Annotated in this window: 45 protein-coding genes (2 of these 45 only partly in view); 17 read left to right on the forward strand and 28 right to left on the reverse strand. The window is 59.4% G+C overall.

What is annotated here, in order from left to right; all coding sequences use genetic code 11:
* The 9 genes from glgX to LB516_RS06280 form a co-directional block, all read right to left on the reverse strand.
* A protein-coding gene (gene glgX / locus LB516_RS06240; RefSeq protein ID WP_224719138.1) for a glycogen debranching protein GlgX crosses the window boundary here: on the reverse strand, nt 1-1,082 show its 5' portion. It extends 916 nt beyond the left edge of the window; only the first 1,082 of its 1,998 coding nucleotides appear in the window; its start codon is at nt 1,080-1,082; its stop codon lies beyond the left edge, outside the window.
* A gap of 16 nt (nt 1,083-1,098) precedes the next feature.
* Entirely contained in the window at nt 1,099-2,727 is a 1,629-nt protein-coding gene (locus LB516_RS06245) for an alpha-D-glucose phosphate-specific phosphoglucomutase (RefSeq protein ID WP_224719139.1), read from the reverse strand.
* Between the two features lie 3 nt (nt 2,728-2,730).
* Entirely contained in the window at nt 2,731-4,176 is a 1,446-nt protein-coding gene (gene glgA / locus LB516_RS06250) for a glycogen synthase GlgA (RefSeq protein WP_140726612.1), read from the reverse strand.
* 101 nt (nt 4,177-4,277) lie between these two features.
* A complete protein-coding gene (gene glgC, locus LB516_RS06255; protein WP_224719140.1) occupies nt 4,278-5,543 on the reverse strand; it encodes a glucose-1-phosphate adenylyltransferase in 1,266 nt (421 codons plus the stop codon).
* Between the two features lie 51 nt (nt 5,544-5,594).
* Nucleotides 5,595-7,808 (reverse strand): 1,4-alpha-glucan branching protein GlgB, encoded by a 2,214-nt coding sequence (gene glgB, locus LB516_RS06260; RefSeq protein WP_140788234.1) that lies wholly within the window; start codon nt 7,806-7,808, stop codon nt 5,595-5,597.
* 71 nt (nt 7,809-7,879) lie between these two features.
* Nucleotides 7,880-10,342 carry a glycogen/starch/alpha-glucan phosphorylase gene (locus LB516_RS06265; RefSeq protein WP_224719141.1) on the reverse strand — a complete coding sequence of 821 codons (2,463 nt, stop codon included), beginning with the start codon at nt 10,340-10,342 and terminating at the stop codon, nt 7,880-7,882.
* Nucleotides 10,343-10,475: 133 nt separating this feature from the next.
* The gene (locus tag LB516_RS06270; protein ID WP_224719142.1) at nt 10,476-11,258 is read right to left on the reverse strand and encodes an ATP-binding cassette domain-containing protein; all 783 of its coding nucleotides are present in this window, start codon (nt 11,256-11,258) and stop codon (nt 10,476-10,478) included.
* The gene (locus LB516_RS06275) at nt 11,255-12,316 is read right to left on the reverse strand and encodes an ABC transporter permease (RefSeq protein ID WP_224719143.1); all 1,062 of its coding nucleotides are present in this window, start codon (nt 12,314-12,316) and stop codon (nt 11,255-11,257) included. The genes LB516_RS06270 and LB516_RS06275 overlap by 4 nt, the downstream gene beginning before the upstream one ends.
* A gap of 158 nt (nt 12,317-12,474) precedes the next feature.
* A complete protein-coding gene (locus LB516_RS06280; protein ID WP_411969383.1) occupies nt 12,475-13,452 on the reverse strand; it encodes a sugar ABC transporter substrate-binding protein in 978 nt (325 codons plus the stop codon).
* 267 nt (nt 13,453-13,719) lie between these two features.
* Here LB516_RS06280 and LB516_RS06285 point away from each other — a divergent pair, with 267 nt between their 5' ends.
* The 4 genes from LB516_RS06285 (at nt 13,720) to LB516_RS06300 (ending at nt 17,688) form a co-directional block, all read left to right on the forward strand.
* Nucleotides 13,720-14,946 carry an ROK family protein gene (locus LB516_RS06285; RefSeq protein WP_224719144.1) on the forward strand — a complete coding sequence of 409 codons (1,227 nt, stop codon included), beginning with the start codon at nt 13,720-13,722 and terminating at the stop codon, nt 14,944-14,946.
* Nucleotide 14,947: 1 nt separating this feature from the next.
* The gene (locus LB516_RS06290; RefSeq protein ID WP_224719145.1) at nt 14,948-15,394 is read left to right on the forward strand and encodes an RbsD/FucU family protein; all 447 of its coding nucleotides are present in this window, start codon (nt 14,948-14,950) and stop codon (nt 15,392-15,394) included.
* A complete protein-coding gene (locus LB516_RS06295; protein WP_224719146.1) occupies nt 15,391-16,314 on the forward strand; it encodes a carbohydrate kinase family protein in 924 nt (307 codons plus the stop codon). Before LB516_RS06290 ends, LB516_RS06295 begins: the two co-directional genes overlap by 4 nt.
* Nucleotides 16,315-16,545: 231 nt before the next feature.
* Nucleotides 16,546-17,688 (forward strand): DegT/DnrJ/EryC1/StrS family aminotransferase, encoded by a 1,143-nt coding sequence (locus LB516_RS06300; RefSeq protein WP_140618639.1) that lies wholly within the window; start codon nt 16,546-16,548, stop codon nt 17,686-17,688.
* A 74-nt stretch (nt 17,689-17,762) separates the two neighbouring features.
* Here LB516_RS06300 and LB516_RS06305 read toward each other — a convergent pair whose 3' ends face one another.
* From LB516_RS06305 to cysD, 4 genes are read right to left on the reverse strand one after another with little or no spacing between them, the layout of a single operon-like run.
* A complete protein-coding gene (locus LB516_RS06305) occupies nt 17,763-19,025 on the reverse strand; it encodes an O-antigen ligase family protein (RefSeq protein ID WP_224719147.1) in 1,263 nt (420 codons plus the stop codon).
* A gap of 54 nt (nt 19,026-19,079) precedes the next feature.
* On the reverse strand, nt 19,080-19,883 hold the full coding sequence (gene cysQ, locus LB516_RS06310) for a 3'(2'),5'-bisphosphate nucleotidase CysQ (RefSeq protein ID WP_041163886.1): 804 nt from the start codon (nt 19,881-19,883) through the stop codon (nt 19,080-19,082).
* Nucleotides 19,884-19,893: 10 nt separating this feature from the next.
* Nucleotides 19,894-21,831 (reverse strand): sulfate adenylyltransferase subunit CysN, encoded by a 1,938-nt coding sequence (cysN, locus tag LB516_RS06315; protein ID WP_224719148.1) that lies wholly within the window; start codon nt 21,829-21,831, stop codon nt 19,894-19,896.
* A 2-nt stretch (nt 21,832-21,833) separates the two neighbouring features.
* Nucleotides 21,834-22,739, reverse strand: coding sequence for a sulfate adenylyltransferase subunit CysD (gene cysD, locus LB516_RS06320; RefSeq protein ID WP_015318702.1), 906 nt, complete (start codon nt 22,737-22,739; stop codon nt 21,834-21,836).
* Nucleotides 22,740-23,208: 469 nt separating this feature from the next.
* Between cysD and LB516_RS06325 the strand changes: the two genes are divergently transcribed.
* Nucleotides 23,209-24,576 carry an O-antigen ligase family protein gene (locus LB516_RS06325; RefSeq protein ID WP_140878446.1) on the forward strand — a complete coding sequence of 456 codons (1,368 nt, stop codon included), beginning with the start codon at nt 23,209-23,211 and terminating at the stop codon, nt 24,574-24,576.
* A gap of 17 nt (nt 24,577-24,593) precedes the next feature.
* Complete coding sequence (locus LB516_RS06330; RefSeq protein ID WP_224622150.1) at nt 24,594-25,541, forward strand: NAD-dependent epimerase/dehydratase family protein; 948 nt, start codon at nt 24,594-24,596, stop codon at nt 25,539-25,541.
* Between the two features lie 42 nt (nt 25,542-25,583).
* Here LB516_RS06330 and LB516_RS06335 read toward each other — a convergent pair whose 3' ends face one another.
* The 3 genes from LB516_RS06335 to LB516_RS06345 form a co-directional block, all read right to left on the reverse strand.
* The gene (locus LB516_RS06335; protein ID WP_224719189.1) at nt 25,584-26,123 is read right to left on the reverse strand and encodes a sugar transferase; all 540 of its coding nucleotides are present in this window, start codon (nt 26,121-26,123) and stop codon (nt 25,584-25,586) included.
* A gap of 118 nt (nt 26,124-26,241) precedes the next feature.
* Complete coding sequence (locus LB516_RS06340; protein ID WP_023771497.1) at nt 26,242-26,529, reverse strand: hypothetical protein; 288 nt, start codon at nt 26,527-26,529, stop codon at nt 26,242-26,244.
* Between the two features lie 22 nt (nt 26,530-26,551).
* Nucleotides 26,552-28,540 (reverse strand): UDP-N-acetylglucosamine 4,6-dehydratase, encoded by a 1,989-nt coding sequence (locus LB516_RS06345; RefSeq protein ID WP_041163495.1) that lies wholly within the window; start codon nt 28,538-28,540, stop codon nt 26,552-26,554.
* Nucleotides 28,541-29,003: 463 nt separating this feature from the next.
* Between LB516_RS06345 and LB516_RS06350 the strand changes: the two genes are divergently transcribed.
* The 9 genes from LB516_RS06350 (at nt 29,004) to LB516_RS06390 (ending at nt 41,898) form a co-directional block, all read left to right on the forward strand.
* Nucleotides 29,004-30,434: a phosphomannomutase gene (locus LB516_RS06350; protein ID WP_224719190.1), complete on the forward strand. Its 1,431-nt coding sequence runs from the start codon at nt 29,004-29,006 to the stop codon at nt 30,432-30,434.
* A complete protein-coding gene (locus LB516_RS06355; RefSeq protein ID WP_224719149.1) occupies nt 30,434-31,849 on the forward strand; it encodes a mannose-1-phosphate guanylyltransferase/mannose-6-phosphate isomerase in 1,416 nt (471 codons plus the stop codon). The genes LB516_RS06350 and LB516_RS06355 overlap by 1 nt, the downstream gene beginning before the upstream one ends.
* Before the next feature lie 57 nt (nt 31,850-31,906).
* Entirely contained in the window at nt 31,907-32,893 is a 987-nt protein-coding gene (gene gmd, locus LB516_RS06360) for a GDP-mannose 4,6-dehydratase (protein WP_140663224.1), read from the forward strand.
* 25 nt (nt 32,894-32,918) lie between these two features.
* Nucleotides 32,919-33,875 carry a GDP-mannose 4,6-dehydratase gene (locus LB516_RS06365; protein ID WP_224683649.1) on the forward strand — a complete coding sequence of 319 codons (957 nt, stop codon included), beginning with the start codon at nt 32,919-32,921 and terminating at the stop codon, nt 33,873-33,875.
* 104 nt (nt 33,876-33,979) lie between these two features.
* Complete coding sequence (locus tag LB516_RS06370) at nt 33,980-34,693, forward strand: ABC transporter permease (RefSeq protein ID WP_411969382.1); 714 nt, start codon at nt 33,980-33,982, stop codon at nt 34,691-34,693.
* 2 nt (nt 34,694-34,695) lie between these two features.
* Entirely contained in the window at nt 34,696-35,931 is a 1,236-nt protein-coding gene (locus LB516_RS06375; protein ID WP_224719151.1) for an ABC transporter ATP-binding protein, read from the forward strand.
* Complete coding sequence (locus LB516_RS06380; protein WP_224719152.1) at nt 35,928-36,788, forward strand: FkbM family methyltransferase; 861 nt, start codon at nt 35,928-35,930, stop codon at nt 36,786-36,788. The genes LB516_RS06375 and LB516_RS06380 overlap by 4 nt, the downstream gene beginning before the upstream one ends.
* A complete protein-coding gene (locus tag LB516_RS06385) occupies nt 36,788-38,266 on the forward strand; it encodes an FkbM family methyltransferase (protein ID WP_224719153.1) in 1,479 nt (492 codons plus the stop codon). The genes LB516_RS06380 and LB516_RS06385 overlap by 1 nt, the downstream gene beginning before the upstream one ends.
* A 227-nt stretch (nt 38,267-38,493) precedes the next feature.
* Nucleotides 38,494-41,898, forward strand: a complete 3,405-nt coding sequence (locus tag LB516_RS06390) for a glycosyltransferase (protein ID WP_224719154.1) — start codon at nt 38,494-38,496, stop codon at nt 41,896-41,898.
* Between the two features lie 132 nt (nt 41,899-42,030).
* Here the strand turns inward: LB516_RS06390 and LB516_RS06395 are convergent, their stop codons facing one another.
* The 5 genes from LB516_RS06395 to LB516_RS06415 form a co-directional block, all read right to left on the reverse strand.
* Nucleotides 42,031-42,768, reverse strand: a complete 738-nt coding sequence (locus LB516_RS06395) for an FkbM family methyltransferase (RefSeq protein WP_224719155.1) — start codon at nt 42,766-42,768, stop codon at nt 42,031-42,033.
* A gap of 85 nt (nt 42,769-42,853) precedes the next feature.
* Nucleotides 42,854-44,626, reverse strand: a complete 1,773-nt coding sequence (locus LB516_RS06400; protein ID WP_224719156.1) for a hypothetical protein — start codon at nt 44,624-44,626, stop codon at nt 42,854-42,856.
* Nucleotides 44,613-45,536, reverse strand: a complete 924-nt coding sequence (locus LB516_RS06405) for a hypothetical protein (RefSeq protein ID WP_224622159.1) — start codon at nt 45,534-45,536, stop codon at nt 44,613-44,615. Before LB516_RS06405 ends, LB516_RS06400 begins: the two co-directional genes overlap by 14 nt.
* Nucleotides 45,497-46,138: a class I SAM-dependent methyltransferase gene (locus tag LB516_RS06410; RefSeq protein WP_224719157.1), complete on the reverse strand. Its 642-nt coding sequence runs from the start codon at nt 46,136-46,138 to the stop codon at nt 45,497-45,499. The genes LB516_RS06405 and LB516_RS06410 overlap by 40 nt, the downstream gene beginning before the upstream one ends.
* A 4-nt stretch (nt 46,139-46,142) precedes the next feature.
* Nucleotides 46,143-47,189, reverse strand: a complete 1,047-nt coding sequence (locus LB516_RS06415) for a glycosyltransferase family 2 protein (protein ID WP_224683657.1) — start codon at nt 47,187-47,189, stop codon at nt 46,143-46,145.
* A gap of 171 nt (nt 47,190-47,360) precedes the next feature.
* Between LB516_RS06415 and LB516_RS06420 the strand changes: the two genes are divergently transcribed.
* Entirely contained in the window at nt 47,361-48,485 is a 1,125-nt protein-coding gene (locus LB516_RS06420) for a glycosyltransferase family 4 protein (RefSeq protein ID WP_140663280.1), read from the forward strand.
* Nucleotides 48,482-49,597 (forward strand): glycosyltransferase, encoded by a 1,116-nt coding sequence (locus LB516_RS06425; protein ID WP_224719158.1) that lies wholly within the window; start codon nt 48,482-48,484, stop codon nt 49,595-49,597. Before LB516_RS06420 ends, LB516_RS06425 begins: the two co-directional genes overlap by 4 nt.
* Before the next feature lie 51 nt (nt 49,598-49,648).
* Here LB516_RS06425 and rfbD read toward each other — a convergent pair whose 3' ends face one another.
* From rfbD to LB516_RS06460, 7 genes are all read right to left on the reverse strand, one after another.
* Entirely contained in the window at nt 49,649-50,548 is a 900-nt protein-coding gene (rfbD, locus tag LB516_RS06430) for a dTDP-4-dehydrorhamnose reductase (RefSeq protein ID WP_224719159.1), read from the reverse strand.
* The gene (rfbB, locus tag LB516_RS06435) at nt 50,545-51,615 is read right to left on the reverse strand and encodes a dTDP-glucose 4,6-dehydratase (protein WP_224719160.1); all 1,071 of its coding nucleotides are present in this window, start codon (nt 51,613-51,615) and stop codon (nt 50,545-50,547) included. Before rfbB ends, rfbD begins: the two co-directional genes overlap by 4 nt.
* Before the next feature lie 25 nt (nt 51,616-51,640).
* The gene (rfbC, locus tag LB516_RS06440) at nt 51,641-52,195 is read right to left on the reverse strand and encodes a dTDP-4-dehydrorhamnose 3,5-epimerase (protein ID WP_015318724.1); all 555 of its coding nucleotides are present in this window, start codon (nt 52,193-52,195) and stop codon (nt 51,641-51,643) included.
* Nucleotides 52,196-53,077 (reverse strand): glucose-1-phosphate thymidylyltransferase RfbA, encoded by an 882-nt coding sequence (gene rfbA, locus LB516_RS06445; protein WP_015318725.1) that lies wholly within the window; start codon nt 53,075-53,077, stop codon nt 52,196-52,198. It abuts the gene before it with no gap.
* 68 nt (nt 53,078-53,145) lie between these two features.
* Nucleotides 53,146-54,555, reverse strand: a complete 1,410-nt coding sequence (locus LB516_RS06450) for an O-antigen ligase family protein (RefSeq protein WP_224622166.1) — start codon at nt 54,553-54,555, stop codon at nt 53,146-53,148.
* A complete protein-coding gene (locus tag LB516_RS06455; RefSeq protein WP_224622167.1) occupies nt 54,552-55,811 on the reverse strand; it encodes a tetratricopeptide repeat protein in 1,260 nt (419 codons plus the stop codon). The genes LB516_RS06450 and LB516_RS06455 overlap by 4 nt, the downstream gene beginning before the upstream one ends.
* A protein-coding gene (locus LB516_RS06460; RefSeq protein WP_224719161.1) for a GumC family protein crosses the window boundary here: on the reverse strand, nt 55,699-57,671 show its 3' portion. It continues 403 nt past the right edge of the window; only the last 1,973 of its 2,376 coding nucleotides appear in the window; its start codon lies beyond the right edge, outside the window; it ends in the stop codon at nt 55,699-55,701. Before LB516_RS06460 ends, LB516_RS06455 begins: the two co-directional genes overlap by 113 nt.

The following is a 57,671-nucleotide window of genomic DNA, read 5'->3' on the forward strand; positions in this document are numbered from 1 at the left end:
CAAGGCTCGGCGATCAGCACGCGGTCGTAAAGCACCGCATCATGGGTGATGGCCTGGAGCAGCGGCGCTTCCGGATCGAAGGCACCATCGACCCGGCCCAGCACCGGAGCCAGATCGAAACGGAAGCCGTCGACACCGGTCTGGCGAACGAAGTGACGAAGTGTGTCGAGCACCATTTCCCGCATCACCGGATGGTCGCAAGCGATCGTGTTGCCGGTGCCGGTGTCATTGACCAGCCCGCCATCCGGCCAGTGCCGATAGTAGGCCTTATTGTCGAGGCCGCGCAGCGAGAGCGTCGGCCCCAGCCTGTCGCTTTCGCCGGTGTGGTTGAAGACCAGGTCGAGAATGGTGCCGATGCCGGCCAGGCGCAACGCGGCGACCGTGTCCTGCAATTCCGTCAGGCCGCCGGGCACGAGGCGCGGGTCGAGCGCCATGAAGGTGACGGGATTATAGCCCCAGGCGTTGCTCAGGCCCAGCGGCGGCAGATGCCGCTCGTCGATGGAGGCCGTGATCGGCATCAGTTCCACGGCGGAGACGCCGAGCCTTTGCAGATGCTCGATGATGGCCGGATGGGCAAGAGCGGCGATCGTGCCGCGCTTTTCTTGCGGTAGATCCGGATGCAGCTTGGTGAAAGCGCGGACGTTCAGTTCGTAGATCAGGCCGCCCGGGCGAAACAGGGGCGGCAGGATCGGTGGAGCCGTGGGCGAGGCCTTGGTCACGGCCTTGGGCATCAGCGACGCGGTGTCGGCGCCCTCATTGCGCCGCGCGGCGAGCCGCCAGTGATAGGCGTAGGCCCGGTCGATTTCGACGGCGTAGGGATCGGTGAGCAACTTGTCGGGATCGAACCACAGCCCCCGCTCGGGCGCATAGTCGCCATCGGCGCGCAGGCCATAGCGCGCGCCCGCGGCCAGGCCGGAGACAAAGAGTGAATGGACGCCGTTGCCTTCCGACGCCAGCTCGAGACGATCGAGTTCGCGGTTTCCCTGCTCGTCAAAGATCGAAACCCAGAGCCGTCTTGCCGACGAGGACCATGCGGCGAAGCGGATGCCTTCGCTGGTGATGGTGGGGCCGAGCTGGGTCAAGAGCGCTCCACCGCCCTCAAGTAATGACGCTCGGCTTGTTGCGCCCGGTGTGGCTCTTGATCCCGGCAATGTCGTCGGCCGCCGAAATCAGGTCGGCGAGCGCCTCCTGCGTGTCGAGGTCGTGCCTCGACTTGTCCGGCTCGTAGCGCTCGATATAGACGCGCAAGGTCGCGCCAGACGTACCGGTGCCCGAAAGCCGAAAGACCACGCGCGAGCCGCCTTCGAACAGCACCCTTATGCCCTGGTGCTCGCTGGTCGAGCCGTCGACCGGGTCGTGGTAGGCGAAATCATCGGCATTGGCGATCTTCAGGCCGCGCACGCTGGTGCCCGGTAGCGAGCCGAGCTTGGCCCTGAGTTCGTCGACCAGCGCATTGGCGCGGTCGCTCTCAACCTCCTCATAATCATGGCGCGAATAGTAGTTGCGGCCATAGGTCTCCCAATGCTCGGTGACGATCTGCTTGCAGCTTTCGCCGCGCGCGGCGAGGATGTTGAGCCACAAGAGGACCGCCCACAGACCGTCCTTTTCGCGGACATGGTTGGAGCCGGTGCCGGCACTTTCCTCGCCGCAGATCGTCGCCATGCCGGCGTCGAGCAGATTGCCGAAGAACTTCCAGCCGGTCGGCGTCTCGTAAATCCCGACACCTAGCTTGTGAGCGACGCGGTCGGCCGCGCCACTGGTAGGCATCGAACGGGCGATGCCTTTCAGCCCATCCTTGTAGCCCGGCGCCAGCCGGGCATTGGCGGCGAGCATGGCGACCGAATCCGAAGGGGTGACGAAAATGCCCTTGCCGATGATCAGGTTGCGGTCTCCATCGCCATCGGAGGCGGCGCCGAAATCGGGCGCGTCCGGTCCCATCATCTCATCATAAAGGTGCTTGGCATGGACCAGGTTGGGGTCCGGGTGATGACCGCCGAAATCGGGCAGCGGCTTGAAATTGCGGCAGGTGCCGTTCGGTGCGCCGAGGCGGTGTTCGAGGATTTCCTTGGCGTAGGGCCCGGTCACCGCATGCATGGCGTCGAAGCGCATGCGGAAGCCCGACTTGAACAGTTTGCGCAGCGCATCGAAATCGAACAGGCTCTCCATCAACTCGGCATAGTCGGTAACCGGATCGATGATCTCGACGGTCATGCCGGCAGCCTCGACTGTCGCGACCGTATCGATGTCAATCGGGTCGATGTCGGCGATCTTGAAGCTCGAAATCGTCTTGGTCTTGGCAAAGATGGCGTCGGTCAGCTTTTCCGGCGCCGGGCCGCCATTGCCGGCATTGTACTTGATGCCGAAGTCCTCGTGCGGGCCGCCGGGATTGTGGCTAGCCGAGAGTATGATGCCGCCGAAGGTCTTGTATTTGCGGATGACATGCGAGGCCGCGGGCGTCGACAGGATGCCGCCCTGCCCGACCATCACCTTGCCGAAGCCATTGGCGGCCGCCATGGCGATGGCCTTCTGGATGACCTCCCGGTTATAGAAACGGCCGTCGCCACCGATCACCAGGGTCTTGCCCTTGAACCCGTCGAGCGCATCGAAAATCGACTGGATGAAGTTCTCGGCATAGTGCTCCTGCTGGAACACTGGCACCTTCTTGCGCAGCCCCGACGTGCCGGGCTTCTGGTCGGAATAGGGCTTGGTGGGAACGGTGCGTATCATGCTTCAGGCAACCCTTTTCGAAAGCAGCAGGCGATAGAGTTCGACGTATTTTTCGGCGCTTCGATCCCACGACACATCGGTCTTCATGCCTTGGCGCTGGATGGTTTCGAAGATTGCGGGACTGGCGTGGGCGTCGGCCAGGCGTCGGATCGCGTGCAGCAGCGCGCCACCATTGTTGGGGGCAAACTGGAAGCCGGTCGCCACGCCGGCGGCAAACGCTGCTTCATTGGCATCAATGATGGTGTCCGCCAGGCCGCCGGTGCGGGCGACGACCGGCACGCAGCCATAGCGCAGGCCGTAAAGCTGCGTCAGCCCGCAAGGCTCGAAGCGCGACGGGATGACAATGGCGTCGCAGCCGCCCTGCATGGTGTGCGACAGTCCCTCGTCATAGCCGACGACCACGCCGATGCGGCCACGATGGCGTGCGGCCGCGGCCAGCAGCGCGCCTTCGAGGCCGGCGTCGCCCGAGCCGAGGATGGCCAGCCTTGCGCCTGTCGCGACGATGCCGTCGACCACCGTCGCCAATATGTCCATGCCCTTCTGCCAGGTCAGGCGGCTGACGACGCAGACAATCGGACTGCCGTCGCGGTCGAGGCCGAAACGGTCCTCGACAGCGGCCCTGTTCGGCGCGCGGGCCTTCAACGTCTCGGCCGTATAAGTCGATACCAGATGCTTGTCGGTTGCCGGATCCCAGATGGCGGTGTCGATGCCGTTGACGATGCCATGGAGATCGCTGGAACGCATGTTGATAAGGCCGTCGAGGCCCATGCCGAATTCCGGCGAACGGATTTCCTGCGCATAGGTCGGGCTCACCGTGGTGATCGCCCAGGCGGCCTGCAGGCCAGCCTTGAGGAAGCCGACGCCGCCATAATATTCGACGCCATCAAGCGCCATCGCCGCGGCCGGCAGGCCGAGCTCGCCGAAAATGCCGGCCCCGAACTGGCCCTGGAAGGCGAGATTGTGGACGGTCATCATCGATGGCGTGCCGACCGCCTTGCCATAGCGCATATAGGCCAGCGTCATCGCCGACTGCCAGTCATGGGCATGGACGATGTCGGGGAGGTAGCCCGAGATGGCGCCCCCGGCGATATCGGCGCCGGCCTGGCTCAGCGCCGCGAAGCGCCGCCAATTGTCCGGCCAGTCCGCGCCCGAGGCGTTACCATAGGGGCCGCCGGGGCGGTCGAACAGATGCGGCGCGTCGAGCACGAACAAATCGAGCCCGGCGACCTGGACGGCATGGACCGCGGCCTTGCCGCCTTGCAGCAAGGGATACTGATAGACGGCCTTCTTTTTCTTGAAGGCGCTCATCACCACAGGAAAGCCCGGAACGAGCGTACGCATGGCCACGCCCTTGGCCGCGAGCGCGATGGGCAGCGCCCCGGTCACGTCGGCAAGCCCGCCGGTCTTGATCAGCGGGAAGATTTCGGGAGTGACCGACAGAACCTGCATGCGCTTAACGATCCGCTTCCCATCCATGCCGCCCAACCGTGTGCGGTTTGGACCACGACATGCACAAAACACCCTAAAGTGACAGCTTGTTGATCACCTGTTCAGGTTGACAACTTGTTGATCATGTCCTGTGTGATCAGGCAGATACCCTTTTCCGAAACCCGGAAGCGCTTGGCGTCGAGGACGGGATCCTCGCCGACCACCAGCCCTTCGGGTATCCTTACGCCGTGGTCGATGACGACGCGCTTCAACTTTGCGTTCCGGCCGACATGAACGTCGGGCAGCATGACAACCTCTTCCAGCGTCGAATAGGAATTGATGCGCGCGCCGGTGAAGATCAGGCTTTTCTTCAGCGAAGCGCCCGAGACGATGCAATCGCCCGACACCAGTGACGAAATGGCGGAACCGCGCCTGCCGTCCTCGTCATGCACGAACTTTGCCGGCGGCTTCAGTTCGGCATAGGTCCAGATCGGCCAATCGCGGTCGTAGAGGTCGAGTTCCGGCGTCACGTCGGTCAGGTCGATGTTGGCCTCCCAATAAGCGTCGACCGTGCCGACATCGCGCCAGTAGGCCTCGTTCTCGGCGGTCGAACGCACGCAGGACTTGGTGAAGCGGTGCGCGATCGCCTTACCGTGCGTGACGATATAGGGGATGATGTCCTTGCCGAAGTCGCGGCTGGAGCCCGGCTCGGCGGCGTCGCGGCGCAGTTGCTCCATCAGGAACTTGGTCTTGAAGACGTAGATGCCCATCGAGGCCAAGGCGAATTCCGGGTTACCCGGAATGCCGGGCGGGTCGGCCGGCTTTTCGACGAAGGCGATGATGTTGTCCTTGGCATCGACATGCATGACGCCGAAGCCGGTCGCTTCCAAGCGCGGCACTTCGAGGCAGCCGACCGTGACATCGGCGCCGGCATCGACATGCTGGCGCAGCATCATCTCGTAGTCCATCTTGTAGATGTGATCGCCGGCCAGGATTACCATGTATTCCGGGCCATAGGCCTCGATGATATCGATGTTCTGGTAGACGGCGTCCGCCGTGCCCTCATACCACTGCGTTTCCGACACACGCTGGCTGGCCGGCAGGATGTCAAAACTCTCGTTTCGTTCGGGCCGCAGGAAGTTCCAGCCGCGCTGCAGGTGGCGGATCAGCGAATGCGCCTTGTATTGGGTGGCGACGCCGAGGCGGCGGATGCCGGAGTTGAGCGCATTGGAGAGCGCGAAATCGATGATGCGCGTCTTGCCGCCGAAATAGACCGCGGGCTTGGCGCGCCGGTCGGTCAGTTCCTTGAGGCGGCTGCCGCGCCCGCCGGCCAACACGTAGGCCATGGCGTCGCGGGCCAGCGGCTGGGTTCTCTTCAAGTCTGCCATTTATACCCTCCCAAGTTACTCGTATCGATGCGCTAACCAGTCTTAACGAGTTCAGTCGGCAGCGAGTTCAAGCATGATCGTCGACAGCGGAGGCAAGAGCATCGTTGCCGAGATGCCCTTGCCCTCCGCCCTTGCCTCGACCATGCCGCCATTGCCCATGCCGGAGCCGCCATATTCGGAAGCGTCGGTGTTGATGATCTCGCGCCATTTGCCGGCCTTCGGCAGCGGCACACGATAATTGTCGCGCGGCACCGGTGTGAAATTGGAGATGACGGCGACCGGATCGCCGCCGGGAGCGCTGCGCACCCAGGCGAAAACCGAATTCTGGCTGTCGTCGACGATCAGCCAGGAAAACCCTTCAGGCTCGCAGTCGCGGCCATGCAGGGCCGGGCGTGAACGATAGAGATAGTTGAGGTCGCGCACCGTCTGCCAGACCCCGCGATGCGGGCGGAAATCGAGCAGGTCCCAATCAAGCGCGCGCGCTTCGCTCCATTCGCGGCGCTGCGCGAATTCCTGGCCCATGAACAGCAGCTTCTTGCCGGGATAACCCCACATGAAGCCGTAATAGGCACGCAAGGTCGCGAATTTCTGCCAGTCGTCGCCGGCCATCTTGCCCAGCAGCGTGCCTTTGCCGTGCACGACCTCGTCATGCGAGAGCGGCAGCACGAAATTCTCCGAGAAGGCGTAGGTCAGGCCGAAGGTCAGCTCGTTGTGGTGATGCTTGCGGAAAATCGGCTCCTTGGAAAAATACTCCAGCGTGTCGTGCATGAAGCCCATGTTCCATTTGAAGCCGAAGCCCAGCCCGCCTTCATGGACAGGCGCCGAGACCTTTGGCCATGACGTCGATTCCTCGGCGATGGTCATGACGCCCGGATGGTGGCCGTACACCTCCTTGTTCATCTTCTGCAGGAAGCTGACCGCCTCGAGGTTTTCGCGCCCACCCTTCTCATTGGGGATCCATTCGCCGGCCTTGCGCGAATAGTCGAGGTAGAGCATCGAGGCGACCGCATCGACGCGAAGACCGTCGACATGGTATTTTTCGGCCCAGAACAGCGCGTTGTTGACCAGGAACGACACCACCTCGCGGCGGCCGAAATTGTAGATCGCGGTGTTCCAGTCCGGATGGAAGCCCTTGCGCGGGTCGGCATGCTCGTAGAGCGCGGTGCCGTCGAAATGGACCAGGCCGTGCTCGTCGACAGGAAAATGCGCCGGCACCCAGTCGAGGATGACGCCGACGCCGGCACGGTGGGCGCCGTCGACAAAGCGGGCAAAGCCGTCCGGATCGCCGAAGCGGGCCGATGGCGCGTAGAGGCCGGTTGTCTGGTAACCCCAGGAGGGGTCATAGGGATGCTCGGAGATCGGCAGGAATTCAATATGGGTGAAACCGGTCTCGATTACATAGGGGATCAGCCGGTCGGCCAGTTCATCCCATGACAGGAAGGAGCCGTCATCGCCAAGCTGCCAGGACCCGGCGTGGACCTCGTAGATCGAGATGGCCTCGCGGCGAGGGTCGGCGTTGCGCCAGAAATTGCGATGCGCCTCGTCACCCCATGCATGCGCCGGCGGCACCGCGGTCACCGAGGCGGTTGCCGGGCGCAGCTCTGATTTGAAGGCGAACGGATCGGCCTTCAGCGGCAACCGCACGCCATCGGGACCGATGATTTCATATTTATAGGGCCGGCCGGCACCGATATCGGGAATGAACAGCTCCCAGATGCCGGTGTCGCGACGGTCGCGCATCGTATGCTGGCGGCCGTCCCAGTCGTTGAAATCACCGACCACCGAAACGCGCCTGGCATTTGGGGCCCATACAGCGAAATGCACGCCGGACGCGCCTTCGTGCTCGATGACATGCGCGCCAAGCTTGTCGAACAGCCTGAGATGCGAACCCTCGGCGATGTAGTAATCGTCCATCGGACCGAGTACCGGACCGAACGAATAGGGGTCGGTCAGCCACCAGTCGCCGCCGGCATTGCGGGCGTGGTAGCGCAGCGGCTGGCGCTTCTTGATCGACAGCTTGCCTTCGAAGAAACCGGCCTCGTCGCGCCTGGTCAATTCGCCGACCTCGACGCCGGTCAGGGTGTAGGCCGTAACCGACTGCGCGTGCGGAACGAAGCAGCGTGCGAACAGGCTCTTGCCGGCCTCCTGGACACCGAGAACCGCAAAGGGATTGCCGTGCGTACCGGCGACAATCGCCTCGACATCGCTGGCTGGCGCCAGTCCGTCCGGCCCGCTTGTCGCAGCGGTCGCGCGCGGCTTCCTCATCAGGCGGTCGCCCTCCCCGGGCACCAAGTGTTTGTTTTTGCGGCCATCGTTCGTGGCCTTATGCAATCATATCAGACGGGTACGTTCCAGATTTCTTTCGCATATTGACGGATCGTGCGATCGGAGGAGAACCAGCCGACGCGCGCGACGTTGCGGATGGCGCGCGCGTACCAGTCCGGGCTGTTGCGCCAGACAGCGTCCACCTCGCGCTGACAAGCGGCATAGGCGTCGAAATCCGCCGCGACCATGAACCAGTCGCTGTCATAGAGGCCATTGATGAGGTCGCGGTAGCGATTGGGATCATCGGGCGAGAAGACGCCCGATGAAACGGCCGCAACCGCCTGCGCCAGTTCGGGCGATGCCTCGATGACGCCGCGCGGATTGTAGCCATTGTTGCGCCGCTCGGCGACTTCTTCGGTGGTGAGGCCGAAGATGAAGATATTGTCGTCGCCGACATGCTCCTTGATCTCGACATTGGCGCCGTCGAGCGTGCCGATGGTCAGCGCGCCGTTCAGCGCGAACTTCATGTTGCCCGTGCCGGAGGCTTCCATGCCGGCGGTCGAGATCTGCTCGGAAAGATCGGCGGCTGGCATCAGCACCTCGGCCAGGCTGACATTGTAGTTCGGCACGAACACGACCTTCAGCAGGCCGCGCACCGAAGGGTCGCTGTTGATCACCCTGGCGACGTCGTTGGCCAGTTTGATGATCAGCTTGGCGTTATGGTAGCTGGGCGCGGCCTTGCCGCCGAAGAATTTCACGCGTGGCATCCAGTCGCGTTCGGGATGCGAACGGATCTGGTCATAGAGCGCGATCGCTTCGAGGATGTTGAGCAGCTGGCGCTTGTATTCGTGGATACGCTTGACCTGAATGTCGAAGAGCGCCGAAGGGTCGAGCTTGATGCCAAGGCGATCGGCGACCAGATTGGCAAGCCTCACCTTGTTCTGGCGTTTCACGGCGGCGAATTTTTCGCGAAAGGCGGTGTCGTCGGCTAAGGGATCAAGCCCTTTGATCGCTTCGATGTCATCCATGAAGCGGTCGCCGATCGCCTCGCGGGCAAGCGCGGTGAGGCCTGGATTGCACTGGATGAGCCAGCGCCGCGGCGTGATGCCGTTGGTCTTGTTGTTGATGCGATCGGGATAAAGTTTGTGGAGGTCGGCGAAGACCGTCTCCTTCATCAACTCGGTGTGCAGCGCCGACACGCCATTGATCGAATGCGAGCCGACAAAGGCCAAATTGCCCATGCGCACCCTGCGGTCGCCATTCTCCTGGATAAGCGAGATACGGCTGATCTGCTCGTCCGAGAACTGATCGGTGGCGCGGGCTTCGAGCAGCACCTGCGCGTTGATGGCGTAGACGATCTGCATGTGGCGGGGCAAAAGCCTCTCGAACAGCGGCACGGGCCAGCTTTCCAGTGCCTCTGGCAACAGCGTGTGGTTGGTGTAGCCGAAGGTGCGCTTGGTGACATCCCAGGCGAGATCGAAATCCACGCCATGGACATCCATCAAGAGCCGCATGAGCTCGGGCACGGCGATCGCCGGATGGGTGTCGTTGAGGTGGATCGCCGCCTTGTCGGGCAGAGACTTGAGATCGCCATATTGGCTGAGATGGCGCTGCAGGATGTCCTGCAGCGAAGCGGTGGAGAAGAAGTATTCCTGGCGAAGCCTGAGTTCCTGGCCGGCCATGTGGGAATCGGCTGGATAGAGCACCCGCGACAGTGCATCGGCCTTGTTGCTTTCGGCCAGCGCCCCGATGTGGTCGCCGGCGTTGAACTTGTCGAGCCGGATCGGGTCGATCGGCATGCCGGACCAAAGGCGCAGCGTGTTGACGCGCTTGGCCCGCCAGCCAGCCACGGGCGTGTCATAGGCGACCGCAAGCACATGCTCCCTCGGCTTCCAGACGTGGCGTTCGAGGCGGCCGTCCTTCGAGGTGATCGATTCGACCGAACCACCGAAACCGACTTCGAAGGAGCGCTCGCGCCGCTCGAATTCCCAGGGGTTGCCGTGGTCAAGCCAGGTCTCGGGCAACTCGACCTGCCAGCCATCGTGGATTTCCTGGCGGAACATGCCGTTGGCATAGCGGATGCCGTAGCCATGCGCGGGGATGTCGACGGTGGCCATGCTTTCCATGAAGCAGGCGGCGAGCCGGCCAAGGCCGCCATTGCCGAGGGCCGCGTCCGGTTCCAGCGCCGCGATCAGGTCGAGATCGACGCCGAGCGACGACAGCGCCTCACGCATGTTCTCCATCAGGCCGAGGTTGGAAAAGGCGTCGCGCATCAGACGCCCAATCAGGAATTCGAGCGACAGGTAATAAACGCGCTTTTCCTGTTGGTCGTAGGCTTCCTTGGTCGCCTGCATCCAATGGTCGACGACGCGGTCGCGCACGACCTTGATCGTGGCGGTCAGCCAGTCGTACTGGGTCGCGACGGTGGTGTCCTTGCCGACCCGGTACTTGAGCGACATCAAGACTTCTTCAGCAAGCGTCTTGGGATCGGGATTGTCGAGAGCGGGGGCTTCGATCGTCATGGCGGATGTCATATCGCCTCTCGTTCGGTTTGGCCTGATCATACCGGCTTTCACCGTTTCTCCCAGCCCACCCTAGTGCATTGCAACATCTTTTCAATCGATTTAGAGAACGCCGTCATCTACTTACCCTGCGGCAAGTTGGCAGTCAGGCCGCCAATGCCGCCTCCGGGGGTGTTTTTGCCCCGGTCATGAAGGCAACGGCGTCGGACATCGTATATTGCTTGGGGTCGATGACGCACAGTCGACGGCCCAGACGGTGGATGTGGATACGGTCCGCCACCTCGAAGACGTGCGGCATGTTGTGCGAGATGAGCACGATCGGCAGGCCGCGCTTCTTCACGTCGAGGATCAGTTCAAGCACGCGGCGGCTCTCCTTGACGCCGAGCGCCGCCGTCGGCTCGTCCATGATGACCATCTTCGACCCGAAGGCGGCGGCCCGGGCCACCGCCACGCCCTGGCGTTGGCCGCCCGACAGGGTCTCCACCGCCTGGCTGATGTTCTGGATGGTCATCAAGCCTAGTTCGGTGAGCTTGTCGCGGGCACGCTTTTCCATTGCCGGACGGTCCAGCATGCGAAGCCACTGGCCGACGAAGCCGGGTTTGCGGATCTCGCGGCCAAGGAACATATTGTCGGCAATCGAAAGCGCCGGCGACAAGGCCAGGTTCTGGTAGACGGTTTCGATGCCGGCTTCACGGGCTTCCATGGGCGACCTGAAGGAGACGGGTTTGCCTTCAAGCCGGATTTCGCCTTCGTCCGGCACGGCCGCGCCGGAAATCGCCTTGATGAGCGACGACTTGCCGGCGCCGTTGTCGCCGATGACGGCAAGGATTTCGCCGGGGTAAAGGTCGAAATCGGCATTGTCGAGAGCGGTGACGCGGCCATAGCGCTTGACCAGTCCACGTGCTGTGAGGATGGGTTCCTGGGTCATGCCGAAACCTTTCTGATCCATTGGTCGATGGCGACGGCGCCGATGATCAGTACGCCGGTAAGCAGCACTTTCCATTGCGGATCGGCGCCGAGCATGTTGAGGCCCATCGAGACGACGCCGACGATCATCGCGCCGAACAGCGTGCCGAGGATGGAGCCGCGGCCGCCGAAGAGAGAAATACCGCCGATCACGGTCGCGGTGATCGCCTGCAGATTGTAGTCGGTAACAGCGGCGGACGGCGAGATCGAGCCGTTGCGGCCGATGGAGACCCAGGCCGCGAAAGCGGCGATCAGCCCGGCAAGGGTGTAGACCGTCATCAGCACCTTCTTTGTCTGGATACCCGACAGCTTCGCCGCCTCCTGGTCGTCGCCGACGGCGTAGACATGACGACCCCATGCGGTGTGGTTGAGCACGTACCAAAGAACCAGCACGAGCACGACCGTGGCGATGACGCCGAGCGTCAGCACCGCCGTGCCTACCTTGAAGCTCAGGGCAAACAGGTGCAGCAGCGGTGCCTGGTTGTCGACGTCGGTGTCGCGGATCGTCTCATTGGCCGAATAGATAAAGTTCGTGGCCATGACGATGTTCCAGGTGCCAAGCGTCACGATGAAGGGCGGCAGCTTCATATGGGCGACCAGCAGCCCGTTCAGCAGCCCGCAAGCCGCACCGGCGGCAAGTCCGATCGCCACGGCGAGCACGCTCGGCATGCCGTAGCTGACCGCGCAATTGCCCATGATCACGGCCGATATCACCATGATCACCCCGATCGACAGGTCGATGCCGGCGGTCAGGATGACCAGTGTCTGCGCGGCCCCGAGAATGCCGACGATGGCGATCTGCTGCAGGATCAGCGTCAGCGTGTAGGACGAGAAGAACCGCCCCCCGATCGTGATGCCGAAGATGATGATCGACAAAAGCAGCACGATCAGCGGCACCGCCGCCGGCGTCGAATGCAGAAAATGCTGGATGCGCTTGACGGCTGATTTGTGCTCGTCAAAGGCGGCTACACTTGTATCGCTGGCCGAGAGAACCTTCTCGAATTCCTGAGCTTGAGCCATGTTTCCTCCCCGTAGGGCTTCAGCCACGCGCTGACGCCGTCCACGCCTTCCGGTCTGTCGCCGGGATTATTCGCGTTTACAGTGATGCATCGTCCACCCGATGCGGCCGGGGATCAAGTCCCCCGGCCGCATCGGTTCCGTTGCCGGTCAGGCCAGTATCAGCCCCAGCACTTGGCGAGGCCTTCCTTGGTGTCGATGGACTTGACGCCCGTCGCCGGCTTGTCGGTGACGAGGTTGACGCCGGTGTCGAAGAAGTTCTTGCCCTCGGTCGGCTTCGGCTTGGTGCCGTCCTTGGCGAAAGCGGCGATCGCCTCGATGCCGAGCGCGGCCATCTGCAGCGGATATTGCTGCGAGGTGGCGCCGATGACGCCTTCGGCTACCGACTTCACGCCGGGGCAACCGCCGTCGACCGAGACGATCAGCACCTGGCTTTCGAGGCCGACAGCCTTGAGCGCCTGGTAGGCACCGACCGCGGCCGGCTCATTGATGGTGTGGATGACGGTGATGGTGTTGTCCTTCTGCAGAAGGTTTTCCATCGCCTTGCGGCCGCCTTCCTCGTTACCGTTCGTCACATCATGGCCAACGATGCGCGGATCGGTCTCATCGCCGATCTTGTTGGGATCCTTCACGTCGATGCCGTAGCCCATCATGAAGCCCTGGTCGCGCAGAACGTCCACGGTCGGCTGCGAGGGTGTCAGGTCGAGGAAGCCGATCTTGGCGTCCTTGGCCTTGTCACCGAGCGTGGCGGCGGCCCAGGCGCCGATCAGCTTGCCGGCCTCCAGATTGTCGGTGGCGAAGGTCGCGTCGGCGGCGTCGATCGGATCGAGCGGCGTGTCCAGCGCAATCACCAGCAGGCCCGCATCGCGCGCCTTCTTCACCGTCGGCACGATGCCCTTGGTGTCGGACGCGGTGATCAAAATGCCCTTGGCGCCGTCGGCGATGCAGCTTTCGATCGCCGCCACCTGGCTCTCGCTGTCACCGTCGATCTTGCCCGCATAGGTCTTGAGATCGACACCAAGTTCCTTGGCCTTGGCGGTCGCGCCCTCCTTCATCTTGACGAAGAACGGATTGGTGTCGGTCTTGGTGATCAGGCAGGCGCCGACGCCGGCTGCGGACGCAGACGAAGCGAACGCCATCAGACCCAGCGCGGCCGCCGCGAAAACGGTGGACTTCAACAGTTTTGTATTGGTCACGATTTCCTCCCAGTGGAACATTTTCGAATGCCGGCCAACCGGCACCCGCACGGCATCCAGGCGACTTCTCCCAGCGCGGATGCCCTCTCAAGGAACACCACGCCAGGGCATCTGTCAATAATTAAATCACTCTTATTTATTATTGACAGCCTTGCGTCGTTCACTCATTCTGACCCAAAAGCATTGTGGGGAAACGACGGGAGGAACAGGGTGGAGACGGCCACTGCGAGGCATGGTTCGCCCGAAGCGAACGAGAGCCTCATTCACCGCGGCACCAACCAGAGTGGCATGCGCGACCACAACGAGCGCCTGGTGCTTTCGCTGGTGCGCCAGCACGGCAGTCTGGCGAAGTCCGACATTGCCCGGATGACCGGACTTTCAGCGCAGACGGTCTCGGTCATCATGCGCGAACTGGAGGAAGAAAGCCTGCTCGTGCGCCAGGCGCCGTTGCGCGGCAAGATCGGCCAGCCCTCGATCCCCATGGCACTCAACCCCGAAGGCGCCTTCTTCATCGGCCTCAAGATCGGCCGCCGCAGCGCCGAACTCGTGCTGATCGATTTCCTCGGACAGGTGCGCGCGATGCTGCAGCATTCCTACCGCTACCCTGCCCCACGCGAGACGGTCGAGTTCGTCACGTTAGGCATGAAGACGATGCGCGGCGAGCTGACGCCGGCACAGGACAAGCGCATCGCCGGACTTGGCATCGCCATGCCTTTCGAGCTCTGGAACTGGGCCGACACCGCCGGCGCGCCGCGCGACGTGATGGACGAATGGCGCCATCGTGACATCAGGACCGACATCCAGGCGCAATGCGATTTTCCGGTTTATCTGCAGAACGATGCCACCTCCGCCTGCGGCGCCGAACTGGTCTTCGGCCAGACAGGCGCGGCGCGGGATTTCGTCTATTTCTACATCGGCGCCTTTGCCGGCGGCGGCATCGTGCTCAACGGCCGGCTGTTTGGCGGGCCGACCGGCAATGCCGGCGCGCTCGGCTCCATGCCTGTGCCGGGGCCGGATGGAAAACCGACCCAGCTGATCGACGTGGCCTCGATCGCCATGCTCGAAAAAACACTCAACGCGCGTGGCGTCGAGGCCTCGTATCTGTGGACCTCACCCGAGGATTGGGGGGAGATCGGCGCCGCGCTCGACGAGTGGATCGCCAGCGCCTCGCAGGCGCTCGCTTACGCCATCGTGGCAGCGTCCTCGGTCATCGATTTCGAAGCCGCGGTGATCGACGGCTGGATGCCGAAGGCCGTGCGCCAGAGGCTGGTCGAGGCGGTCGTAACGGCAATCGGCGCGATCGACGGCGAAGGGCTGAAACTTCCGGCCGTCCGGGAGGGAAGCGTGGGTATCCATGCCCGGGCGCTCGGCGGCGCCAGCCTGCCGCTTTCCGAACGCTTCCTGATCGGTTCGACGACGATCTCCAGGGGCGCGTGAAATGCTGATCGGGATTCCGGCGCTGCTTGGTCCAGAGCTTCTGGCGATGTTGCGCGCCATGGGCCATGGTGACGAGATTGCCCTGGTCGACGGGAACTATCCGGCACAGGAGCAGGCAAGGCGCCTCATCAGGGCCGACGGCCATGCCCTCATGCCCGTACTCGACGCGATACTGACGCTGCTTCCGGTCGACGACGTCGTGCCGGAGGCGCTGTTTCGCGCCTCGGTGAAAGGCGATCCGTCGCTTGCCGACCCCGTCCATAGTGAAATGGAGGCGATCTGCGCCAAACGCGCGCCTGGCCGCAAGGTGGTTGCACTGGCCGGCGCCGACTTCTATGCACGGGTCAAATCGGCGCATGCCATCGTCGCGACAAGCGAGCCGCGGCTTTACGCCAATATCATCATCCGCAAGGGCGTGATCTATCCGCCGGAGACCGAGAAGCCATGATCCTCTGCTGCGGCGAAGCCCTGATCGACATGCTGCCGCGCACCACTACGGAGAATGAGCCGGCTTTTGCCCCCTATGTCGGCGGCGCTGTCTTCAACACAGCGATCGCGCTCGGCCGCTTGGGCGCGCCGGCCGGCTTTTTCTCGGGCCTGTCGTCGGACCTGTTCGGCGGTCAGTTCAGGGACGCGTTGGGGGCGAGCAAGGTCAGTTCCACCTACGCGCACACCTCGCCCCGACCGACGACCCTAGCCTTCGTGCGGCTGAACAATGGCCAGGCGACCTACACCTTCTATGACGAGAACACGGCCGGGCGCATGCTGACCATCGAAGACCTGCCGCAACTCGGCAGCGAGATCGAGGCGATGCTGTTCGGCGCCATCAGCCTGATCTCGGAGCCGGCTGGGTCGGCCTATGAGGAATTCATGCAGCGCGAGCATGAGACCCGCGTGATGATGCTCGATCCCAACATCCGGCCGAACTTCATTCCCGACAAGGCCAAGCACCTCAGGCGCATCCGGGAAATGATGGCGATGGCCGACATCGTCAAACTGTCGGACGAAGACCTCCACTGGTTCGGCGAAGCCGGCTCGCACGAGGATGTCGTGCGCAATTGGCTCGACCGCGGCCCGAAGCTGATCGTCGTCACGCATGGCAGCGAGGGTGCCGTTGGCTACAGCAAACAGCATCGTGTCACCGTCATGCCGGAGACAGTGAAGGTGGTGGACACCGTCGGCGCCGGAGACACGTTCAACGCCGGCATCCTTGCCTCCCTGCATGAGCAAGGCCTGTTGACGAAGGCGGCGATTTCCAGCCTGTCCGAAGACGCCATCCGCAAAGCATTGGCGCTCGGCGCCAAGGCGGCGGCAGTGACGGTGTCACGAGCCGGCGCCAATCCCCCCTGGCGGCACGAGATCAGCTGATCGGCTCTCCAGCGCGATCACTTTATGTTTCCAGGCGCCGGAAAACCTCGATAAGAATGGGCTGAATTGTACCGCCAAGCCCGGATTCCCGGCTTTGTGGGACAATATACCGGCAAAACGTGGTAACGGGCTGCGACACTTGCACCAAGTCCCCGATCCGCAGCCGGCTTTTTCAGCCGCGCCAAGTCTGGTACCAGCGGGCCGGTTATTGGCAGGTATATTGAGGCCGACATGCAATTCATCGATCTTGGCGCGCAGCGCGAACGAATCCGCGATCGGCTGAAAGCCGCGATCGACCACGTGGTCGAGGATGGCCGCTACATCCTTGGCCCGCAGGTCGCCGAATTCGAGAAGAAGCTCGCCGCCTATGTCGGCGTCAAGCATGTGATTGCCTGCGCCAACGGCACCGACGCACTGCTTTTGCCGCTGTTCGCCGCCGGCATCGGCCCGGGTGACGCGGTGTTCGTGCCGAGCTTCACCTTCGCCGCCACGGCGGAAGTGGTGGCGCTGGCAAAGGCCGAGCCGGTTTTCGTCGATGTCGATCCGACAACCTACAACATCGACATCGCCAGCCTCGAGGCGGCGATCGCGGCCATCAAGAAGGAAGGTCGACTGAAGCCGAAGGCGATCATCCCTGTCGACCTGTTCGGTCTTGCCGCCGACTATGAGGCGCTCATGACTATTGCCAATCGCGAAGGCTTATTGGTGATCGAGGACGCCGCCCAGTCCATTGGCGGTTCGCTCGAAGGCAGGATGTGCGGCGCGTTCGGCCATGTCGGCTCGACCAGCTTCTATCCGGCCAAGCCGCTTGGCTGCTATGGCGACGGCGGCGCGATGTTCACCAATGATGACGCAATGGCCGACGCGCTCAGATCCTTCGCCTTCCACGGCAAGGGCGAGACGCAGTACGACAACATCCGCGTCGGCATCAATTCACGGCTCGACACGCTGCAGGCGGCGATCCTGCTTGAGAAGCTCGCCATCCTCGAGGAAGAAATGGTGGCGCGGCAGGCGGTGGCCCAACGCTACGCTGAAGGCCTCGGTGACATCGTCACCGCAGCCCGCAACCTGGATGGCAGCCGCTCGGCCTGGGCGCAATACGCGATCGAAACGCCGAAACGCGACGGGCTTAAGGCGCATTTGAGCGAAAAGGGCATTCCGTCCGTCATCTACTACGTCAAGCCGCTGCATGAGCAGATCGCCTATCGCGACTACCCGCGCACGCCGACCGGTCTTGCCGTTTCGGAGAACCTGCCGAAACGTATCCTGTGCCTGCCGATGCACCCCTATCTTAGCGAGGCAGACCAGGACCGGATCATCGAAACGATCCGCAATTATATCGGCTCGAACTCGGCGCAGGCCGCGGCCGAATAGGCGTCGGGCACGGATACCCGACCGACACCTCCTTGGCATAGGGCGACGACGGCGCAGGCCGTGCGCTTCGCCCGTTATTTTGAGAAGGCCGCCGCGTGTCTTGTGGTCCCGTCTTCCATTCCCGATCGGGTCATGGAACGGCACTGCACTATGCAGATCCCCGCCGCGAAGACCAAAGTGCCCAGCACCCATGACAACCAGATCCGATGGTCGACCGAGAGTTCGACGACAGCTATGATCAGGTAGCAGCTGGCTATGAAATGGCAGGGGCCGCTCAAACCGCCGATCATTCTTATGATCGCCGCCAGGAGCACCCCATACACGATGATGCCCAGCGCTCCCAGTTCGTACCACAAATCGAATACGATATTATGTGCGCTTGGGAGATCCGCCTGCGCATAATATGTCGGACTCACGACAACCCCGGCCGCGTTTCTCATCGTATTGGCGCCATGGCCGAGGATCGGCTGGTCCGCGATGCGGGGCGAAATCATCTGCCATAGATCAAGCCGCGCTGCGAAGGTTCCTGGATAGAAAGCCAGCCATCCCGTTGTTTTGAGGTAGGCGAACAGCGGCGCGACGACGAAGGGGGCAATCAGGGCAAGAGACAAATAGATGGCGAAAAATCCAACCAAAACGTGCTGGCGGTATTTCGCGGGCATGACAAACATCACCGCCACGAGGACAATCGCCAGATTGACGCCGGTCGATCGGCCGTAGAGCAATGTCAGAACGGCAAAGAGAGCCGCAAGCCCTTTCCAGACCAGCCTCGGCTGGGCAAGAAATATGACGGCAAAAAAAGCTCCGTACACCGTGATCTTATGGAGGGTGAAAACGTTCTCCACAAAGCGTGGATCTTCGGTCAGAAACGCAAAATACAGTTCCCAGCCCATCACCGATACGACGCCGATCAACATGCCGGCCAATGACACCCGCGCGAGCCGCTCGCGCTGAGCGCTCGCAAGCGCGAGGATGCCCTGAAACAGCAGGATAGCGGCGATCGAGTAGCCAAACACGTCCCTCGCCGCCATGAGAGAGCGGCTCGCATCGACCGACCACAGGGCGCTCGCAAGGACAAAGCCTGACAAGAGAGCGAGAGCAATTGCAAGGCCTATCGTGCCTCTGGCAAAACGCGCACGCTTCGTCAAAAGGGCGAGAGCGCCCATGAGTGCCCCGACAAGCGTTAAGACCGTTGGGGACATTTCGACGAAGGCGAAAAGGGCGGGAGAGAGGGCGTAGAGGCCCAGCAACATCCTGAAGACTATTTCATCACGATTGCTGGTCCATGCGGGAAAGCCGCCCAAAATGACGGCATGGCATTTCTGAAACAAGGACATTCACTTACCGACTCAGGGGACGTCGACAAAGGATAGGCCATCGACGAGGGCTTTTCACCTACGTCCGATACGTCCCTGGATTGCAGCCTCGCCGCTGGCGATGAAATGCGGATTGGCGAAGTCCGCGTCATCGGCCTGGTTGCGCTTGCCATAGGTTAAGGGCTTGCCGTCCAGCGTCCGCGTCGTGCCGCCGGCGGCACGCAGCACCGCGTCACCCGCAGCGGTGTCCCATTCCATGGTGCGACCGAAGCGCGGATAAACATCCGCCTCGGCATTGGCGAGGAGGCAGAATTTCAGTGACGAACCGACCGAGACGATCTCGGCGGCACCAAGGTCGCGAATATAGGCTTCGGTTTCCGGCGTGTTGTGCGAGCGGCTGGCAACCACGGCCAGCGGCGTCGCGGCCGTTCTCACCGAAATCGGCCGGCGGGAAACGATGTGGTAGTCGCCATCGACTTCGAGGGCTTCCGCCCTGCCCGGTCGCCCGGAAAAAAACCGGCCGCTGCAGGGTGCGAAGACAACGCCGACTTCCGGCACACCATGGCGGACAAGCGCGATATTGACGGTGAAGTCGGTGCGCCGGTTGACGAATTCCTTGGTGCCATCAAGCGGATCAATGAGGAAGAAGGTCTCGCCAAGTTCGCCCGGCATGATGCCGGCCGCCGCTTCCTCCTCGGCCACGCACGGAATATCGGGGAATGCGGCGCGCAGGCCTGCAAGAATGATCTTCTCGCTCTCGCGGTCCGCCTCGGTGACCGGCGAGGCGTCCGACTTGCGGTCGACCGCGCAGCCGGCGTGGAATACGCGCATCACCTCGCGCCCGGCGGCTAGCGCCAGCCGCTCGAAGATTTCAAGCATCGACGTGTCGTCAGATGCCGCCGCCATTGTCATATTGGTCTTCGGCAATGTCACGCTCGTTCAGCCAGTGTTCCAGGGCATCTACCATCTCTTCAGCCGATCTGCCGAGCGTCTTCAGATGGATCTCTGGTTTCTCCGGTGCTTCGTAAGGCGAATCGACACCGGTGAAATTCTTGATCTCGCCATTCAGCGCGCGGGCATAGAGGCCCTTCGGATCACGCCTGGCGCATTCCTCGAAAGGCGTATCGACAAACACCTCGATGAACTCGCCATCGGCCATCAATTCCCTGGCCATCCGCCGCTCGGCGCTGAACGGGGAAATGAAGGAGACAATGACGATCAGCCCGGCGTCGGCCATCAGCTTGGCCACTTCGGCGACGCGGCGAATGTTCTCGACGCGATCGGCATCGGTGAATCCAAGGTCGCGGTTGAGACCGTGGCGGACATTGTCGCCATCGAGAATGTAGGTATGACGCCCAGTGGCGAAAAGCTTCTTCTCGAACAGGTTGGCGATGGTCGACTTGCCGGAGCCCGAAAGCCCCGTGAACCAGAACACGGCGGGCCGCTGGTTCTTCATGTCGGCACGCACGCGCTTGCCGACATCGAGCGATTGCCAATGGATGTTTTCGGCGCGGCGCAGCGAGTGTACGATCATGCCTGCGCCAACCGTGGCGTTGCTGATGCGATCGATCAGGATAAAGGCGCCAGTGGTACGGTTCTCGCCAAACGGATCGAAGGCGATCGGCGCCCGGGTCGAAATGTTGCAGATACCGACTTCATTCATCTCAAGCGACTTGGCCGCCTCATGCGCAAAGTCGTTGACATTGATGCGGTACTTCAAGTCGGTGACGGTGGCGCTGGTCTGGTCGGTCTCGGTGCGCAGGATATAGGAACGGCCCGGCAGCAGGGCGTGCTCGTCGAACCAGACGATGTTGGCGGCGAACTGGTCGGCGACCTGCGGCCGTGCGGACGGCGAAACCAGCATGTTGCCCCTGGAAACCTCGACCTCGTCGTCGAGAACGAGCGTGATGGCCTGGCCGGCCACCGCCTGTTTGAGATCGCCGCCATAGGCGACGATGCGTTTGACATGCGAGGACTTGCCCGATTTGGCGACCACGACCTCGTCGCCTTGCGCAACAATGCCGGACGCGATGGTGCCGGCAAAACCGCGAAAATCGAGATTGGGACGATTGACGTACTGAACCGGAAAGCGGAACGGCAGCTCGGCCGTGGCTGCGTCGACGGAGACGGTTTCGAGATGCTCGATCAATGTCGGGCCGGAATACCAATGCGTGTTTTCGGAGCGGCCGCTGACATTGTCGCCGTAGCGGGCCGACATCGGGATCGGCGCGATGGTCTGGAAGCCGAGATCGCGTGAGAACTGCCGGTAGTCCTCGACGATCCTGTTGAAGACCGCCTGGTCAAAACCGACGAGATCTATCTTGTTGACCGCTAGCACGATGTGGCGGATGCCGAGCAGCGAGGCGATGATCGAATGGCGCCGCGTCTGGCGCAGCACCCCCTGCCGGGCATCGATCAGCACGATCGCCAGGTCGGCGGTCGAAGCGCCTGTCGCCATGTTGCGGGTATATTGCTCGTGGCCGGGCGTGTCGGCGACGATGAACTTGCGCTTCGGCGTGGCAAAGAAGCGGTAGGCGACGTCGATGGTAATGCCTTGCTCGCGCTCCGCCTCGAGGCCGTCGACCAACAGCGCGAAGTCGACGTCGTCGCCCGTCGTGCCGTGCTTGCGCGAATCGCGTTCGAGCGCGGCGAGCTGGTCCTCGAAAATCTGCTTGGTGTCGGAGAGCAGGCGTCCGATCAACGTCGACTTGCCATCATCCACCGAACCGCAGGTCAGGAAGCGCAGCAGCGACTTCTTCTCCTGCGCGGCCAGATAATCGCGGACGCCGTCCGTTGGAGCGAGGCTCTTTGCCCTGATGTGGCGCATGGTCAGAAGTACCCCTCGCGCTTCTTCTTTTCCATCGAACCGGCTTCATCGCGGTCGATCAACCGACCCTGCCGTTCGGAGGTGCGTGCCGTCAGCATCTCGCCAACGATGGCTTCAAGTGTGTCGGCGTCGGATTCGATGGCGCCGGTCAGCGGATAGCAGCCGAGCGTACGGAATCGCACCAACCTGTCCTCCACGACCTCGCCGGGCAGTAGCTTCATGCGATCATCATCCTTGAGGATCAGCATGCCATCGCGTTCGACAACCGGCCGCCGCTTGGCGAAATAGAGCGGCACGATCGGGATGTTTTCCTGCAGAATGTACTGCCAGATGTCGAGCTCGGTCCAGTTCGACAGCGGGAAGACGCGGATCGATTCACCCTGCGCGATACGTGTGTTGAAGATCTTCCACATTTCGGGCCGCTGGTTCTTCGGATCCCACACATGCTGGGCGTTGCGGAAAGAGAAGATGCGCTCCTTGGCGCGCGACTTTTCCTCGTCGCGACGGGCGCCGCCAAAGGCAGCGTCGAAGCCGTATTTGTCGAGCGCCTGGCGCAGCGCCACGGTTTTCATCACATGAGTGTGGGTGTTCGAGCCGTGATCGAACGGATTGATGTTGTCGCGCACGCCATCTTCGTTGACATGAACCAGAAGATCGAAACCCAGCTTCTTCGCCATCTGATCGCGAAATGCGATCATCTCGCGAAATTTCCAGGTGGTGTCGACGTGAAGAAACGGGAATGGCGGCTTGGCCGGATAGAACGCCTTCATCGCCAGATGCATCAGCACCGACGAATCCTTGCCGACGGAATAGAGCATGACCGGCTTGGTGAAGGCTGCCGCGACCTCGCGGAATATGTGAATGGACTCGGCTTCAAGCCGCTGCAGATGCGTAAGCGCTGGTATCATGAACCGTGAGCGTTCTCTCATGCCTTGCAACAGAAGATCCTGCGTCAAATCATCGAGCCTTTTGCGCCCGTTTCAAAGCTTCGCTTCTGGACAAGTGTTTCGTGCGGGCGTTCTAGCAGATCGTCGCGGCCCAGAACAATGCAAGACGAGCCCGACAGCCATTCGTTCGGGAATGAATTTTCCACGATTGCGCCAAAACCCGGAAATTTCTGCTTGGAGAGCTTCCAGCCGGGAAAAGGCTGGAAAAATATTGCCTGCGAGATCGCTGGGGATGCTGCAGGGTCAACCGGTGCCGACCGGGGGTTTCAGCGGCAATCGATCACGGCGTACTATCGAAACAGCGGCCCAGCCGCTATACGCTTAGAAAGGGCAAGATGCATTATCAATGGGCAATTTCGAGGTGAGCATGTTGGGTTTCACCGAACACGATGTGCCGCATAAATTTTCTCGAGAATAGCGGGTCCGAAAATTGAACCGGCTTTCATTCATAAGACAGCAAATCACGCCTTCGCGTATCAATGTCTACTTCTCCATTCTCTGCTTCTTTTCTCCCCCGGTCCTGGGATCGGCGGTCAGCTTCGTGTTCAATGGCGGCGGACTATGGTCCGTCCTGTTAATCGTCTTGAAGAGAAGGCACTTCAATGTCGACCGGGCGATGATGGCGCTAACGATCGCGATCTACGCCTATTGCGCAAGCAATGTCCTGGCGTCCATCGTCAACCACGCGATCGTCAAGGACGCACGGCATCTTGTCCCGCTGATCACCTTTCTGTTTTTTCCCATTTCCTATTCGACCTGGAGCACTACGCAAAAAACAACGCTCGTCCGCATCATTGTGCTGGCCAGCATGGCGGCTTGTTTCGGAGCGCTGCTGCTGGCGGTTTATCAGCAATATCGACTTGGCATGCGCGCCGAGGGCGGGGCGGGGAATGCGATCGTTTTTGCTGAGGTCCTCTGTCTTGCAGTGGTGATCTGCGTGGCCGCTGCCCTATCGGGTATAGAGAAATACAGGATCGCCCTCGCCTGCGCCGCACTCGGCGGAACGATCGCCATCATCTACTCCGGTACGCGCATCGTCTGGCTGGCACTGCTGATTGCCGGTGTCGCCGTTCTGTTGATCAACCAGCAGAAGCTAAGAGGGAGAGATGCCGTTCGCGTGCTTTTGCTGCTGGCCGCGATTGCGGTCGCTATCGCGTTTTTCGGGTTCCAGACGATAGCGGGGCGCGTCGCATTTCTGCACTCCGACTGGGATGCGCTGGCGGCCCATGGTGACCACACGACTGCTTTGGGACTACGTGTCGCGCTTTGGGATATCGGCCTGAAGGCATTTCATGAGATGCCATTGTTTGGACATGGGGTGGGTGCCACCCGGCTCTTGATCAAGCAGGGCTTTCAGGATCAGTTCGGGATGGATGCAGGTTTCAGTCATTTCCACAACGGCTTCCTGACCGCCTTGGTGCAAGCGGGAATCCTGGGTGCGGTGACGCTGGCGGCGATCTTTGTGGCTGCCGTCAGAAATGCAGCCCTGGTCCTTCGCGACAGCACCGATCCGATCGAACGGTTCGGCGCCACCATGATCGTCGCCGTCGTGATCACCTATCTGACTGCCGGCATGACGGGCATTCTGATCGGCCATGACATTCTGGACTCGGTCTTTATGGTCTTCCTGGTGTCGGGAACATATCTTGCCTGCGGGCGCCAGGCCGCGTTGGTGGAAAGGCAGGCCCCTCCACCAAGGGTGGGAGCCCAGGCGATGTCACCACCGAAAAGCCAAGCCGTTCCACTGGTGACGGAAGCCATTCCATCAGACCTGGCGCCTCCGCCAGCCGCCCGATAGCCGGTCCGGGCAAGACAATGAAGGTCCTGGTTACGGGCGCGACGGGTTTCATCGGCCGCCAAGTGGTCCATCGGCTTCGTGAGGCCGGCGTCGAACTTCGCCTTGCCTCCCGCCAGCCGAATAGACTTGATGCCGGGCCCGACGCGATGCTGATGCCTGGGTACGATGCACCTGCCGAGGCTTTCCTGGCGCTGACCAGGGATGTTACGGATGTCGTCCATTGCGCGGGTCTGAACAATGATCAGGGCAATGCCACCGAAGCCGATTTTCGGGCAGCCAATGCGCAATTGAGCGCACGCCTGGCGCATGCCGCCGCCACGCAGGCAAGCGGACGGTTCATTCATCTTTCCTCGATCCGGGCCGTGATCGGCGCGCGTGCCAGCGCAACGATCGACGAAAACACGATCCCCGATCCACAAGACGCCTACGGGCGCTCGAAACGCGAAGCAGAAATTGCCGTGTTGGGCGCCTATGCCTCGAATGGCCGTGCCGACGCGGCCATATTGCGGCTGCCTCCAGTCTACGGGATCGGCATGAAAGGAAACCTGGCGACGCTGATGCGGCTCGCCGATACGGCTCTGCCGATGCCAACGGGCGCATTGACGGCGAACCGTTCGCTGCTGTCATCGCAATCCGCGGCACGGGCGGTGTGGCATCTGCTTTGCCATTCCGAGCCACTTCGTCCGATCTATCTCGCCAGCGACGAGCCGCCGGTGTCCGTCGCTGCCGTCATCGGTGCCTTTCGCCGCGGCTTGCGGAGGCCGACGCGCCTGATGACCGTGCCAGATGGACCAATGCGGACGGTCGCCACACTGCTTGGCAAGCGGATGTTCTGGGACAGCCTGACGGCGACGCAGATATGCGACCCTTCGCTGCTTGCCTCGGAAGGCTGGGCGCCGGAAACCAACACGCTGGAGCGTCTGACCGAGATCGCGCGGCTCCGAAACCCCCGACGTCCTGTTTGATTCCGGCCCAAAGACCGGTTTCCGCTTCTGGAGCGGGGCTGCTCAGCCGCGATAAAGTGTTCCAAACAGGATCCGAAGGTCGAGCCAGAACGACGCGCTCCTGAGATAGGTGGCATCGGTTTCGGCCAGAAGTTGCGGGCTCGACATGTCGATGCCCCTGATCTGGGCCAAGCCTGTCATCCCGGGCAAAGCCTGCAAAACGCCCAGCCGCCTTCGGCATTCGATCAGTTCCGTCTGGGTCGGCAGGCAAGGACGCGGCCCGACCAGGCTCATTTCGCCGCGCAGGACATTCCAGAGCTGCGGCAACTCGTCGAGCTTGAATTTCCGCAAGCCCCTTCCAACCGATGTCACGGCGCTCACCGGGGTTTCATGCGAGGGCAAGGACGGCGTTCCCTGGTACATCGTCCGCAACTTGTGGCAGCGAAAAAGCACACCTTCGCGGCCAATCCGCGTTTGTGAAAAAATCACCGGACCGGGCGAGGATACCCGGACGGCGACAATGGCCAGCAATAGAATGGGAGAGGTTGCCACCAGCAGCACAGCCGCACCGGCGAGATCGAAGATTTTCTTGGCTGTCTTCATGTGGCCAATAGGGCTCCCTGCCAGGGCTCTACGCGATAACCGCCAGCGATGCCCGTCAATCCGGCCGGCGTAGCACGAGGTCGCCTTCCCAACCAAGCGCGCCGCGCGGTTCGCGATTTCAGATACGGCCCAGGACAAAGGCGAGATAGAGCCCAAGGGTGCCGGCAAAAGTCTGTCGATAGACGCCGCTTTTGCGCAGGGCGCCCAGGCGTTGGAAAAGGGAACCTCGCCGACCGTTCGCGAACAGGTCGAGGCACGCCACCGCATCCTTCGTAAGGAGATCGCGATTGACGGCAAGGCCGGCAAGATTGAGATCGGTCCAGTCCGCGAACTGGCCCTTGAACAGGCGACCCAGCCGCGAGATCCGCGCCTGCCACGATGCATTGGCGCCGACCAGATCAAGCACTCAAGATTGTTTTCTGCACAGCCTAAGTCGCCTGCCCAGCCGTTTTCGGGATCACCTCTTGAGGCGTGGCCCCCCTCGCCTTCTTGGCGCGGTCAAGACCGGCAAGCGCGGCAAGCGAAGCTGCCTTGTTCTGGCTCTTCATCTCCTGCTGAAGCGCCGCAAGTGCTGTCTGGACATCCGACCACTGCGCGACATCGGTGCTCAGGCCGAAGATCTTGGCAATGCTGAGTTCCACCAGTTCCTCGTCCTCGCCGTGCAGGGTCTCGTGGAGCTTTTCGCCCGGGCGGATGCCTGTGAAGCGGATTGGAATGTCCGTATAGGGGCTTTTTCCCGCCATGCGGATCATCGTTTCGGCCACTTCGACGATCGGCACGGGCTTGCCCATGTCGAGCATGTAGACGGCGTAATCCTGGCCGGCCGGCCGCGAGGCGGCATCGGCCGCCGACATGATGACGAGATCGACGGCTTCGGCGACGGTCATGAAATAGCGCGTCATGCGCCGGTCGGTTATGGTGACCGGCCCGCCGGCCTCGATCTGCGCCTGGAATATGGTCGCCACCGAGCCATTGCTGCCGAAGACGTTGCCGAAGCGCACGGCGATGAACTTGGTGGAGGCGCGACGCCCGCCCGGTTCGCCGGCCGGCGTGCCGTGCAGGGCGCTGACGATCTGTTCGGCGGCCCGCTTGGTCATGCCGAGCACGGAGGTCGGATCGACGGCCTTGTCGCTCGAGACCATTACGAATTGCGCCACGCCGCATTTGGCCGCGACCTCGGCGCAGACAAGCGTGCCGAAGACGTTGGTCTGGATGGCCGATTCCCAATTCTCCTCCAGCAGCGGAACATGCTTCAACGCCGCTGCATGGAAGATGATGTCAGGTTTGAATTCCGTGACCACGCGCGTCATCTGGCGCCGGTCCGCGACATCGACGATGCGGACCTTGAGGCGATCATGATGCTTCTCGTCGATATACTGGCTCAACTGGAAGATGCCGAATTCGGAATTGTCGGCGACCAGCACGGCCTCGGCTCCAAGCTCCAGCGACCGCTTGACCAGCATCCGCCCGATGGAGCCGGCGCCTCCCGTGACCAGGACGCGCTTGCCGCCGACGAAGGCGCCGATGCGCTCGATGTCGGATGGCACAGTCGGGCGGCGCAGGATCGTTTCCATCTCGACGGCATCGAGAACGAGCTTTCCCTCCTGGCCCAGTTGCGAAAGGCCTGCGAACTGCACGACCGCTATGTCGGCGTGACGCGCGACACGGACCAGCTCCGAGTATTCCTCGATCTCATGCTCGGCGCCGCTGCCGAAGATCAGCAGATCGAGGCTTTTGGTGCCGCTCGCATAGTCCTCCAGGACATCGATTAGGCGCGGCCGGGTCGCCACCACCGGGACCCCTTGAATGCGCGTGCCGAGCGGCGCGCCATGCTCGGTGGCCATGATGCCGGCTATGGTATGATCGGGGGGTTGCGCCGTGCGCGTGAAACGAATGATCAGGTCGGCCTCGCCGAGCCGCCCGACGAACAGGGCCTGCTTGGTGCGCGCCGTGTCGGCTTTGCCGCTGAGGACACCCCAGCTCGCGCCGTCACGCAGGAAGCGGTAGAACAGCCGGGGCGCCGAGATGACGGTGAAGGAGACGAGCAGGAAGACGATGAACTGGCGCTCGTTGAGCCCCGCGACAGGCTGAAAGGAACGCACGAACAGCGAAACGGCGTAGAGGACGAATGTCAGTATCGCGCAGCTCTTCAGGATGTTGAAGAAATCAGGCGTCGAAGCGAAGCGCCAGACCGTGGTGTAGAGGCCGCAATATCTGAACAGCAGATGGCTGATGACCACGATGCCGGCCCAGGTGACAAGGCCCTCCGTGGAGAGCGCCCCAAAGGAAAGATCCGACCGCGACAGGACGAGGCTGAGCGCCACGGCGACCAGGACCATGACCACGTCCTGGACCATGATGAAGGCGCGCCGCATCTGAGGCCTGAGCCCGAACACAGCTTCTATATAGGATACCATTGGGCAGTACTGAACTCCGGACGTGAGAACTTCAACACCAATGCCGCGCCAGGTCGAATACCATTCGCCACCGGCCACCTATGTTAGCGCAAATTTCTCGGCCCCCGCCGCCTTTATCGCATAGCGTGGACTTGAAGCCATCGCCAGGGATTTTTTCACCGGCGTCTCATGAACGAGCGCGTTGATGAAGATATCATGTAACAGCGACTGGAAAAGTAGCTTCCGCTTATAAACACTGTCGCGCGACTCAGGTGGATTACAAGACCGGCCGAAAGATTGGAAATTTCGGCGGATTTGACGCCGCCTTTCTGGTCGACTACTCACGAAGTCTCGCCCAAGCCATTACCGACGCACTATTTGGAACAGCCCGAGGAACACTGGACGGCTGGCCAAACGATTTCCGGTTGACAGATGGGCGCACTGCAATATGACGGCCTTCCCCCACACTAGCCAAAGTGAAGTAATGAAATTTGGATCGAGTGGCCTTCGAGGCTTGGCTTCGGAACTGGTCGGCAAACCGAGTGGACTTTATACTGAAGCCTTCGCTTGGCGCCTAGCAGCAGGCGGGCTCCAGCCGAAGGCCAAGGTGTTCATAGGTCGCGACTTGCGCGATAGTAGCCCGACCATTGCAGCCAACTGCATGGCTGCAATGGTGGTTGGTGGATTTCAACCGATCGATTGCGGTGCCATTCCAACACCAGCTTTGGCGTTGTATGCTCGGCAGCATGGCGCAGCGGCGCTTATGGTGACCGGTTCGCATATACCCGCTGACCGCAATGGCATCAAATTCTATAACCCGCAGGGTGAGATCAGCAAGGCCGATGAAGCCGCTATAGCACGCTATGCCGCGGAAAGGTCAGACGCTTATAACGCCCCGCCGGCAATAGGAACGGCTTTGCCAGGACATCATGACCAGGCGATTACCGCCTATCGCGCGCGCGCTGACGACATCCTGGAGCCTGGATCCCTTTCAGGCATGAGGCTCGGCGTCTATCAGCACAGTTCGGTCGCGGCGGACCTTCTCGTGAAGGTTCTCCAATCTTTTGGCGCCCATGTGATACCTGTCGGGAAGTCCGATACCTTCGTACCTGTCGACACCGAAGCCGTTGACCCGACCACAATTGCAAAGTTCAAGGGTTGGGCTCGAGAATTCAAGCTCGACGCCATCGTGTCGGCCGACGCCGATGCCGATCGACCACTTATCGCCGACGAGAATGGCGATCTGTTTCGTGGCGACCTGATCGGCCTCGCCACGGCCTTGTTCTTGCGGGCTGATATTGTAGTGACGCCCGTGACCTCCAATTCAGGCATTTCGGAAGCTTTCGGTTTTACGGTTCTGAGAACAAAGGTGGGATCTCCATTTGTCGTCGAAACCATGGAAGCCTCCTATCATCCCGAAAAAATCGTCATTGGCTTTGAGGCCAATGGTGGCGTTCTCCTGGGGTCGGACTGTTCACTTCACGGAAAAACGTTGACGGCATTGCCGACACGAGATTCCCTGCTCCCCATCCTCGCCGTTCTCGGTATGGTCGCGTCGACAGGAAAATCCCTGTCGCGTTTGCGCGAACTGTGGAATCTTCCCGCCTGCGCAAGCGAACGTCTCGAAAATTTTCCGGTGGAGAGTTCCCGCAGCTTGATGCGCCGGCTTGCGGACCGGGATGCACTGCAGCGATTTCTGGCGCCGTTCGGGACCGTTGCCGACGTCGACGAGACTGACGGGCTAAGGACAGAAATGGAAACCGGCGAGATCATCCATCTGCGGCCGTCCGGCAACGCGCCGGAGCTTCGCTGTTATTCAGAGGCTATGGACCCAAGCAGAGCGACAGCGATCGTGGCGCTGACGCTCGAAAGAGCGCGGGCAATCACATCCACAAACGAAACAGAGGTCGTTTAATGAAAGTGGTTCCCGTCATCATCAGCGGTGGAGCCGGATCGCGACTGTGGCCCGCCTCCAGGCAATCGCACCCCAAACCTTTCCTCAAAGTGGCTGACGGACATTCTCTTATCCAACACACAGTGTTGCGCGCAGCTTCGATAAAGCATGTCGTGGAACTCGTCGTGGTAACGTCCGGAGAACACCTGTTCCTGACGAAAGACGATTTCGACGAACTGGATTCCGTGATGTTGCCGCGCACATTTCTGCTCGAACCGGAAGGCCGCGATACGGCCGCCGCGGTGGCGGCGGCCGCTATCCATGCCAAGGCAACGCAGGGTCCTGAAGCGATTCTGTGTGTCTTCCCGGCGGATCACATGATTGGCAACCTGCCTGCTTTTTTGGCCGTGATGGGCCGGGCCATCGAACACGCCCAGCTGGGGCGGATCGCCACATTGGGCATCAGCCCGACCAGACCGGACACTGCATTCGGTTATATCGAAGCGGATGGTGAGAAAGTCGTCCGTTTCGTTGAAAAACCTGATCTCGAGACGGCCAAGGCCTATGTCGCATCCAAGCGCTTCTTCTGGAACGGCGGCATCTTCTGCTTCAGCGCACAAACCATGCTCGACGAAATGGCTTTGCATTGTCCCGCGGTGATCCAGGCTGTCTCCGACAGCTATGAGAACGGCCACTTCAGTCAAGGCGAAGGCTTTGCCAAGATCGAACTCGCGCCCGAGCACTTTGGCTCCGCCCCGCGAGTCTCGCTTGACCACGCGGTCATGGAGAAGACAAACAATCTTGCCGTGGTTCCCTGTGACATGGATTGGAACGACATCGGGTCGTGGAACGCAATGGCCGACCTGATCGCTCCCGATGCAAGCGGGAACAGGATACGCGGCGATGTTCACATGATCGACACAACCGGTAGCTATGTGAGCTCCGATAAGCGCGTCATCGGCACGGTCGGCGTCAGCGACCTGGTGATCGTGGATTCCCCGGATGCGTTGCTTGTCGCATCCCGCGACCGTGTTCAGGACGTCAAGAAGCTGTTTGACGACCTCAAGGCTTCTGGACATGAAGCGCACCTGCTTCACAGCACGGTGCACCGCCCGTGGGGTACCTATACGGTTCTGGAGGAAGGCGAGCGCTTCAAGATCAAACGCATCGAGGTGAAGCCCGGTAGACGTTTGAGCCTGCAAATGCACTACCATCGTTCCGAGCACTGGGTCGTGGTCAGCGGCTCCGCGAAAATAGTCAATGGCGACCAGGAGCTGTTTCTGGCGACCAACGAATCGACCTACATCCCCTGCGGTCACAAACATCGGCTGGAAAACCCGGGAAGAATCGATCTGGTGATCATTGAAGTACAAAGCGGCGATTATCTCGGCGAGGATGACATCGTGCGCTTCGACGACATATACGGCCGCAGCTGACAACCCATCAGCTCGCGGTGCTTGGCGAGCAACCACTAGATAGAACCGAGAACATTGATGACAAAGAAAGCCTTGATTACCGGCATTACCGGGCAGGACGGCGCCTATCTGGCGGAACTCCTGCTTGCCAAAGGATATGAGGTTCACGGACTTGCGCGGCGTTCAAGCACCGCCGATGTGAACACCACGCGCCTGAAGTGGCTTGGCATTGAAAAAGATGTTCGGATCGTGGACGGAAACCTGACGGATTTGTCTGGTCTGGCTAGAACGATGCGCGACGTGAAGCCGGATGAGGTCTATAATCTTGCCGCTCAATCCTTCGTCAAATCGTCGTGGCAGCAGCCGATCCTGACCGGCAACGTGACCGGCATAGGCGTGACCAATGTGCTTGAGGCCATCCGCCTCGAATCGCCTGAAGCCCGTTTCTATCAGGCATCGTCCTCGGAGATGTACGGCCTTATCCAGGAACCGATGCAATCCGAGACGACACCTTTCCACCCACGCTCTCCATATGCGGTGGCGAAACTTTATGGCCATTGGATTACGATCAATTATCGTGAAAGTTTCGGTTTGCATGCCTCGAGCGGCATCCTGTTTAATCATGAATCCCCGCTTCGCGGCATTGAGTTCGTCACCCGCAAAGTCACTGACGCGGTCGCGCGCATCAAGAAGGGCATGGCAAAGGAATTGCGGCTCGGGAACATCGACGCCAAGCGTGATTGGGGTCATTCCAAGGACTATGTCCGCGCGATGTGGCTGATGGTGCAGCAGGACCAGCCGGATGATTACGTGATCGCGACAGGCAGGACGACGACTGTGCGCGACATGTGCCGGATTGCATTCGAGCACGTCGGGCTCAATGTTGACGATCACCTTGTCATCGACCCCGACTTGTTCAGGCCGGCGGAAGTCGAAATCCTGCTCGGCAATCCAGCCAAGGCAAAGGCGAAGCTGGGCTGGGAGGCGACGATCTCGCTGGAAGAGATGATCCGCGAAATGGTGGATGCGGATCTCGAACGCCACGCGAACCCAGCCAGACGTTAAGCTGGATGGGAACCGTTTTTGCCTCATGGTCGGTAATTTGAAGCATCGTATCCTGATTACCGGGGCAAGCGGATTTGTCGGCTCTGCGCTGTTGCGCCTCCTGGAACGGGAACACAGTTCCTGCGAGGTGTTCGCGTTTGGCCATGGCGAAGGCCAGCGAAATGCCATCGACCTGCTGGACCGGGATGCGGTCGACACCGCCGTGCGGGAGGTCCAGCCCACCTCGCTCATTCATTTGGCCGCGGTTGCAGCACCTTCCGATGCCCGCAACGCGCCGCGCCATGCCTGGAACGTCAACTTCACGGGAACGATGAACCTTGCCGAATCGGTGATGCGCCACGCGCCGAAGGCCCGGTTCGTCTACATTGGCAGTTCGGAAGCCTATGGGGCTTCGTTTGCGAGCGTGGCCGGCCCAGTGACGGAAACCGTGCCGCTTCAACCGATGACGGTCTACGGCGCCACCAAGGCGGCTGCGGACTTGATGATCGGGCAAATGGCCTATGACGGCCTGCGCGCGGTGCGCTTTCGCCCGTTCAACCATACCGGCCCTGGTCAGTCGGACGCCTATGTGGTTTCCGCGTTCGCGCGGCAGATTGCCGAGATCGTGTCGGGAAAAAGCGAGCCCGTCATTCACGTCGGAAATCTCGAAGCCGAGCGCGACTTCCTCGATGTTCGCGACGTGGTGCGCGCTTATGCGAGTGCGGCGCTTCTGGAGCTGGATGCCGGGCCCGACCATGTCTATAACATCGCATCAGGACGACCGCGGAGGATCCAGCATATACTGGACATGCTCATAGCGCAGTCGGGCATCAACATCGAGGTGCGTACCGACCCGGCCAAATTCCGCCCCAATGACATTCCCGTCATGTGCGGTGATGCGGCAAAAGCACACAATAGGCTGAATTGGACGCCTTTGGTGCCGTTCGAACAGACAATTGCCGACGTTTTCGGATATTGGCACCGGCTATGTAACGCCCGCTGACGGCAAGACGCAGCGCGCAAAGGGTCGATCACATGCTGCGAAGCTTATGGCACTACCGCCATTTCATCATTTCCTCCATCAGAGGCGACTTGAAGGGGCGTTTCGTGCGGTCGCGCCTGGGCGGCCTGTGGTTCATCCTTCACCCGCTTGCGCAGGCGATCATCTTCTCCATCGTGCTTTCGGAAGTGCTCAAGGCACGGCTTCCGGACACGGACAGCCCCGCGGCCTACCCGATCTACCTTCTGTCCGGCATGGCCGCGTGGACGCTGTTCAGCGAGATCCTTACGCGCAGCATGACCGTCTTCATCGAGCAAGCACCGGTCATGAAGAAGATCGCGTTTCCGCGCCTGTGCCTGCCTGTGATCGTCGGCGGCACGGCGCTAATCAACCACCTGCTGCTGCTTGTCGCCATCTTCGTGATCTTCATCTTCCTCGGCCACATGCCAGGCCGCGCATTGATCCTGCTGCCGGTCGGGATCATCCTGATTTCCGCAATCGGATTCGGTCTCGGTGTCATCCTCGGGGTGATGAACGTTTTCATTCGCGATGTCGCGCAGGTCATGACGATCGTGCTGCAGCTCTGGTACTGGCTGACGCCGATTGTCTATCCAGCCAACGTCCTGCCGGAACAATACAGCTTCGTGCTCAGCCTCAACCCGATGGCTCCCTTGGTTGCATTGTACCAGGATGCGTTGCTGTTCAACCGCTGGCCCAGCCCCGAAAGCCTCATCATGCCGGCCATTCTGGGGCTGCTCAGCATGGTCTTCGCGATGATCTTCTTTCGCCGTGCAAGCCCTGAACTCATCGACGTGCTGTAACCATGACCGTGCTCTCCGTAAGTCATTTGTCGAAACGCTATGCGAACTATGCCAGCAACCTCGAGAGGTTTGCCGGCTGGTTCGGAGCGCCAGTTACGCCGACGGAGGAATTCTGGCCGGTCAGGGACATCTCCTTTTCCCTGTCCCCGGGAGAAGCCCTTGGGCTGATCGGGCAGAACGGCGCCGGCAAGAGCACGCTTTTGAAGCTGATCACCGGCACGGTACGCCCGACCGAAGGCGCGGCCCATGTCGGCGGCCGCGTCAGCGCTATTCTGGAACTCGGGCTCGGCTTCAATCCCGAATTCACCGGACGCCAGAATGCCTTCCATGCGGGTGGTCTGATGGGTCTTTCGCAGGCGCGGCTGACCGAGCTCATGCCTCAGATTGAGGACTTCGCCGAGATAGGCGAGTTCTTCGACCAGCCGGTCCGAACCTATTCGAGCGGCATGCAGGCGCGGCTGGCGTTCGCGCTTGCCACCGCCGAACGGCCGGAGGTGCTGATCGTCGACGAGGTGCTCTCGGTTGGCGACAGCTATTTCCAACACAAGAGCTTTGACCGGATACGCAGCTTCAAGGCGGCGGGCACATCGATTATTCTCGTCACTCACAGCCTGGGCGACGTGAGGGCATTGTGTGACAGGGTGATCCTGCTGGATAAGGGGCATGTGCTGAAGGACGGGTCGCCCGACGAGGTGATCGATTACTATAACGCCCTGATAGCGATCAAGGAGAATGCAAAGCTCACGGTGGAGCAGCGGCGGGAAAAAGGCGGTTGGACGTTTACCAGATCGGGAACGTTTCAGGTCACGGCGTCGACACTGGAACTTCTCGACGCAGAGAGCCGCGAGCCGGTGAAGGTTGCCCGCGTAGGCCAGTGTCTGGTCTTGAGGCTGGTCGCGAAAGCAGAGGCGGATGTGTCCCGCCTAGTGCTTGGCCTTATGCTGCGCGACCGCACCGGCCATGTCGTGTGGGGCACCAACACCTGGCACACGCAGCAAGCCCTCCAGGAGGTAAAGGCAGGCGAGAAGATCGAATTCCAGCTGCCTTTCACTTGTACGCTGGGTCAAGGCTCCTATTCGTTCTCGGTATCGTTAGCCAGCTCAGACACACATCTGGAGAACAATTACGAGTGGCAGGATAACGCACAGGTATTCGACGTGATTAATGCGAACCACCCATTCTTCATCGGAACGTCCGCGCTTGACGCTCGGTTCGTCATCCGTGGAGCTGTAGCGTGAATGAGCTCGAGCGGGCCATAATGACGAGCAGTTGTCTCGATTGCGCCAGCATCCCCAAGGTATGGGACGCAGGGCGCATTCTGGACACGGCGAACGGCCCGGTGCAGATCATGCATAATGGCTTACAGATGAAAGCGGGAGGATACCACGGCGACTGGATGGCGCAGATCATCCGTGCCCTAAAGGGCCATCACGAGCCACAGGAGGAGTTGGTCTTCCACCACATCCTGCGTTATGTGCGTCACAATTCGCTGATCGTGGAGTTGGGCGCTTTTTGGAGCTACTATACCTTGTGGTATTTGAATGAAATTCCCAGCTCGTCGGCAATTTGCATCGAACCAGACCTGAACAATCTTCAGTTGGGCCAATACAATGCGAGCCTGAATGGGCTCGAGGATCGCATCAATTTTCACAATAGCTGCGTCGGTGGCGAGAGCCGCGAAAGCGTCGAGTTGCATTGGGAATCGGACGGACAAATGCATACATTGCCTTGTCTCGATATGGTGGCGGTATCCAGATTGGCCAATGAACGGACGATAGAGATTTTGCATATGGACGTACAGGGAGCGGAACTGCCCTTCATTCGCTCAATGGCAGCAGCGGTGGAGCACAAACAGCTACGATTTGTGATCGTCTCGACACATCACAGCAGCATTTCGGGCTCGCGAACCACGCATACCGACTGCAGGCAAGCATTGTTGGAGTTAGGAGCGGTCATCCTGGCCGAGCATGATGTGCAGCAGTCATACAGCGGCGATGGATTGATCGCGGCGAGTTTTTTTCCCGAAGATCGGCGTATCGAACTTCCGCCCGTGTCGCTGAACAAGGCTCATTTTTCGCTGTTTCCTGAGCTCTGATGATCACCTCATACGCTCAGAATTTCGAAGACGTCATCTTGTGGCGTGCCCTCAAATCTGTTGAGAAGGGCTTCTACATAGACATCGGCGCCCAAGATCCGGTCCTGGAGTCGGTAAGTCTCTCCTTTTACGAGCAAGGCTGGCGCGGAGTGCATGTGGAGCCCACCGCCCACTATGCCGCCAAATTGCGAGATGCGCGACCGGATGAAGAGGTGATCGAGGCCGCGATAGGAACAGGCAAAGGTCTGTTGACCCTCCATGAATTTCCGGGAACGGGTCTCAGTACCGGAGATCCTGCCATTGCCAAGCATCACGCCGAAGCCGGATTTGAGATGAAAGAGATTCGGGTGCCACTTGTCAGCCTCCAACACCTCCTAGATCGCAATGCTGAAAGGGACATTCACTGGCTCAAAATTGATGTCGAGGGCATGGAATCGGCGGTCATCGAAAGCTGGGGCTCTTCGTCGGTGCGCCCCTGGATCGTCGTGGTAGAAAGTACCATACCGCTTACGAATGAGGAGAGCCACGATGAATGGGATTTGCACCTGAAGGGACTCGGCTACGAATTTGTCTATTTCGACGGCTTGAATCGCTTCTACATCAGCGAAAACCATCCCGAGCTGAAAAACTCATTCGGGCCTGGGCCGAATTATTTCGACGAGTTCGTTCTTCCCGTCTCCAGCAAGTCCAATATGCTTTCGCCGATTCGGCGTGAACTGGATGCGCGTGATGGCGAAATTGCTCGCCTCCAGCGATATATGGCGGATGGGGAAACTGCAACCGTGAGCCGATCGGTGGATATGCGGGCTGTCATCGAGGAGCGGGATGCTGAAATCGCCCGTCTCCAGCAACGATTGGCGGATATGAATGATACTACCTCAAGGCAATTGGCTGATGGACAAGCTGCTATCGAGGCGCGAGATGCTGAAATCGCCCGGTTTGTTTCCGTAGTATCGGGGAATTCCGATGCCATAGCAAATTTGAAGCATGATCTCTCAATAGAAAGATCGCGCTCGCACGAATGGTGGCTGAGATCCGAAACTCTACAGAAGCAAATTGAAGAGATTTATAAAAGCCGATCATGGAAATTGATCGGCCCCTATCGACGAACCGGTAGAGCATTGAAACGCATTATTATGGGTTTCGGTTTGCGGCGACGCAAGGAATCCAAAAGACGTTCGTTTGCTGTTCTGGCAATTCATTTTGTCCTGAGGCGACCTAAACTGAAGGCGCTCTTATCTAAATACCTACGGCGCCACCCGACTTTGTTTAACCTATTTCGTAATTTTGCTATAATCCAATATACGTCTGGTGATACAACTTATATTGGCGTTTCCTCATATCCAGATTTCTCTATTCCCTACTCATATCGATTGAGAGAAGATCGCCACATTAATAAACTAGTACTCAATTCCCCCGATGCTAACAGAATTTTCCTAGATCTGGAATACTCTCTAAAGAAAAGAAGAGAAATCTAATGCGAATTGCCTTAGACCTCCAGGGAGCGCAGACCGAAAGTCGATTTCGAGGAATAGGTCGCTATACAATTTCTCTTGCTGAAGCGATCTATCGAAATCGCGGACACCATGAAGTATGCTTCGTTCTGAACGGAAATATGTCGGACTCAGTTGACCCTATAATTGATTCCTTAAGCAATGTAGCTCCACATTACTCTTTCCACGTTTGGAATGGCCCGGATCGCCGCTTGGGCGATGACTGGTATGATGTCGGCTGGCGAAAGACGGCGTCTGAAAAGATATTTGAAGCCTTCACCGACTCACTTCATGCAGATGTCGTTCACATAAGTAGCCTATTCGAGGGTTTCAGTGATCATTCAGCCTCTAGTATACACGAACTTTCGGGCTCATCGCTAATAGCAACCACCCTGTATGATTTGATTCCCTATATATATAGAGATATGTACCTTCCGTCTGGTACGCCATCTGAGAAATTCTACTTTGAAAAAATTGAGCACTTAAAAAGAACAGACATATGCCTAGCCATATCTCAATACACTGCCGACGAGGCCATTTCTATTCTCTCTCTGAATAAAGAGAAGGTGTTCAATATATCTGGATCGACATCAGATGAATTCAGACGTCTGGTTCCATTTAACAAGAACAAAATTGGGAAAAAATTTTCCCTAGATAGAGAGCTTGTCCTGTACACTGGCGGTGTCGATTATCGTAAGAATATCGAGCGGTTGTTTGGCGCATTTGCTGCTCTACCTCCTGATGTCCGTCGACGTCATATGTTGGGGATAGTTGGAAAAACTGCTGAAACTCCTGCGAAACAGATAAGATCAAGAGCGTACTCCTTGGGTTTGACGGATCAAGATTTTCGTATTTTTGGATATGTTAGCGACCAGGATCTCGTAGAGCTTTACAACATCTGCCGCCTGTTCGTCTTTCCGTCTTGGCATGAGGGCTTTGGCCTTCCCGCATTGGAGGCAATGAAGTGCGGTGCCCCAACAATCGCATCAGGGACAACCAGTATTCCAGAAGTAGTCGGCTGGGACAAAGCGCTCTTCGATCCAATGGATGAACGCTCCATTTCCGACAAGATGCTGGCTGCGCTCACCGACGACGGGTTTCGCGCGGAGCTGTCGCGACGTGGCATGGATCGAGCCCACCTATTTTCCTGGGATCGATCCGCGGAGAAGGCGATCAAAACATTCGAAAGCGTGTTAAGCCAATCGCAGCGAACCGCGGTGAAGAGTGGGGCCCGGATTAGTTATCCGGCTTTGATCGACTCCATTGCTTCAGTCGATGGGGCTACAGACGAAGATCTTCTGCGCACGGCTGAAGCCATAGATGTCAGCTTCAGAACAAAGAAGAGATATGAGACACCTCTCGTTTTGTCGAAAAAACTAAAGTGGCGTGTCGAAGGGCCGTTCGACAGCAGCTATAGTTTGGCATTGCTGAATCGAGAGACGGCGCGCGCATTATCGGAATTGGGCCATGACGTGGCGCTATTTTCCACGGAGGGACCGGGCGACTTTCTACCAAACCCACATTATCTGATGCAGAATCCGGATCTCGACGCGATGTGGATTCGATCTCCGGAACTTGGACAGCAGAACGTCGACGTAACTAGCCGCATTCTCTATCCACCGCGCGTGAAGGATATGATTAGTCCGGTTAATATGCTTCACCATTACGCTTGGGAGGAATCCGGTTTCCCTCTGGAATGGGTGGAGGAGTTCAACGAACATTTGCAGGCGATTACGTGCTTGTCACCTCATGTTGAAAAAATTCTTGTCGATCATGGCGTCACAGTACCATTGGCGGTTTCCGGATGTGGCATCGATCATTGGGACCGTGTGGTCGCTGACCCGACATTTCAGCTACCACCCGCGCAATTCAGGTTTTTGCACGTGTCGTCCTGCTTTCCCCGAAAGGGTGCGGACCTGTTGCTGGAAGCCTATGGGAAAGCCTTTTCGTCTCGGGATAACGTTGTCCTAATAATCAAGACATTCCCAAATCCGCATAATGAGATTGAGCGTTGGCTTCGAGAGGCCATCGGCGACCGCCCTGATTTTCCAGAGGTTCAAATAATCTTTGAGGACTTTGATAATTCCCGCCTAAAGGCGCTTTACGAAAGCTGCGATGTCCTGGTTGCTCCAAGTCGTGCCGAGGGATTCGGACTTCCTATGGCGGAGGCAATGATGTCAGGACTCCCAGTCATTACAACGGGTTGGGGCGGACAACTTGAATTTTGCAACCCTGACATAGCATGGCTAGTAGACTATAAATTTGAACGAGCGCAAACACATTTCGGCCTCAGCGATTCCGTGTGGGCCACAGCGGATATCGAACATTTGGCCGACACAATGCATGGCGTCTTCGAACTTCCGAAGCAGGAGTTGAAGCGTCGTGCCGCTCTCGGCCGAAAGAAACTCCTGCGCGAATTTCGTTGGACAGGAGCCGCTCAGCAACTCGTAGAAGCCGCAAGGCGGTCGTCAATCAAGGTTGAGAAGGAGCCTTGGGTAGGCTGGATGTCGACCTGGAAAACGACTTGTGGCATAGCGGGATATTCAGAACATCTGCTGGCGGAGTTTTCGAAAAGACCTGTTATCTTTGGCACGAACGAATCAGCGGTCAATCTTCCAAATGAAGAAATATTTCGATGCTGGTCGCAAGGCGGAAAATTAGATTACGCTTCAAAGCTAATCCAGGAAAACTCCATAAACGTTCTTGTTATTCAATTCAATTATGGCTTCTTTGATTTCGATGAGTTTCCCAAGTTTGTTGAAGCGCAAATAGCGCGCGGGACAGTGGTCGTTTTGGCGATGCACTCGACGCAAGACCATCCTCTTACACCGAATAAGAGGCTTAAGGACATAAGCAAGGCATTATCGTGTTGCCACAGGATTCTCGTTCACTCCATAGCTGATATGAATCGCCTGAAGGACATTGGCCTAGTCGACAATGTCACGCTGTTTCCGCATGGGCTGATCGAGAATTCCGCAACGCCTCAAGACGCAGCACGCCGTGACGCGAAAGGGCCGTATCTCCTCGCCTCATACGGATTCTTTCTGCCGCATAAGGGGCTTCATGCACTTATCCGAGCTGTGGGCCTGCTTCGCAAGAATGGAGTTGATGTCAGGCTGCGGATGGTAAACGCGGAATATGCTGTTCCACAATCACGGCAGCTCATCGATGAAGCTCGCGACCTGATCACCAATTTGAAACTGGATCAACAGGTGGAGCTTCGTACCGAGTTTTTAGACGACCAGGCCAGTCTCGCACTTTTGACCGAGGCGGATCTAATCGTTTTTCCCTACGAGGAAACCGGAGAGTCCTCAAGCGCGGCCGTTCGCCATGGAATTGCGACCAGACGCCCCGTGGCCGTTACTCCGCTTCCGATTTTCGATGACGTTCGTGAGGCGGTATTTGAATTGCCAGGACACGATCCTGATTCGATAGCTCTCGGGATTCAACACCTTCTTGCCGAGCTTTCGTCGAATTCCGACTCTGTCAAACAGAAAGCCAATGACGCGGAACGCTGGCGTGCAGCGCATCAACAGAAACTTTTGTCGGCACGGTTGGAGCGCATGCTCAAGGCGCTCTATATCAAGCACCATCACGATAGCTGGGTTGGTTCATGAGGCGGGCGAACCGGCGCAAAAACGTCCAGCTATTGTGAGCGCTGATAACCACATGGTTCGCCGAATTCTGTGCTACTATGAACTTTTACTGGCACTCGTCTTCATTAACCTCGAAGACGCTATTCGAGTGATCTAGCGCAACTCGCAGAAGACATGAGGATTGTCGAAGGGCGCGATTTGGGCGATATCAAAAATGCCTCCCAAATCGCGGAATTCACCAAAAATTTCACCCAATAGCGTGAACTTGTAGCCCCGCCCGCTCAATAGAACGGCCAATTGGCTGAGCCTTCGCGTCCTATCGGAAAATAGGAAATTATGTATCTCAAGGTCAATGATCGGACGCTGGTCCAATATTCTTGGCATTCCTTCCAAAGCCTCAACCTCGAAGCTCTCGACATCAAGTTTCAGAAAGTCGATGGTGACAGATGGCGGTAGGTCGTCGTCCAAAGCTACAAGCTGAACCATAGCGCCAGGCCTTCCATCAATAATTGCATTGCTGAGATTGGAGTTATAACCGAGCCGGGCGCGTGTCCTACCAAGGCCGACAGGATGAACGATGAGGTTGGTCAGCCTGTTCAGATCAGCGTTCTGACTGATGACTGCGGCATTCTGCGGCAACACCTCATAGGCATGAACAAGGCCCGAAGCACCGACGGCCTTAGCGAAGATCACGCTCATGATGCCGTGGTGAGCGCCGCAATCCACGACCGTCATCCCCGGTTTCAATTTCTCGAGACACCATTGCCTTTCGGGCATGAACTGCTCTGGTGAATTGTCGTACCACTGCTGGCCAACTGCGTTTGCTATGAGGAAGTCGAAATGAATTTCGCCAATAAAGCGATCTTTGGCAACGTATTGTTGAAAAGCCACTGCATTCTCCCAGAGATGATCTCCTAATCTGTTTGCGACCAGATCAATGTACCTGCAACCAAACATCCCTTAGGAGCTTCTATGCTCATGGGGGCGCCAATTGCGAGATAGCGGGCGCGGCCTTGAGACGAAGAAAAGCGAAGTTGTCGGTACGTGTGACATCGACGATTCCCGATGACTGAAGTTCCTCTATATAGGGCTGCAGCTCATCGAAATGTTCACGAGGATATGGCCACTGATGAGCGGCCCACAATAGATCGATGTACGGGATCGCAGCGACCTCCGCATCTTTCTTCGAGAGTAGCCGCAGAATTTTTTTTCCGAACTCAGGGCCAGCCTTTCCCGGCTCAAACGCAAGCATCGTATCAGGCCAGTCGGCCATCGCGACTGCGAGATTCTTGTCGCCGCCTATATTATAGGTTTGGATATCTAACTTGCTAGCCATGTAGTTAGCGAAGAAGTCATTTCCAAATGGCAGAAATGCAACCTTCTCCCCAGGCCGAAAGATTGGCCGCAGATTTTCGACATAGTCATCGATCCCAGCGATCGCCTCTCGAGAGTTAACGTCAGCAGTGATGGCCGCACGCGTCGGAATGTTGAAAGCGATGCCGGTCAATATGATTGTTATTGTAATGCCCGACTGCACCCGGTGGCTTGCCACATGCAGCGCGAGCAGCGCCCACGCACCAAACATGCCAAGCGCCACCCATCGATAGCTAGCGCGCATGTTGCTAAACCCGGGCAAATATGTCGAAAGTAGTTCGGTTCCGGTCCGCCACGGTGCATACTGGAGAGGCATCAAAGGACCGATGCCCTCAGGCCTCAGGACATTCAACTTGAACGACGGTCCCAAAGCCATATAGAAGCCGCAAAAACAGACAAGCAGGAACGCAAGCTTTAACCTAACATCCGATGCCTTCGTTGCCAACGAAAAAATCGCAGCAATAATTAAAATCAGTGCGAATGTAGCGTTGAATACAGAGCCATCACCGAAATATTGATTCTCCTGGCGCACGGCACTGAACCCAAGAAGGTCAGGAACTAGCATGTATCCGCGCGTAGGAATGAAGAAGAACTCTAAATTCGACCCGAAAGCGCGAAAAAAATCAAGATCCTCTCCATCGAAGCCTCCTCTGCCGATGTAAATCGTATATAATAAATAAGAGACTGCAAACGATGCAGATATTACCGGAGAACACCTGTACAAAATTTGTCTTCTTTCGGCCGAAGGGCACACAAAGCTAACTAGCAATAGCGCCGCCGCTCCCGAAGCAAACATCATGAAACTGTAACCGTCCATGAAGACGGCCGACAGAGTGGCCGCAAACAACAAAATAGATGAAGGCAGATCTCGCTGGTAACGCACGAAACGCAATGCCGCGTAGAAATAGGCCGGCAAAAGCGCGATTCCGAGGGATACCATGGAGTAATCCGAGTGCTGCCATATGACAGGCGCAGTTAGCCATAGCAGGGCACATAGAAGAGAAATGCCACCCCTGCCTCCGATAAAGCGCACGAATTTATATGCGCCGTAAAAGGCAATAGAAAACCACAGAGCGAATGCCAGCGAATATGCGTCTGCCGCGGGGATGCCGATCTTCAGGAAAAGTGCAGTCGGCAAGGCCGCAGCGAGCCCGAAAGAGATTGCCGCTGGATTTGGCAACCCAAAATTTGTTGCATAAATCGACCAACCGTTGGCAAAAGATTGCGCAAAACCCAGCATCCAGATGGCTTGGCCCGTCGTGGGCACCATCAGGCCGGGAAGCGCGCCATTCACACCTAGTCCGACAAAAAGTGCAATCGTGGCCAGCAGCCCAAAAGTCACTTTATAGAATGTGGTTCCGTCAGTCTCGTTCATTGGTTATCCAATAAGAGCGACGGGCGACCTGCCCGCCGGCGAAAAAGAGAAGGTCGCCCAGGATAGTGACCGCTCGCCCGATCACCACCGCCAGCAAAATGACTGGGCTCGAGCTGAGCCCTCCAAGCAGAAAGAGCAGTACCGCCTCCCTGACGCCGAGCCCGGCCGGCGCACCCGGAGTTAGAAGCCCCAAAAGCCAGGCCAAGATATATGCTCCAGCGATTGCCGGGTAGAGCGCGAATTCGCGAGCTCCACCTGCAAGGTCGAAGACTGCGACGAAGACCAGGCCCGAAAGCCCGAGAAACCCGAAATAGCAGATCGCGGCGTGGCAAAAAGCGGCACCGCCGAGATGGCCAATCAGCCAAAACGCGATAGCTACTGCCGCGACGAACGAAACCCAGCCGAACCAATCCGGCAAACCGGTCACGACCAGCGGCAACACAAGCGGCGAAAAGAGAAGTCCGCCGACAATGAGGGCCGCCACTTCATAGGCGGTCGACTTGACGAGCGGTCCGTTGCCGATGCCGGCCGCCACGCCGATCGCCTGCCGTCCTGCAAATTGAAAGATATTGCCGGGAACATATTTGGCGAGTTGCGAAATGGCATAGGTGCGAATCGCCCAAGGCCGCGAGACGGGAGCACCAAGGTGGTGCAGAAGATGTCGCCAGCCGAGAGCAAGCAGCAGGTTCGACACTCCATAGACGCCGGCCAAGGCTATAATGGCGGTGTAGCTGGCTGCTCCCATGCGGCGAAAATCGATCTCGCCGGTGTACCCCTGGAGTCTGATCCCTACGAAAACAACACCGGCCAACCCCAGCAAGGCTCCAATGCGATTGAGCCAGGTCTTGGCACGAGGGCCAAGCGCCACGATCAATGCCTTTTCTTCGGCTTGCAGTGCATCATGGTCCATGGCAGCGGAGACAGAACCTCGACCACATCGAAAAACTCTGAAGCCAGCGCGACGATGCCGCGCTGCGACCAGTGCTGCAGATGGCCGGGCGTGTTGCCCAAGGCCGAGATGTATTTCCCGCGCGCCAAGTTCAGGACACGCCAGATCGGCTCCCGGGGTACGCTGAGGATCAGGTCCGACCTGACGATACGCTCCAGCGCTTGCAATGCCTTCCGCGGTTCCTCGAGATGCTCCATTACTTCGCAACATACGATGAGATCGGCGCTGTCTGGTTCAGGGGCCACCTCATAAATACTGCGGACAGCGAAACGCCGGTGGTCAACATCCTTTCCGCGCGCGTTCTCCTTTGCCATTCCGATGACTTGGGCAGAGAAATCGGTGCCTCGCGCGTCGATACCCTGCTCCAGCCAGCGCATGACCCAATAGCCTTCTCCGCATCCGACTTCGTGAATAGTAGCGGGCCTCACCTTAGTCACCAAGCTGGACAATGCCGCTTCGAAACCTTGCACCATCCGGCGGGCGATCGGGTTGCGCGTGCCATATTTGTCATAGGTGTTGCCTATGACGATACCGTCTTCCGCCTGCCCGCCAGCTACCTTCATCTTCCTATCCTGCTTTCCTGCTGAAGCGGGCTTCTGCGTAGTTGCCATTCTCTCCCTGCGTGGAACGCTGCGTATAACGAATGTCTTCGAGAAGCTTGCGGTTGGCGGCGATCACGTCGGCCAGAAAGGCGACGAGAAGGGACTGGAAACCCATCGTCATCAGCACGCCCGCCAGGACCACCGACTGAATATGCCCGCTAACCCCTTCGGTCAAATAGAAATAAAGGAAGCGCAGGCCGAGCAAAAAACCAAGGCTGAAGAGGATAGCCGCGATCCAGCCGAAAAACCGAGCCGGCTGGTAAATGACGAAGATACGTATGATCGTGAAGATGGAGCGCTTCAGATAGGAAGGAATGCTCTTCACCAACCTTGACGGCCGCAAATCACCGTTGACTCGGATCGGAACCGAGACCACGCGCATGTTCTTGCGCCCGGCCTGGATGATGGTTTCCAGCGTATAGGTATAGTTGTTGAACACGATCAGGCGCTGGGCCGCGTTTTTCGAGATCGCGCGAAAGCCGCTCGGGGCATCCCGCACATCAGTGCCGCTGGTCACCCGCACGACCCAGCTGCCCAACTTCTGCAGAAGCTTCTTCACCGGGGAGAAGTGCTCTATCTCCGATATCGGCCGCGCGCCCACGACCATATCCGCACGCCCCTCCAGCACCGGCCTGGTGATCGCCGGAATGTCGGCGGCGCGATACTGGTTGTCCGCATCGGTGTTGACAATCACGTCGGCGCCGCGCGCGAGGCAAGCTTCGATGCCGGTCATGAAGGCATAGGCGAGACCGCGGTTGCTGGTATGACGCACAATGTGGTTTACGCCGTTTTCCTCGGCGACCCTCACCGTCTCGTCGCTGCTGCCGTCATCGATGACCAGCCATTCGACGCTGTCAAACCCGGTGACGGTCCGCGGCAGATCACTCAGCGCTGTCGCAAGCGTCTCGGCTTCGTTATAGCAAGGAATCTGGATAATCAGCTTTGGCAGCGGCGTACTCTCGAATTGGATCCTGACACTCCGTGCGTCTACCACCATCGGGCTGAGGCGCAAATGATTTTCCTCGGGAAAACCGTATTTCCCATTTCGAACCACGGAACCTGCGAAATGTATATTAGCGTTGCTTCATAATGATCTGCCGCATGATCATCCCTCGCAGCGTTGTCCTGCTATCGCCGCAAAAATGTCCGGCATTCTTTGCCTAATTCGCTTCCGGAGAGACGATTGAAAATAGGGATCGACGGCAGGAATCTCGGATCAGCCACCGATGGAATTGGCAGGTTCGTGCACAATTCGGTCAAAGCGCTGGTGGCGCTCGGCGCCGATGTGTTTGTCTATGCGCCGAGCAAGATCAATGCGAGTTATGATATTCCGCCTGGCGTTTCCGTCCAGGTCGCCAACTTCAATGGTCCCTACGCGAGGGTGTTCTGGGGACAGGCAGTCCTGCCCTCCTGGGCCTTGCGCGATCGGGTGGATGTCTTGTGGGGGCCGTCCCATCGCCTGCCCTTCATCCTGGACAGGCGCATCGGAAGGGTGGTCACGATTCATGACCTCGTCTGGCTGTACGCCGCACAGACCATGCGGACCCGGACCTGGCTGGGCGACCGCTTGATGATGAAGCCCGCGCTGAAAACCGCTGATGTCGTGGTCGCGGATTCGACAGCAACGGCCGCCGCCTTGACCGCCGAGTTTCCCTGGCTGAAATCGCCGATCAAGACGGTCGCACCCGGCACGACCGCGTTGCCGGCTCCGAGCGATTTTTCGAGTTTGGCGCCCCTCGGCATCACCAAGCCCTACGCGCTTTTCGTCGGCACGCTCGAGCCGCGAAAGAACCTCGGCAACCTGGTTAAGGCCTATGGCCTCCTGCCGCAGAGCGCCCGGTCGCGCTGCGACCTGGTTATCGTCGGCGGCACGGGCTGGAAGCAGACGAGCCTGGCCGGCGACGTGCGCGACAGCGCGCTTGAGACGAATATCAAGTTTACCGGCTTCGTCGATGACGCGACGCTCGCCACGCTCTATGCGAATTGCCTCTTTCTGGCGATGCCATCGCTTTACGAGGGGTTTGGCTTTCCGATCGTCGAGGCACAGTCTTTCGGCAAACCGGTGCTGACGTCGAACACCTCGTCAATGCCTGAAGTGGCGGGAAGCAATGCCGTGCTCGTCGACCCGGAAGATCCTGCGGCAATCGCCGCTGCATTCCACCGCCTCTGTACCGATGTGGAATTCCGGAACGGGATCGCTGCGGATGCGAAGAAAAATGCCGGGCGCTTCACCTGGGAGAACCACGCCAAGGGCATGCTGCAAATTTTTGAGCAGGCCATCGAGCAAAGACGGAAGACCCGCGTTTGAAAGTCCTGCACTTCTTCAAGACCTACTGGCCGGATACGTTTGGCGGCGTGGAGCGGACGATCCATGCCATCGCGCAAAGCACGGCGCGCCACGGCATCGAAACCGAAGTGCTTTCGTTGAGCCGAATCCCTGGCGAGAACACACGGGCTTTCGATGGGCATATGGCCCGCAAGGCCAAACTGGATTTCGAGCTGGCATCGACCGGTTTTTCACGCGAGGTCTTTCGGGAATTCAGAGCGCTCGCCAAAAATGCCGACCTGATACATTACCATTTTCCATGGCCGTTCATGGACATCGTGCATTTTCACGCCCGTCACGGCAAACCGACGGTCGTCACTTACCATTCCGATATCGTCAAACAGAAACTCATCCTGCCTCTTTATCGACCGCTGATGCTGCGCTTCCTGAAGGACGTCGACGCTATCGTCGCGACGTCTCCGGACTATTTGAAATCGAGCCCCGTTCTCAGAGCCTTGGGGGGCAAATCGACGATCATTCCCATCGGCATAGATGAAACGGCTTATCCCACGCCGACCGAAGCCGACAACAGCTGGTGCCAAGCGGCTGTGGCGGAGCCTTTCGTGCTATTCGTCGGCGTCTTGCGCTATTACAAGGGGCTGGACGTGCTGATTGAGGCAGCCGACAGGATCAGGTGCAAGATCGTTATTGCCGGGTCGGGGCCTATCGAGGAGAGCCTCAAGCTTCAGGCCAAGACGTTGCGCCGCAATGTGATGTTTCTTGGCGAGGTCATGGAGCAGCATAAGATGGCGCTCCTGCGCAACTGCCTCGGCTTCGTTTTTCCGTCTAACCAGAGGTCGGAAGCCTACGGGCTTTCACTGGTGGAGGCTGCCATGTGCGGCAAACCGATGATTTCATGCGAAATTGGAACGGGAACAAGTTATGTGAACAAAGCCGGCGAGACGGGGCTAGTCGTTCCGCCTTCAAATCCAGCACGCCTGGCCGAAGCCATCAACCAGATCGTCGATTCGCCCGTCGAAGCAGCGAATTGGGGGCAAGCTGCCCGTGATCGCTACATCAGGCTCTTTACAGCCGACAGGATGGGAAAGGCTTATGCCGATCTCTACCGCCAGCTCGATAGTCGCCGCCGCTGAACGGCTTTGCGCCGCGACAACCAGTGAATCCTTCCACCGGCCGCTGCTTGGTCATGCATAGGGACCATTGGAGCCCCCGCTTACGAGACGATGGACCACTTCTCGGGCCGACTTCTGCCAGTCCGGCGCCGTCCATCCGAATGACGCGCCGAATTTCGCGCTCGATAGCCGAGAGTTGGCGGGGCGGCGCGCCTTGGTTGGGTAGTCCATCGTCGTGATATCCCCTACCCGCGCCCAGGGACCACCAAACTTCAGGCTTGTGTCGAGGATATGACGGGCAAAGCCGCTCCAGTTGGTCTCGCCCGTGCCGGCCAGATGACAGGTGCCGAACACGGCGAAGTCGCCATGCAGCATGGTGGCCGCATGCAGGATCGCGTCGGCGACATCAAGCGCGGATGTGGGATTTCCCCACTGATCTGATACCACCGAAATCTCATCGCGGTCGGCGGCGAGCCGCAGCATGGTTTTCACGAAATTCTTGCCAAACGGACTGTAGACCCAGGCGGTGCGCAGGATCAGGTGGCGCGGATTGGCTGATGCCACCGCCTGCTCGCCGGCTAGCTTGGAGGCGCCGTAGACACCGAGCGGCGCCGTCGGGTCGGTTTCGATATAGGCATCGGCCTTGGTTCCATCGAAGACATAGTCGGTCGAAAGATGGATGACCGGCACGCCCAGCCTCGCCGCGGCCTCCGCCACCTTGCCGGCACCGGTCGCGTTGACCGCAAAGGCCAGATCGGGCTCGTCCTCGGCCTGGTCGACGGCGGTGTAGGCGGCAGCGGATACGACGATATCAGGCTTGGCACCCGCGATGGCGTCGATGATGGTGTCGGGCCGTGCCAGGTCAAGCTCCGGGCGACCGATGGCGACGACCTCCACGCCCGCGCGCGCCTGGCCGGCCGCGAGCAGGCTTGCCGCGACCTGGCCGTCGCGTCCGGTGACAAGCAGCCTCACGCGCCCACCTTGCGGGCTTCGCCCAGTCTTTCGCCGGCATAGCGCTGTTCGCGGATCGGCCCCCACCACCATTCGTTGTCGAGGAACCAGTCCACGGTCCTGGCAAGGCCGCTGTCGAAATTCTCCCTGGGCGTCCAGCCGAGCTCGCGGCTTATCTTGGTGGCGTCGATGGCGTAGCGGCGGTCGTGGCCGGGACGGTCGGTGACGAAGGAGATCAGCTCGCGATAGCGCCTGCCGCCGGCGCGCGGACGCCTGGTGTCGAGCAGGTCGCAGATCGTCTCGACGACGGCAAGGTTGGTGCGTTCCGAATTGCCGCCGACATTGTAGCTCTCGCCCGGCTGCCCTTTCGTGGCGACGAGTTCCAGGGCGCGCGCGTGATCCTCGACGAACAGCCAGTCGCGCACATTGGCGCCGGCGCCATAGACCGGCAGCGGCTTTTCGTCGAGCGCGTTGAGGATGACGAGCGGGATCAGCTTCTCGGGAAAATGATAGGGGCCGTAATTGTTCGAACAGTTGGAAAGCACGACCGGCAGGCCGTAGGTCTCGTGCCAGGCGCGCACCAGATGGTCCGAGGCCGCCTTCGAGGCGGAATAGGGCGAGGACGGCGCGTAGGGCGTCTCCTCGACGAACATGCCGCTGTCGAAAGGCAGGTCGCCGAACACCTCGTCGGTGGAGACGTGATGGAAGCGGAAGCGGCTTTTCCTGTCGTCGGACAGGCCACGCCAGTATTCCAGCGCGGCGTTGAGGATCTTGTAGGTGCCGACGATGTTGGTCTCGATGAAGGCGCCCGGTCCGTCGATCGAGCGGTCGACATGGCTTTCGGCGGCCAGGTTCATGACGATGTCGATATCGTGCCGGCGTAGAAGGTCGAGCACCGCCCTCTCGTCGCAGATATCGGCCTGGGCGAAGCTGTAATTATCGGCGTTCTCGATCGGCCGCAGCGACGCCAGATTACCCGCATAGGTCAGCTTGTCGAGATTGGTGACCCGGTAGGCCGGGTTGGCGCACAAATGCCGGCACACCGCCGAGCCGATGAAGCCGGCACCGCCCGTCACCAGAAAATTCATACCGCAGTCCTCACGCAAACACCCATCAGGCGAATACCTCGGCGACGGCGAGCAGCGGCGCCTTGAGGTCCTTGTCCGAAAGCTGGAAGCCGCCGGCCAGCGACGGCCACTCGATATCGATGGCAGGATCGTCGAAACGGATCGACCGGTCGTGCTCGGGCGAATAGGTGTCGGTCACCTTGTACAGCACCTCGGTGTCGGGCACGAGCGTGACGAAGCCGTGCGCGAAGCCCCTGGGCACCAGGATCTGGTTGCCTTTTTGCGCCGACACTTCGAGGGGGACCCATTTTCCGAAGGTCTTCGAGGCGCGGCGGATGTCGACGGCGACATCGAGAATGCTGCCGCGGATCACCCGCAGCAGCTTGTCCTGGGCACGCGGCGCTAGCTGGTAATGGAGCCCGCGCAGCACGCCCGCGGCGGCGGAATAGGAGTGGTTGTCCTGCACGAAAACCAGGTCGATGCCGGCCTGCGAAAAACGCTCGGCATTGTAGGTTTCCATGAAGAAACCGCGCGCGTCCCCATGGCGTTTGGGAATGATTTCCAGCAGACCTTCGATGCCAAGGGATCTCACCTCGAGCATTTAGCCCTCCGACAGCTCGACGACACGTCGGCGTAGATAGGCGGCGTATTCGTTCCTTCCCAGGCGAGCTGCACGCTGCAACACCTCGTCAGCGCTCAGCCACCCTTGTTCGAAGGCGATTTCCTCCGGACAGGCAACCTTGATGCCTTGGCGGCGTTCGATTGTGCGCACGAACGAAGAAGCGTCATCCAGGCTGTCATGGGTGCCTGTGTCGAGCCAGGCATAACCGCGTCCCAGCCGATGCACCTGCAACTGGCCACGCTCGAGATAGGCATTGTTGACCGCCGTGATTTCGAGCTCGCCTCTCGCCGAGGGCCGGATCGTCGAGGCGATTTCAACAACATCGTTGTCGTAGAAATAGAGACCCGTGACGGCCCAGTTGGACTTCGGCTTTTGTGGCTTTTCCTCGATCGTCAGCGCGGTTCCGGTCGCCTTGTCGAAAGACACCACGCCATAGCGCTCGGGATCCTCGACATGATAGGCGAACACCGAAGCGCCGCTTTCACGCGATGCCGCCGTGCGGCAAAGCTTCGACAACCCATCGCCAAAATAAATGTTGTCGCCCAGGATCATCGATACGCTATCCGCACCAATGAAATCACGGCCGATGATGAAGGCTTCCGCCAGACCATTGGGATGCGGCTGCTCGGCATAGGTCAGCTCAAGCCCAAATTCCGATCCGTTGCCTAGCAGATCGCGGAAAACCGGCAGATCCCGTGGCGTGGAAATGACCAAAATCTCGCGGATTCCGGCGAGCATCAAAACGCTCAGCGGATAATAGATCATGGGCTTGTCGTATATTGGGAGTATTTGCTTAGAGACTGCCAAGGTCAACGGATAAAGACGCGTTCCGCTGCCTCCAGCAAGGATGATTCCTTTCAAGAAGCTCTCCTTGCCATGCCTAAGTCCCTCCCCTCAGGGCCTGTGCTTAGGTTTCATGCATTGGCTTGTCAATCGCGGCAAGCAACAAACGCATCGGCTGGGTTCGATACCGGTCTACCGGCGCCTCCCGCTTCGGCCGAACCTGGCAAGGCCGATGCCTTGGCCGGGACAAGCAGATTGTCCTCGTCACGGCGGCTGGCCTTGCCCGGTTCATCCCTCTGGTCGAGCCGATCGGCAAAACCGCGGTGAAAGACAATACCGTTCAAACAGGCAAATGTCATCGCAAGGGCGGCGGTTCGCAAGGGATAATCGACGAGGGAATGAACGAGCAGAAAAGCCAGCGACAGAAAGGCCGCCTTCTGCAACGGTTCTCCGCGAATTCTAGCTGACGATGCGGACAGCAGCACCGCATAGGCAACCATCAGCAGGATAGCCGGCAAACCGCCCTCCAACGCCAATTCCAGATAATCGTTGTGCGCGTGATTGACATAAGACTTGAAGATCATGCTGCCTTTTTCATGGATCTGGTAAACCTTCTGAAAAGCACCAAATCCGACACCGGTGGTCCAATTCTGTTCAATTCCCTCAATCGTGGTCCGTGCGAATTCGGCTCGTCCAAAGGCCGGGTCGACCACTTTGGCATCGATCTTTGCCCACGCGCCGATCGTGTAGATCGAAAGACCGATGAAAACCGCGAGGATGCCATAACCACCAACCCTCGAGCGCGCGGACAGGAAGACAACGGAGATGGCGGTGATCGCCAGCCCGATCAAAATGCCGGCCCGCGAACCGGCGGCCAGAAGCAGCAGCTGGAGGGTTACCAGACCGAGCGCTCCTGAAAGAAGGTGGCCGCGGAACAAGCCATAATATACCACGAAGGGGATCGAGACGAAGAGCAAGGCCGAGAAGTGGTTCTGGTTGGCAAAGAGACCCGCATTGATGGTAAACGGCAGCAGTCCCTCGATGGCGACGGTATCGGAGAGCGAATACTGGATCGCCGCCGCCAGGCCATTGCAGATCACCCCCATGAAAAAGAACGGCAGAAGACCGTGGACCTGCTCAGCGCGCAGGCGCAGGACGGCGAGGAAGAACGCCGCGGCCGCGACAAAATAGAGCATGCACTCGATGGTGCGCCCCACTCCGACGCTGACGAAGCGCAACCGGCTTTCGCCATCCAGCCATGGATCCGCAAGCAGCACCGCGGGCCGTACCCCCTCGAGCAGGGTCGCGGGCAGCGGCACGACCTGAAAACAGAACACCGCAACCACAAGAGCAAGCAACCACAACACGGCGCGGGGAATTGCCTGTTCCGACGGCCTCGAGAGGATCGCCGCGGCGGAGATGACCGCCGCAATCTCGATCAGCGTCTCGGTGTACAGACCGCTCGCGGTGCCGCCACCAATCAGCATCGATAGAAAGAGCACCGAGCCAAGAAGATATTTATCCCACTGCGTGGGCTGTCGCGACCGTTCTCTCACGACGATACACTTTCGATGCTCAATTTGTGCATGACCAACGTCCCGACATACCGAAATCGCCAACTCTGTGCGATCGCGGCCGTTTCCAGTCTCAGCAACTGCATCGGGCACGCCGCCGGCCCAACCGTGAAGTCCAGGCTCAGGCTTCGCCTGTTGAAGGTGCCTTCCGGTATGTTGAAGCGCGCGATCTCGTGTGAGGGAGCGACGCATCTGAGAGACCAGAACAATTCCTTCGGCAGTTTGAGATTCGTGGCCGAAGCGTTCAGGGAAATCCTGTAGGAGCCAGGAGGAAGTTCGATAAATTGCTGAAGCGCCGCGTTCTTGACGGGCGTGTTCAGAAATCGAATCGTCGCTCCTCTGTCGCTTTCACCTGCATCCCGCGATCCGGCGAAGGTGATCTCCATACCCGACCGGTCGTGTATCACCCAGTCGAATGGTTTGCCGCTGTGGACCGGTTCGAAGCCGCCGTTGAAAATGTAGCCGCCCAGTTTCCGTTCCTCGTCGGACAGGCTGAAGAGAAACAGCCGATAGGCCGGGTCATATTGCCTTTGCTTGATGTAGCCATCGATCACGGCCGACAATTCGTTGGACGTTGGAGACGTCGGGGACCCCGCGAGATCGAGCAACAGTTGGTTTGCGGCTGCCAAACCCTGGGGGTTCTGGCCAAGGGTCGAAAAAAGCTTGCCCCGCCATGGCGCCTCCGCCCGGATGGCGGCGAGCACGGCCCCGTACCCTTCGGGATTGGCGAGAATGGCCGGCCAACCGGCGGCCACGGTTGAAAATTGATCAGGCCACCGACGCAGCAAGATATCGATCTCGGCTACAGCCCTTACCAGGTTGCCCGTCTCGACGGAGCGATCGATGGATCTCCGCAATGCGTGTATTTCGGTCTTGGACAGCATTCGAGCCCGATCAAAGAGTTCGAACGCCTGGTCCTTCTCGCCCTGGCGATACTTGATCTCACCGATCAGGCTATAGAGGCGTGCATCCGCGACGTTGAAGCGAAGCGCATTCCGGGCCTTTGCGGCCAACCCGTCGAGATCGGCACCGTCGTTCGTCTGGTTCAGTTCGCCGGCGATCTCGCCTATCAAAGCATCTACGTTCAACGGATCCAGCGCGAGAGAGACGCTTGGCGTTCCCGTCTCAAGAAGACGACTTAGCCCGGTCGACGAAGCCATCAACACCAGAACGGAGGCGACGAACCAAACGCCTGAACGCAGGAGACTTTGCATGCGCGGGCTGGCCTGCTCCACCATCGACTTTGCCCTCGATTTTCGGGATATTCGTGCCGTATTCGTAATACTGGGAATTCATGTATTTGTAGGCGTAGTTGTAGTCGAACTTGTTCACCTGGAATTTCGACATCGCTGCCCCGATGACATTCGCTCCGGCTGCTCGTAGACGCTTCAGAGCCGTTTTGGCGGATTTGCGGGTTACCTGGTTGGTGGAAATCACCATCAGCGTGCCTTCGGCAAGCCGGCCGAGGATCGGCGCATCCGAAAGGCCAACGACGGGCGGCGCATCTATGATGACCAGATCGAAGCGCTTGCCGAGATTGGTGATGATCAGCGCCATTTTGGGCGAAGAGAGCAGGTCCGCCGGGTTCGGCGGTATCGTCCCCGACGTCAGAACAGTCACATTGGGATATTTCGTCGCTCTGAAGATACCGGCCAGATCTTCCTTGCGAACGGTGTTTGTCAGGAGATTGCTCAAGCCGATCGCGTTGTCGAGGCCGAACAGCCGATGCAGATTGGGTTTGCGCAAATCACCGTCGACAAGCAGAACCTTTGCGCCGAGAGCGGCAAAATCCTGGCCAAGCTTGAACGATGTGGTCGATTTACCCTCCGACGGTTCGGAGCTGGTCACCAGCAGCGAACGCGGCGCCCCTTCCGCTCCTGAGAATTGCAGCGACGTCCGCAACGAACGATAGGCCTCCGAAAGCCCCGACTTCTGATCGGCTATGCTGGCTATGAGTTCCCGGTCATCGACGAGCGGCAAGATGCCGAGCATGGCCAATCCGAGTTCTTTTTCGATCTGCTCCGGATTTGTGAAGGTGTTGTTGAGCAATTCGACGATGTAGATGATCGACGCACTCAAGGCCATGAACAGCGCCAGGGCTATTGCAAGATTGATGCTGAGGCGAGGAGAATAAGGGCTCAAGGGCCGGGTCGCGAAATCGACAACGGCAGCGCTTTGCGTCTTGAGCTCAGAACTCACGCCGACTTCGTTCAGCTTGGCGATCAGGCCGTCATACTGCGACCGGTTGGAATCGACCTCGCGCTTGAGGATGGTGTATTTGATGTTCTTGTCGTTGAAGACGATCTGCTGCTTTTCCAGCTCCGTGAGCTTGGCCTTGAGGTCGGCTTCCTTGTTCTGCGCTTCCTGAAATTTCAACCGTAGCGAGTCGGTTATCGCCAGCACGCCATTGTTGTAGAGCCGCTGCAGTTCCTTGATCTGCGACTGCAACTGCTGCATTTCTGGAAAGCCAGGTTTCAGGATGCCTAATTTCTGCTGGTATTGGCTTGTGAGGTCCGCGAGCTTTTCACTGAGCTTCTGCAGGCCTTCGCTCTCCAGAACCGGACCGAGACTGGCGCCACGCCCCTTGTCCACCTGATCCACCATCCGCCCGGCATCGAGACGCTCCTGGATTGCGGTCGCGAGTGCCGTGTTGAGGGCCTCGATGTTTGACCCGATCAGCGATTTGTCGCCGGTGACGGTAATGCCGGCATCCTTGGCATAGGCGACCAGTTCCTCCTCGGACTTCTGCAGCTTCTGTTTGACCTGCAGGACCTGCTCCTGAATGAACTGCCTTGCCAGATCCGACGTCTCGCTGGTCTGGTCGAGACGTTGATCGATGAAGCTCTGGGCGACCTGATTGGCGACATCGCTCGCATATTTCGGCTTCTGGTCGACGAAGGTGATCGACAGCAGGCTGGTGTTCGTCACCAGATTGACCGTGAGGTCATCGAGGACGCGCTTGATCGCCATGCCTTCCCGCTCTTCGGGCGTCTTTTCCTGGATCGAGAGCGATTTGGAAATTCCGAAGGCGCGGTAGAAGATGTTGCCGATTGAAAAACTCGGAGTCGGAAACAGGAAGTCCGGCTTTTCGGCTAGGC

The sequence above is a fragment of the Mesorhizobium sp. CO1-1-7 genome, assembly GCF_020164885.1.
Taxonomy (GTDB): domain Bacteria; phylum Pseudomonadota; class Alphaproteobacteria; order Rhizobiales; family Rhizobiaceae; genus Mesorhizobium; species Mesorhizobium australicum.

Bases quoted from the DNA above. Each gene is read 5' to 3' on its own strand.
- LB516_RS06400 (WP_224719156.1), bottom strand. From the start codon at position 44,626: ATGAACGAGACTGACGGAACCACATTCTATAAAGTGACTTTTGGGCTG.
- LB516_RS06350 (WP_224719190.1), top strand. From the start codon at position 29,004: ATGAAATTTGGATCGAGTGGCCTTCGAGGCTTGGCTTCGGAACTGGTC.
- LB516_RS06275 (WP_224719143.1), bottom strand. From the start codon at position 12,316: ATGGCTCAAGCTCAGGAATTCGAGAAGGTTCTCTCGGCCAGCGATACA.
- LB516_RS06385 (WP_224719153.1), top strand. From the start codon at position 36,788: ATGATCACCTCATACGCTCAGAATTTCGAAGACGTCATCTTGTGGCGT.
- LB516_RS06330 (WP_224622150.1), top strand. From the start codon at position 24,594: ATGAAGGTCCTGGTTACGGGCGCGACGGGTTTCATCGGCCGCCAAGTG.
- glgA (WP_140726612.1), bottom strand. From the start codon at position 4,176: ATGCAGGTTCTGTCGGTCACTCCCGAAATCTTCCCGCTGATCAAGACC.
- LB516_RS06345 (WP_041163495.1), bottom strand. From the start codon at position 28,540: ATGGTATCCTATATAGAAGCTGTGTTCGGGCTCAGGCCTCAGATGCGG.
- cysN (WP_224719148.1), bottom strand. From the start codon at position 21,831: ATGCGCCACATCAGGGCAAAGAGCCTCGCTCCAACGGACGGCGTCCGC.
- LB516_RS06300 (WP_140618639.1), top strand. From the start codon at position 16,546: ATGCAATTCATCGATCTTGGCGCGCAGCGCGAACGAATCCGCGATCGG.
- rfbC (WP_015318724.1), bottom strand. From the start codon at position 52,195: ATGCTCGAGGTGAGATCCCTTGGCATCGAAGGTCTGCTGGAAATCATT.
- LB516_RS06405 (WP_224622159.1), bottom strand. From the start codon at position 45,536: ATGGACCATGATGCACTGCAAGCCGAAGAAAAGGCATTGATCGTGGCG.
- LB516_RS06375 (WP_224719151.1), top strand. From the start codon at position 34,696: ATGACCGTGCTCTCCGTAAGTCATTTGTCGAAACGCTATGCGAACTAT.
- LB516_RS06245 (WP_224719139.1), bottom strand. From the start codon at position 2,727: ATGATACGCACCGTTCCCACCAAGCCCTATTCCGACCAGAAGCCCGGC.
- gmd (WP_140663224.1), top strand. From the start codon at position 31,907: ATGACAAAGAAAGCCTTGATTACCGGCATTACCGGGCAGGACGGCGCC.
- LB516_RS06355 (WP_224719149.1), top strand. From the start codon at position 30,434: ATGAAAGTGGTTCCCGTCATCATCAGCGGTGGAGCCGGATCGCGACTG.
- LB516_RS06290 (WP_224719145.1), top strand. From the start codon at position 14,948: ATGCTGATCGGGATTCCGGCGCTGCTTGGTCCAGAGCTTCTGGCGATG.
- LB516_RS06270 (WP_224719142.1), bottom strand. From the start codon at position 11,258: ATGACCCAGGAACCCATCCTCACAGCACGTGGACTGGTCAAGCGCTAT.
- glgB (WP_140788234.1), bottom strand. From the start codon at position 7,808: ATGAGGAAGCCGCGCGCGACCGCTGCGACAAGCGGGCCGGACGGACTG.
- LB516_RS06410 (WP_224719157.1), bottom strand. From the start codon at position 46,138: ATGAAGGTAGCTGGCGGGCAGGCGGAAGACGGTATCGTCATAGGCAAC.
- LB516_RS06305 (WP_224719147.1), bottom strand. From the start codon at position 19,025: ATGTCCTTGTTTCAGAAATGCCATGCCGTCATTTTGGGCGGCTTTCCC.
- rfbB (WP_224719160.1), bottom strand. From the start codon at position 51,615: ATGAATTTTCTGGTGACGGGCGGTGCCGGCTTCATCGGCTCGGCGGTG.
- LB516_RS06280 (WP_411969383.1), bottom strand. From the start codon at position 13,452: ATGGCGTTCGCTTCGTCTGCGTCCGCAGCCGGCGTCGGCGCCTGCCTG.
- cysQ (WP_041163886.1), bottom strand. From the start codon at position 19,883: ATGCTTGAAATCTTCGAGCGGCTGGCGCTAGCCGCCGGGCGCGAGGTG.
- cysD (WP_015318702.1), bottom strand. From the start codon at position 22,739: ATGATACCAGCGCTTACGCATCTGCAGCGGCTTGAAGCCGAGTCCATT.
- LB516_RS06265 (WP_224719141.1), bottom strand. From the start codon at position 10,342: ATGACATCCGCCATGACGATCGAAGCCCCCGCTCTCGACAATCCCGAT.
- LB516_RS06335 (WP_224719189.1), bottom strand. From the start codon at position 26,123: ATGAAGACAGCCAAGAAAATCTTCGATCTCGCCGGTGCGGCTGTGCTG.
- LB516_RS06295 (WP_224719146.1), top strand. From the start codon at position 15,391: ATGATCCTCTGCTGCGGCGAAGCCCTGATCGACATGCTGCCGCGCACC.
- LB516_RS06455 (WP_224622167.1), bottom strand. From the start codon at position 55,811: ATGGTGGAGCAGGCCAGCCCGCGCATGCAAAGTCTCCTGCGTTCAGGC.
- LB516_RS06365 (WP_224683649.1), top strand. From the start codon at position 32,919: ATGGTCGGTAATTTGAAGCATCGTATCCTGATTACCGGGGCAAGCGGA.
- glgC (WP_224719140.1), bottom strand. From the start codon at position 5,543: ATGGCAGACTTGAAGAGAACCCAGCCGCTGGCCCGCGACGCCATGGCC.